This is a genomic window from Streptomyces sp. NPDC023527 (assembly GCF_055560115.1).
Map to the genome: position 1 here is coordinate 173,015 of NZ_JBVHJJ010000013.1, position 56,329 is coordinate 229,343.

The window sequence follows — 56,329 nt, forward strand, 5'->3', positions numbered from 1 at the left end:
CCGGTCTGTGGAGCGCCCGCGAAGGGGTGGGCGGCGACGCGACCGCGGTGGTCGGCCGGTTGTTCGTCGCCCCGGAGGCACGCGGCCACGGGATCGGCGCGATGCTCATGGAGCGGGCCGTGCGGGAGGCGCGACGTCGCGGTATGCGTCCGGTGCTCGACGTGGTCGCCTCCGACACCGCGGCGACGGCCCTGTACGAGCGGCTGGGGTGGGAATTGCTGGCCACGGTGGAGCAGCGGTGGCAGCCAGACCGGACCGTGACCATCCACTGCTACGCGGCCCGCTGATCACGTCATGGGTGGGGGAAAAAAACCATCGTTCGCCGCCAGGGGCTTGACGGCTCGTCATTGACGAGAGGGATCTCGCCCGCTCGCCCGCCCGGGAGGTGCCGCGGTCATTCGAGGGAGGCGTCGTCGTGCCGGACGACGCACAGGCCCCAGATGACGAAGGCGCACAGGGCGATGGCCACGATCGACCAGAGCGGGTAGTAGGGGATGGACAGGAAGTTGGCGATCAGGAGCAGGGACGCGACGGCGACGCCGGCGATCCTGGCCCACAGGCTCAGCCTGAAGAGGCCGACGCCGACCATGATCGCCAGTATCCCGAGGAGCAGGTGGATCCAGCCCCAGCCCGTCAGGTTGAACCTGAAGACGTATTGGGGGGTGCTGACGAAGACGTCGTCGTGGACGATTCCCATGATGCCCCGGAAGACATCCAGGAAGCCCACGATCAGCATCATCACGGCGGCGAAGGCCGTCAGCCCGCCGGCCGCGGCCTGGGAATGATCGGTTCGTGGGTGGAGCGTGGATGACATGGCTGCCTCCATGGTGGGACCTCGGGCGCCGGCTGTCCGCCCCCTCGGTCGGTCTCCTCGTCGGCGCGTTCGCCTCGGGAGCCCGGCCCGTGTTCCGAGCCTCATTCCATCTTCGCCCGGCCCCTCCGATGTTCGCCACGCGGGCACGGGATCGGGCCGGCCGGGTGACCCGAAGCCGACCAGGGTGCTGAATGTCCCTTTCGTGACCTTATGGTGATCATTGCTATTGCTCGCCCGCCGGCGGACGTCGTGCCGGGATCCGGAGAGGTGCGGGGCGATCCGTACGGCGGCACCGTGACGCCCCCGACGACAGGAGCGGAGGAAGAACCGTTGACGGCGATGGGCGCCCCGGGCGCGCGAGGCGATGCCGGCGGCAGACCGCCGCCGGCAGCCGGACAGCGCCGCGGACCGGCACGTGCCGCCGTGCGCCCGCTGGTCACCGCGTGCGGACTGGTCCTCGCCTACTACCTGCTTCCCTTGGACGAGCGGTTCACGGGCGGGGCGGCCGTCGGCCTCGTCCTCGGCCTGATCTGCGTGCTCGTGCTCTTCCTCTGGCAGATCCGGTCGATCGCCCGCTCGGACCGGCCGCGGCTGCGGGCCGTCGAGACGCTCGCGACCACCGTGCCCCTGTTCCTGCTGCTCTTCGCCGCCGCCTACTACCTGCTCGAGCAGGCCCGGCCCGGCAGCTTCAACGATCCGCTCAGCCGCACCGGATCCCTGTACTTCACACTCACCGTGTTCAGCACGGTCGGCTTCGGCGACATCGTCGCGCGCTCGGAGCCGGCCCGGATCGTCACGATGATCCAGATGTTCGCCGACATCCTGCTCGTCGGGGTGGCCGCCCGTGTGCTGGTCGGCGCGGTCCGGGCGGGGCTGCGCCGCCAGGAGACCGCCGCCGCGCCCCCGCCGCCCGGCGGTTCCGGCCGTGAGGACGGCCGTTGAGCCCGGGACGACAGCTCCCCGAAGGCGGCCCGCCCGGGACCTCCGCCCGCTCCACCGGGTCGGTGAGGGTGGAGGCACAGGCCCTGCTCCCCGTCATCTGGAGCGATCCCGAGCACATGCCCGAGCAGTTGGCGTTCTTCGCCGTACGTCATTTCGGGAAGCGGGCCGCCATCGCGGTCGACAAGCGGCGGGAACGCGCGCCCGACGCCGGGCCCGGTGAACTCGGCGACGTGTGCATCATCCATGGCACACGGACGACGATCGTCGAGGGCGCCGCGGTGGGCGGGCCCTTCATGGTGCTCGTTCCCGTGAGCTTCGTGGCGGCGCTGCTGGCCCGCGCGCGGATGCTGCTCGAACTGGCCGCCGTGGCGGGCCATGACCCCGAGAGCGAGCACCGGGTCGCGGACCTGTTGTTCCTCCAGGACGTGTATCCCTCGGTCCAGGAGGCGAGCGAGGCACTGGAACGGGTGAAGCGGCACGCCTCCGGGGGACGGGGCCGGCTGCCGCGACGGACCCGGTGGTCGCTGATCGTCAGGATGGCGGCCCTCCTGGGGATCGTCGGCGGAGGCGAGGAACACGGGCGGCTCCGCCGGACCCTTTCGATCGTCTCGATCGTGGTCCTGATCCTCGTCGGAATGGTCCTGCCCCTGATCTGGCTGCCGGCCATGGCGGTGATCTACCGGCAGGACACCCGGCGACTCGGCGCCAGAGCGGTGGAGTACTACGGCACGGGCGCGCCCGGGAGCCACGACGGCCACCGGAGAAGGACCGTCCGGGTGCCGAAGGCAGCCGGTGTCCTCCCCGTGCTGAGAGTCCTCGCTCTCGCGGTGGCGCCGGTCGCCGTGGCGGCTGTGGCGGTCCTGGCGGGGGTCCGCCTCACCGGCGGGTTCTGGGGTACGGGCCTGATCGTCCTGTTCGCCGTCTCCCTGCTGGGGGCCTGCGTCTGGTTCATGCGCCGGCGACGGGGTGCTCGTAGCGGGTGACGGCTCGCCGTCCGCCAGGTCCTGCCGGGCCCCAGCGCCTCACCTCTCCCCCATCCCCTCGAACCAGGTCGGGCCCCCCTCCGTGGCCTGCTTGATGCGGGTCACCGCGAAGTCCTCCATCGGCGGCAGCGCGTCCGGCTCGAACCAGCCCACCTCCAGCGACTCGTCGTCGTTGACGCGTGCCTCGCCGCCCACCGCGCGGCACAGGAAGCAGATGTCCATGAACTGGCAGACGTCGCCGTTGGGGTAGGTGATGGGGGCCAGGGCCTGGACGAGCAGGACCCGCTCGGCCACGCAGTGGATCGCGGTCTCCTCGTGGACCTCGCGCACGATGGCGGTGCCGGGCTGCTCGCCGGGGTCGGGGATGCCTCCGATGATCGACCACTCGCCCGTGTCCGCGCGGCGGCCGAGCAGGACCCGCCCGGTGTCGTCGAGGACGATGGCGCTCACGCCGGGCATCCACAGCAGGTGGTTGCCGACGGCGGCGCGGATTTCTCGGATGTAGGGAGGGGTGGGCATGCGCCGAGCCTAATGGGCCCGGTGATCACCCCTGACCGCCCGCCCGCGGGTCAGGCGGGCGCCCCGCGGCCCGCGGCCAGGCGCAGGCCCTTGCGGATCACCTGAACGGCTGTCTCCGCGTCGTCCACGGTGACGGTGAAGGTGCGGCCGTCCCCCAGGCGGAGGACGAAGCCCTCGCCACGGCGTACGACGACGGCGGTGCCCTTCTCGGGGCGCCAGCGGTATCCCCAGCCGCCCCACTGGCGAGGGGTGACGCGGGGTGCGAAGTCCGCGTCGACGACATGGGCGAGCAGGATGCGGGTGCGCGGCACACCCATGTGGCCGCAGCGCACCTCCAGAGCCTCTTCGTCCACCCGTACGGCCACATGGACGAAGGCGAGCGTGCCGTAGAGCATCAGCAGCCCGGCCGCGACGCAGCCGACGACCGCCATGACGAGCGGGGCCAGGCTCGAGGTCCACGCGCTGTCGACGGCCAGCTCGACGCCCAGTGCCAGGCAGGCGGCGCCGGCGGCGGCCAGCAGCCACTGGGCCCGGTTGGTCGCCCGGCCGGTCCAGACTCCGGGTTCGCCACCGCCGTCGACCGGGGAAGGTGATCCGGCCGCGTCCGGCTTCCGCTCGCCCTCGTGGCCCTGCGGGCCCTTGGAGTGGTCCCTCATGCCAGGCAGCCTACTCACCTTCCGGCACGGCGGCAGGGGTGCCGAGCGGACGCTACCGGATCGGGTCAGGAACGCGCGGCGGTGACCTCGGTGAGCGACCTGCCCTCGGCATAGGTGAGCGCGGCCGGCTCCAAGGCAGCCTCACGGCCGCCGCGCAGCACCGTCAGGCCACCGGTCGGCTCCGCGTCGGGTGCGGGCGCCGCGCCGATGCGGCGCAGTGCCTGGGCGACGACGGCCGAGGCGGAGCCGTGCAGCACGACGGGCGGTGCCGCGGGTCCGAGGAGCGGCTGTACGGCCGCGCGGATGCGGTCGGCGACGAGTTCGTAATGGGTGCAGCCCAGGACGACGGCCCTTGCGTTCCGCGGCGTCAGGGCGGCGGCGGCCGCCACGGCCGCGTCGATGGCCGCGGTGTCGGCCCGCTCCACGGCGTCGGCGAGGCCGGGGCAGGGCACCTCGGTCACCTCGACGCCGGACGCGAAGTCACGGATCAGGCCGCGCTGGTAGGGGCTTCCGGTGGTGGCCGGGGTGGCCCAGATGGCGACGGGTCCGCCACCGGCCGCGGCGGGCTTGATCGCCGGGACGGTTCCGATGACCGGCAGTTCCGGTTCCAGCTCGGCCCGTATGGCGGCCAGCGCGTGGACGGAGGCGGTGTTGCAGGCGACGATCAGCGCGTCGGGGCGGTACGCGGCGGCGGCACGGGCGCAGCCCAGGGCGTGCGCGATGATGTCGTCGGTGGTGCGGGGTCCCCACGGCATGCTGTCGGGGTTGGCGGAGAGGACGAGATCGGCGTCGGGTCGCAGCCGGTGCGCGGCGGCGGCCGCCGCCAGTAGGCCGATGCCGGAGTCCATGAGCGCGATCTTCACCCGGTCACTTTAATGGATGAGCGTCGATCACCCGCGCGAAGGGCCCGTGTGCGGCAGACTGCGGCGGGTGAGCGCGCTGACTTGGATCACGTCGGGTTCCCTGGCCGCGTGGGTGTGGCTGCTGCTGGGGCAGGGCTTCTTCTGGCGGACGGACGTCCGGCTGCCGGAACGCCCGCCGCCCGCGCAGTGGCCGCCGGTGGCGATCGTGGTCCCCGCCCGGGACGAGGCCGGGGTGCTGCCGTCGAGCCTGCCGTCGCTGCTCGCACAGGACTATCCGGGCCCGGCGGAGGTCTTCCTGGTCGACGACGGCAGTACGGACGGGACCGGGGAGCTGGCCCGCGCCCTGGCGGAGGAGCTGGGCGGGCTGCCGTTGACCGTCGGCTCCCCCGGTGAGCCCGCTCCCGGCTGGACCGGCAAGCTGTGGGCGGTGCGGCACGGCATGGCGCTGGCCCGTGCCCGTACGGACGCGGAGTACCTGCTGCTGACGGACGCGGACATCGCGCACGCTCCGGACAGCCTGCGCCGACTGGTGGCGGCGGCCCGGGCGGACGGTCTGGACCTGGTGTCGCTGATGGCGCGGCTGCGGGTGGCGACGTTCTGGGAACGGCTGATCGTTCCGGCGTTCGTGTACTTCTTCGCCCAGCTGTACCCGTTCCGCTGGATCAACCGCCCGGGCGCGCGGACCGCCGCGGCGGCCGGCGGGTGCGTGCTGCTGCGGCGCGAGGCGGCGGAGCGGGCCGGGGTCCCGGACAGCATCCGGCAGGCGGTGATCGACGACGTGTCGCTGGCACGGGCGGTCCAGCGGTCCGGTGGCCGGATCTGGCTGGGGCTCGCGGAGCGGGTGGACAGCGTGCGGCCGTATCCGGGGCTCGGGCCGCTGTGGCGGATGGTCGCCCGGAGCGCGTACGCCCAGCTGCTCCACAATCCGCTGCTGCTGGCGGCGACGGTCGCCGGGATGGTGGTGGTGTATCTGGCGCCGCCGGTGGCCGTGGTGGCCGGCGCACTGACCGGCGACACCGCCGCGCTGCCGGCCGGCGCCGCCGCGTGGGCGGTGATGACCGGCACGTATCTGCCGATGCTGCGCTACTACCGGCAGTCGCCGGCGCTGGCGCCGCTGCTGCCCTTCACAGCCCTGCTGTATCTGCTGATGACCGTGGATTCGGCGCGCCGGCACTACCAGGGCCGGGGCGCGGCCTGGAAGGGGCGGACGTACGCCCGTCCCGAGGCCGCGCCCTGAGCGGGCCGCGCGGGGTCACTTGCGGCCGGGAGTCCAGTTCATGCCCCAGCCGTACTCGCGGTCGAGCGTGCGCTGCGGGCTGACGCCGCGGTCCGGGATCAGATAGCGGGCCTCGCGCTGGACGACGAGGTCACCGTCGTGGTTGGTGATGAGGGCCAGTGCGCAGACGTTGGAGGGCACGGTGCACTCGTCGAGGGAGAAGTCGATGGGCGCGCCGTGCTGCGGCTGGAGGGTGACGGTGGCGTTGAGGTTGGCGAAGCTGCGGGCGCCCTCGTAGATGGTCACGAAGACGAGGATGCGCCGGAAGTCGGCGATGTGGTCGAGGTTGACGGTCAGGTTCTCGCCGGCCGCCGACGCTCCCGTCCGGTCGTCGCCGTCGAGGTGGATGAACGGCGGCTGGTGCAGCGATCCGAAGGAGTTGCCCAGCGCCTGGACCACACCCTTGCTGCCGTCGCGGAGCTCGAACAGCGCGCCGAGGTCGAGGTCCAGGTCGGAGTGCATGGCCATGGCCTTGCCGATCCGCTGGCTCCAGCCCTTGAACTGCTTGTGCACCTGCCAGTTGAGATTGACGCGCAGCGCCCCGGACGTGCCGCCCTGCTTGGTGAGCGAGACGGCCGGCGCGTCCTTGGTGAGCGTGACCTTCGTCAGGCGCACGGGCTGGGGCGGGGCGGCGGGCGGCGCGGCGGGCGGCGGCGGTACGGGCGCCTGCGCGGGCTGTACGGGCGGTGCGGGCTGCGCGACGGGCTGTCTCGGCAGCTCGTGGGCGGGCGCGGCGGGCGCCGCCTGGGGTTCGTCGACGGTGATGCCGAAGTCGGTGGCGAGCCCCTCCAGCCCGCTGCTGTAGCCCTGGCCCACGGCCCGGAACTTCCACTCGCCCTGGCGGCGGTAGAGCTCGCCGAGGACGAAGGCGGTCTCGACCGTGGCGTCGGTGCTGTCGAACCGGGCGAGCTCGGCGCCGCTCGCCGCGTCGAGGACCCGGATGTGGAGGCCGGGCACCTGGCCGAAGGCACCGCCGTCGGCGGAGGCGGCCAGGACCACGGTCTCGATCGCGGGCTCGACCGCGGCGAGGTCGACGGAGAGGACGTCGGTCACGGTGTCGCCGCCCGGCCGCTTGCCTTCGTACCGCACGGCGCCCGAGGGGTGCGTGGCCTGGTTGTAGAAGACGAAGTCCGCGTCCGAGCGGACCTTGCCGGCCGACAGCAGCAGCGCGGAGGCGTCGACGTCCGGCGTACCGGGGGCCGGACGCCAGCCCAGCTCGATCCGCACCGCCGGTGCCGGAATCCGGACGTTGGTGCCTTTCTGCATCCCCATACTCCACCCCTGTGAACAATCGCGTCCTTGCAGGGACCCAACGTACCCTGGCGGCTTTTCCCGCCCTTCCCGGGTTACCAGGGGTTCTTCCGGGGTGGTTCGCTCAGGGGCCGGACGCGGGTGGCGGCTTGGCCGCCGACTGCCGGGGAGGCTGCGCGGGTTCGGCGGCCGTGGGCGGGTGCGCGGTGGGCGCGGCGGGTTTGGCGGCGGACGGCGGCACGGCGGGCCTCGCCACGGAGGGCGGCGGAGCCACGGGCTCGGCCGCGGTCGGCGGCTGCGGCTTGGGCGCCGTCGGCGGAGGCTTGGGCTGGGTCGGCGGAGGCTTGGGCTCGATCGGGGACTGCGGCCGGACCGCGGACGACGGAGGCTTGGGCTCGGTCGGCGACTGCGGCTTGGCCGCGGACGACGGGGGCCGGACCGCGGACGACGGAGGCTTGGCCGAGGTGGGCGGGGGCTTGACGGTCGGCGTCGAGGGGCGCCCGGCGCTCGTGGGCGGTGACACCGGCGGCTTCGTCGCGGTCGTGGGCGGCGCGGTCGGACCACCGGTGCCGGGCGAGCCGGACGACGGACCGGAGGAGGACGGATCCGAAGTCGACGAGCCGGACGTCGAAGGCGACGACGAGGACGAGGATCCGCCGGACGACGGGGCCGAGGCCGAGCCCGAGGCCCGGGGCGGCGGGTTCCAGCGGAAGACCTTGGAGTCCTCGGCACCGTCGCTGCCGACGGCGCGGTCGAACGCCTTGTCGCTCGCGAACGGGTCGACGAGCGGGATGTTCTTCACCGGGCCCTTGTCCTTCGGCCTCGGCTTGATGACGGTGACCTCCGCGCTGCTGAAGGACTCCCAGTGGACGCCCTTGTACGTCGACGCCCGCAGGTCCACGTCGCGGTCCGGCGGCGTGAGGGGGTTCCCGCAGGTGCACTTGACCGCGGGCCCCTGGTAGGGCTCGTTGAGGACCAGCACGCCCTTCTGCAGCACCGAGAGGTACTCGGTCGTACGGCCGTCGCCCTGGTAGTTGTGGTTCTTGACCAGGGTGTCGTACTCCAGGTTCACCTCGGTCAGGCCGTTGATGTGCTCGGCGATCCGCCGGTAGTCGATGTTCCGTACCGCGGCCCACGCCTTGGCCATGGCCGGGTCCTTGGTGATCTCCTTGATCAGCAGCGCCTTGTCGCACCGGGTGGCTCCGCGGGTCCCGCCGAACGCCCCACGGGCGTCCACCGCCACCTCGCCGCCGCCCCGGGACGGGGAGTTGACACCCCGCAGGTCGACATCCGGGTGCCGGAGGAACGGATCGACGCCGATCACCCCCACGGCCTCCAGGACGAGTTGAGCCGCCTTCTTCTTCTGCGCCGAGCCGCACCCGGCGACGCCCGCGCCGCCGAGCAGGGCGGACACGGTCAGCAGCGAGACGATCCGGAGCCCGCGGCGCCGGGCCGGGACGCGCCGTAAGTCCGGCGCACACTTCCGCTCCGCTCCCGCGGACAGGACAGACATCAGCCGCATGTACGCACCCCCGATAGCCGATCTGTGGTTCCTAGAGGTCCTGATGAAGGTTCGAAGGCCGAGGCGCACCGCCTCAGCTCGGCAGGCAGGTCGCCACCCAGCCCCCGCCGCACAAGGCCGTGCTCCCGGACGACGGCGGGGTGGGGTCGGTGGAGGGAGAGGGACGGACCGACGGTTCGGTGGCCGGCGAGGAGCTCTCCGGCTTGCCGCCGCCGTCCGTGGGCCGCGAGGTCTCCGTGGACACGTCGCCTCCGGACCGGCCGGTGCCCGGGTCCTCCCCGCCCCGGGCGGCCAGTACGGCGATGGCTCCGCCGCCGATGAGCAGCAGCGCGAGCAGTGAGCCGAAGAACAGGGCCACCAGGCGGCGCCGGGCGGGCGCGACCGGCGCCGTCGGCGGATAACCGCCCAGCACCACGGGGCCCCCGGCCCCCGGCCCGCCGACGGGTGTGCGCAGGGAGCCGGACTCCGTCAGCCGCCCGTACACCGGCACAGGCGGCCCGATCACCCCCATGGCGGCAACGGACGAAGGTGTCGGCATGGAGGTCGGAGCCGGTGCGGGCACGGGCGTCGGCGTCGGCGTCGGAGTCGGCGTGGCGACCGCGGTCGGTACGTACCCCCGGCCCGGCACCGCCCCCGGCCCCGCGAGCTGCGTGGGCAGGTGCCCGGCGGCGACGGCGTCGAGCATCCGCTGCGCCTCCGTCGAGCCCATGCGGGCCCGTGGGTCCTTGCGGAGCAGCCCTTCGAGCAGCGGGGCCAGCGGGCCGGCGTGCTCCGGCGTCGGCGGGTCCTCCTGGACGACGGCGTGCAGCGTGCTCAGCGCCGAGGTGCGCCGGAAGGGCGAGACGCCCTCGACGGCCGCGTAGAGGGTGGCGCCCAGCGACCACAGGTCCGACGGTGCCCCGGGGCGCTCCCCCAGCGCCCGTTCGGGTGCGAGGAAGTCCGGGGACCCGACGAGGTCGCCGGTGCGGGTGAGCGTTCCGGAGCCCTCGACCAGGGCGATGCCGAAGTCGGTGAGGACGACCCTGCCGTCGGGCTGGATCAGGACGTTGGCGGGCTTGACGTCGCGGTGCAGCACGCCCGAGCCGTGCGCGCTGCGCAACGCCTGGAGGATCATCGAGCCGACCCTTGCCGCCTGCCTGGGTTCGAGGACGCCGTCGTGCCGGAGGACGTCGGCGAGCGAGCGGCCCTCCACGAGCTCCATGACGATCCAGGGGCGGCCCTCCTGCTCGATGACGTCGTGCACCGTGATGACGTTGGGGTGGTTGACGCGGGCGGCGGCGCGGGCCTCCTGCTTCAGCCGCGCGTAGAGGACCCGTACGTCCTGATCGCTCAGGTGATCCGGGGCCCTGACCTCCTTCGCCGCGACCTCGCGGCCGAGGAGTTCGTCGACGGCGCGCCAGACCACTCCCATGCCGCCGCTGCCGAGCTGGTCGATGAGCCGGTACCGCCCGGCGAGTAAGGAATTCCGCCGCTCCCCGTCCATGTCGTACGCCCCCTCCCCCTGCGAACGGCACCCCCCTGGGCCGTGCGCATTCGGGCCACGTTGGCTGAGACGCCGCAACCCACCGTCCCGTTCCCTGCTGGGCACCATCCAATGCGTCTGTGGGCGATCGGCCTCAACTTCCTTTGCCTGGCGTGCGGCTGACGGTGCGTCCGTATGCGGATGCGGCCTGTGCGAACGCGGCGGCGTCGTGGATCGCGGCTCCGCCCGGGTCGTTGTTGAAGTAGGCGAACACCTCGGCGCGGTCGGGCCAGGTGTCGGCGATGCGCCGGACCCAGCTGGTGAGCGCCTGCCGCCCGTAGCGCGGCCATGGCCGGGCCCGTCCGCAGTGGAAGCGCACGTACCCCCATCCGGTGGTGCGCCACAGGGGCGTCACCGGCCGTGAGTCGTGGTCGGCCCAGCAGAGCGCGGCGGCGCGGTGTTCCAGCACGGAGCGGGTCTCGTCCGTCCACCACGACTCGTGCCGGGGCTCGACGGCGACCTTGATCTCCGCGGGGAAGCAGGCCAGGGCCGCGTCCAGCAGCCCGGGGTCGGCGCGGAGCGTGGGCGGCAGCTGGAGCAGCACGGGGCCGAGTCGGTCGCCCAGCCCGGCGGCGTGCCCCAGCAGACGCCCGACGGGTTCCTCGGGGTCGCGGAGCCGTTTGATGTGGGTGAGATAGCGGCTGGCCTTGACCGCCATGACGAAGCCCTCCGGCGTCCGGCCACACCAGTCGGCGAACGTCTCGGGCGACGGGAGCCGGTAGAAGGAGTTGTTGTTCTCCACCGTCGCGAACCGCTGGACGTACTCCTCCAGCCACAGCCGCTGCGGCAGGTCGGCGGGGTAGAGGACGCCGCGCCAGTCCTTGTACTGCCATCCCGAGGTTCCGACGAGGAGGGGCATGGCATGATCCTTCCCCCGGAACAGCGGATACGCCACCAGCAGGGGTGCGATGACATGGACTGCGTTTTCTGCGCGATCGCGGCGGGCGAGTCGGCCGGGCACCTGGTCTTCGCGGACGCGACGGCGGTGGCCTTCCTGGACGCCCGGCCGCTCTTTCCCGGCCATGTGCTGGTGGTGCCCAGGCTCCACGTCGAGACGCTCACCGATCTGCCGGCGGAGGAGGTGGGGCCGTTCTTCACGCGGGTGCGGTGGCTCACGGGCGCGGTGGAGCGCGGCATGGGCGCGGCCGGGTCGTTCGTGGCCGCCAACAACCGGGTGAGCCAGTCCGTACCGCACTTTCACATGCATGTCGTGCCGCGCGACCGCAAGGACGGTCTGCGGGGGTTCTTCTGGCCCCGGACGCGGTACGCGTCGGACGACGAGGCGGCGGAGGTGGCGGCGCGGGTACGGGCCGCCCTTGAAGAGGCGGGCGTCGCGGACGGCGAGGGCAGCGCTTAGACCAGGCCGCCCCCGCATGGACGATCCGCCCGAATCTGGCCATATTGGATAGAGAGCGGATGCGTGTCCGATACGGGGCGGACGCGGAGCGGATGCGGGGCCTTCCTCGCCCTCCGGAGCCGGCTACCGGGACCAGAGGTGAATCATGGAATTCCGCGACCGAGTGGACGCCGGCCGTCGGCTCGCCGAGCGGCTGGGGCACCTCCGCGGCCCCGAGACGGTCGTCCTGGGGCTGCCGCGCGGCGGTGTGCCCGTGGCGTACGAGGTGGCCCGCGCCCTGGCCGCTCCGCTCGACGTGATCCTCGTGCGCAAGCTCGGCGTGCCGCTCCACGAGGAGGTGGGGTTCGGGGCCGTCGGCGAGGACGGGATACAGGTCCTCAACAGCGAGATCATGCGGATGAGCAGGGTGAACGAGGACGACCTCGCCGAGGCGCGGCGGCACGAGGAGGTGAAGCTGGCCCAGCAGGCCGAGACCTTCCGGGCCGGCTGGCCCAGGGTGCCGCTGGAGGGCCGTACGGCCGTCGTGGTCGACGACGGTGTCGCGACCGGCGCGACGGCCATGGCCGCCTGCCGGGTGGCGCGGGCCCATGGCGCCGGCCGGGTGGTGCTGGCCGTGCCGGTGGCCGCGCCCGACGCGGCGGAGGCGCTCCGCGCCGAGGCGGACGAGCTGGTCTGCCTGATGACGCCACGGCTCTTCTTCGCGGTCGGCGAGTGGTACATGGACTTCTCCCAGACCGCGGACGAGGAGGTCGTCGATCTGTTGCGGCGCGGCAACACGGCACAGGCCGGGCCCGGCGGCCGGGACGGCGCGGGGTCATGAATCGCTGGAGGTGTGATCGCCATGGAGACGATCGTGAAGTGCAATGTCGAGATCGAGTTCCGTGAGGCCGGCGCCCTGACCCAGGCGGCGGCGGTCATGCGGATGCAGGACGGTTCGGAGGTGAGGGCGCACGGCGTCACCAACCGCCATCCGGACGACCCGAACCAGCAGCGTGTCGGCGAGGAGGTCGCGGCGGCCCGCGCGCTGCACAACCTCGTGGAGCAGCTGCTGGAGAAGGCGGGCGTCGACATCGAGGAAGTCACGCACACGCCGGCGCACCTTTCGCACTGACGCGTGCCCCACGCCCCGCCACCGAGCCCGCCCGTGACGGGGAGGGCGGTGCTCGGCGGCGCACCGGCGTCCTCTCACCTCCGCTCGGCGTCGCCCCCGGTCGTCGTCGCGCTCACCGGTTCGGCCACGGCCGGGGTGGGGTGCGGTCGGCGTGCGGTCAGGGCCAGTATCGGGACGATCGCCAGCGCGAGGACCGCCCCACCGGCCGCCAGCGCGGAGAAGCCGCTCGACGCGACCACCACGCCCGAGGCCATGCCACCGGTGGCGCCGGCGAGCGCGATGCCGACGTCGACCATGCCCTGCGTCGAGGCGCGGCGGGCGAGCGGTACCGCGTCGGTGACGATGGCCGTGCCGCTGATCAGCCCGAAGTTCCAGCCGAGGCCCAGCAGGACGAGCCCCACGGCGAGGCCCGCCATGGAGTGCGGTGGCGCCAGGGCGGCGACGACACCGGCGGCGAGCAGGGTGGCACCGGACGCGGCGGCGACCCACCTGCGGCCGAGGCGGTCGACGAGCAGGCCGGTGAGCGGGGACGGCAGGAACATCGCCCCCACATGCAGGGCGATGACCAGCCCGGCCGCCTGTGTGTCGTGCCCGTGGGCGCGCATGTGCACGGGCGTCATCGTCATGATCGCGATCATCACGAGCTGGGTGAGGACCATGACCGCCGTGCCGGTGGCGACGCCGCGCGCGTCCGTGCGGGCGGCCGGCGTCCCCTCCTCGTGCCCGGCGGCCTCCGGCGCCGGAGCGGCCGCGGCCAGGTCCCGGGCCAGCAGCAGCGGGTCGGGGCGCAGGAAGCCGCCCAGGGCGATCGCGGCCGCCGTGAAGGCGACCACGGCCAGCATGAACGGTCCCGCCAGCCGGGAGACGCCCCAGGCGTGCGCGATCTCTCCGGTGGCACCCACCAGGGTCGGACCGACGACCGCGCCGAGCGTGGTGGCGAACAGGACGGTGCTCACCGCGCGGCCGCGCCGCGCGGGCGAGGCCAGGTCCGCGCCCGCGTACCGGGCCAGCAGGTTGGTCGCGGTGCCGGCCCCGTACACCAGGAGGGAGAGGAACAGCAGCGGCACGCTGTCGAGGGCGGCCGCCGTGACGACCCCGAGGCTGCCGAGGGCGCCGACGCCGTAGCCCAGGGCCAGGCCGGGTCTGCGGCCCCAGCGCTGGCAGAGCCGGCCCACGCCCCATGCTCCGAGCGCGGCCCCGGCGGTGAACAGGGCGCTGGGCACCCCGGCGAGACCGGTCGAGCCGAGCATCTCCTCGGCGAGCAGCGCCCCGACGGTGATGCCGGCGGCGAGGCCCGCGCCGCTGAGCACCTGGGACACCACCAGAACGGTCAGGATCCGCTTCTGCTCGGGAACCTCGCTCATGGTCCGTCTGCCCTGCCCTTCCAGGAGTTCGAAGAGTCTCCCGCGGGGGGAGCGATGCCCGGGTGGGGCGGGCTATGCCGTTTCCAGAGGTTCGGCCGCTTCCAGCGGTTCCAGCGCGGCGATGTCCTCCAGCGACATGCTCATGCGCTCGTGGAGGAAGCGCACGATCGTCCAGTGCGGCAGGGCGCCCTCGTCGAACGGGCCGAAGGCCGCGCAGTACAGGGGTATCCAGCGCAGCGCCTCCTCGATGGCCTGCTCCCGGCCCGGCTCCTGCTGGTAGTCCTCGTAACCGATGCTGCGGTGGTGGATGAAAAACCGGCCCGGCAGCCGTTCCTCGCACAGCTGCTGGTACTCGCGCGTCTGGAGGATGAGGTAGTGCCAGATCTCGTCGATGTCCTGCTCGACCGGCAGGAAGAGGCCACTGAGCCGCTCGCGGTGGCGGGAGACGAGGTAGAGGTACCGCAGGCATTCGAGGACCTGGCGTTCCGCGTGGGCGGGGGCCACGCCGGTCCTGGCGGTGGTGTATGCCACCACCTCGGTGTGGAGGCGCTCGCCGAGGAGAGCTGTCAGGTCGTCGGCGGACACGATGGGCTGCGTGGTCACGGTTCTCCTGTCCGGGTGGTGCGTCCGGCTGGTTCGTCCAGGTGGTGCGTACGGGTGGTTCAGAGGTCCTTGGCGAGCCAGGCGTACTTCCCGGACTTCCCGATGGGGATACGGGCGTGGTGTTCGAGCCGGCACCGGCGAGTGATCAGATCCTCGACGCCGTCCTCCAGCGCGGTGGCCTCCGCCGCGCCGAGGGGTTCGCCGTCGAATGTCGTGTACCGCAGCACGGCCTCGGTGTCGTCCGTCACCCGCAGTTGGTGGAGAAAGACGCGGGAGGAGACGGCGGCGACGCGTTCGTCGAGGTCGCCTTGGGCCACGGGCCCGTACGCGGTCGGCAGCAGTTCTTTCTCACGGCCGCAGAAACTGGAGATCCTGTCCGGGTCCGGGCTGCCGTCGAGGGTGCGGACGCAGTCTCCCGAGCGATATCGGATCAGGGGCATGTACGGATTCCGCACGCTCGTCACGACGAGGTGGTGGATGGTGCTGCCGGGTTCGACCGGAATGAGTTCGACGCTCATGTCGTCGAGATAGGGCCGGTAACGCCCGCGGCGGTCGCTGTAATAGAGGTAGCCCAGCTCCGTACTGCCGAAGAGGTCGATGACCGGGCAGGTGAAGTGCTGTCGCAGGAAACGCCGGACGTTGACCGGGGTGTATTCGTAGGCGTGGACGATGCTGGCGGGCTGCGGGAATTCGTCCCACAGACTCCACTGGGTCACCTTGCGTATGAGATGTGCCAGGTGGTAGCCGGAGCAGTCGAGGTGGTACAGGCCCTGCGGATGGGCCTGCTGGGCCGTCCGCATCTCCCGCAGCATCCGCTCGACCTCTTCGCGCTCCCAAAGGGCCGGGTCGAGCCGGAGGTTGACGTAGAAGGTGCGTTCGTCGAGCCGCCGGTCGGCGAGGGTCGGCACCGGGTCCGGCTCGGCCCCGCGCTTCTTCGCGTTGACGCGCGCGACGTGCTCGGTGGCCAGCACGGTGGTGAGGGAGACCCGTCGGCAGCCCTGCTCCCAGGTGGTGGAGATGTCGGGGTGCTCGCTCCACAGCCGGTAGTAGGAGTTGAGCAGGAAGTACGGCGGGCGAATGATCTGCATGCGGGCGTGGTTGGTGCCGGTGGAGAGCACGAACTCCGCCTCGCCGGCCGCCAGCGCCTCCGCGAGGCGGGGCGTCATCCAGTTGTCGGGGAACCCGCGGGCTATCTCGGGCTTTTCGAGCAGGGGGAAGTGCCCCCGCTCGATCGACGCCCGATAGATCGGGATGTCCCGTATCCGGTCGACGACGTCGGCGGACGGCTGACCATTCATTGCCACCTCGGGTGCTGCTCGGGAACCGGAGTGGGCCGCCGACGGGGAAACCGTCCTCGCGGCCCACTCCGCGGGGTCTACCGGACAGGGGTCAGGAGATACAGCCGGTCTTGGCCACGCTGATGCAGCCCGACTTGGCGACACTGATGCAGCCCGACTTGGTCACGCTGATGCAGCCGTCCTTGGCGGCGGTCGCGGAATTGGCCGCGACCCAGCCCTGCCACACGCTGTCCTGAGCCATCTTCTTGATGAGACTTTCCATTTCTGGACCTCCAAAAGTGAAGAATTCAGCAATGCATGTGCGCGGGGCGTTGCCCCATAAGACAGTAAAGGCATGGCCAAGAGAGTGTCAATGATTGATAATTTGACGACCTCTCAGTTGGCTCACTTTCGCCCCGCGAACTCTCAACTCCACTCAGCAGGAAGGGAGTTCGCGTCACAGACGCAGAAGAGCCTGGACCGGCAGGTGGTCGCTGGGGAACTCGCCCCGCTCCGCGTAGGTGTTGATGTCCGCCCGGACCGCGCGGACCGAGGGGGTGGCGAGGATCCAGTCGATGCGGTCACCGTCGGGCACCAGCGGGCGGTAGCCGTGGAACGTGCCGTAGAGCGGGCCGCGTTCGGCGGCCGCGTCCCAGGTGTCGGCGAGGAAACCGTCGCCCAGCAGGATGGCGTGGACCGGGTTGCGGTGGGCCGGGACGTTGAAGTCCCCCGTGACGATGAGCGGTAGCGCCGGATCCAGCCCGCGCAGCCGGCTGACGATCAACTGGGCGGAGCGTTCCCTCGCGTACTGGTGGAGGTGGTCGAGGTGGGTGTTGAGCGCGTGGAACCGCGCCCCGGTGCGGCGATCGGTGAAGCGGACCCACGTGGCCATGCGCACGATCGTGTTGCCCCAGGTGGCCGACCCGATCAGCAGCGGGGTGTCGGACAGCCAGAAGTGGTCGTATCCCTGGGCGTCGAGTCGGCGGGTGTCGTAGAAGATCGCGGCGTGCTCGTCCCGGCTGCCGCCCGCCCGTCCCAGACCGATCCACGCGTAGTGGGGACCGAGATCCTCGGCGATGTCGCGCAGTTGACCGTACAGGCCCTCCTGGGTACCGAGCAGGTGCGGTGCCTCGCGGCGGAGCAGGCGCCGCATGACCGGACGGCGTACGGACCAGGGGTGCGGGCCCTCCTCGGAGGCGTAACGGAGGTTGAAGGTCATCACGCGCAGTCCGCGGTGGGCGTCCGTCTCGTGCTCGGCCGGAGCGGGCTCGGTGGAGGCCGCGACCGAGCCCGGTCCGGTGACGTGGGGTACGCCCGCCGCCACCGTCACGGCCGTCGCGCGCAGCGCGGAGCGGCGGCTCAGCGGCGGCGTCCCGCCGCGCGGGTGTCCCGGAAGTGGAGCGGATGCGGTCACGGTGCCCCCAGGCGTCGCGGTACGGGCTCAACCGATGCTCGCGCAGGGGCGTACGAACCGCCAGGGTGGGTGACGCACGGCTTCACCCACCCGCGCCTCGCCCTGCACGGGCATCACGCAGCGTCTACACCTTCGAGTGAAAGGCGGTTGCCGTGCCGAGGGGAGGGAATAAGTGACGGCCGGTTTCTGTGGTGTTCACCCGCACGTCATGGGTAGGCGGCTCGTTGAACCCGCTCCGGACCGGACCGGGAGAGCGACATCAGCAGACCGTCGAAAGGACAACCCGTGATACGCCCCACCGCCACGAAGCTCGTCGCCACCGCTGCCGCCGTCGGCACGGCACTCGTCGTGACCGCGGGGGCGGGAGCCGCCCAGGCCGCGCCGACGGGAGCGCCCGCACCACAGAGGGTCGCCACATGCGGCACGCCCGACCTGCGGATCGGCTTCCACGAACGGCTCGGCGGCGGGATGAGCCACGCCGGCGGCACCCTTGAGCTGAAGAACACCTCCGACCACGTCTGCGCGCTGCGCGGCTACCCGGGCGTCGGACTGGAGAACGCCCACCACGCCTCGCTGCCCACCCGCACCGCGTGGGGCAGCACGTGGTACGCCGACGACCCCGGCAACAAGCTGATCCACCTCAAGCCGGGCGAGGCGGCGCAGGCCAACGTCGCCTGGACGCACTCCGGCACCGACGCCCAACAGGCCGACTACCTGCGGGTGACCCCGCCGGGCGCCACGACGTACCGGACCGTCCCGCTGGGCGACATCGTCGACTTCGGCGAGGTCCACATCACCGCGGTGGCCCACAAGGTCCCGGCGCGCGGCTGACCTCACACCCGTGCCGCGCGCCGGCGGTCAGCCGGGCACGCCCCGGCCTCCACCGTCGCGTCGACGGACGAGGAGGCTCCCCAGCGCGGTGCGCCGGTGCAGGACCGCCCGTCCGGCGCGGACCGTGGTGATCAGGCCGGCGCCGCGCAGCGCGGCGGCGTGGGCGGAAGCGGTGGCGTTACTGACGCCCAGACGCCGGGCGAGACCGCTGGTGGTGTGCTCCTCCGCGAGCAGGAGCAGCATGTCGGAGCGGGTTCGCCCGATCACCCCGGCCAGCGCGTCGTCCGTACCGCCCGCATCGGCCGGCGGAAGGGGCAGGCCCGGACCGGCGGGGTAGGTCAGGTACAGGGGGTTGTCGGGCAGGTCGGCGATGAGGGGATGACCGGTCCAGTGGAAGGTGGGCGCGAGCACCAGGCCGCGTCCCCGGAGCCTGATGTCCCGTTCGCCGGGCCCTTCGATCTCCCACACGCCCTCGCGCAGCCGGGTGCCGGGCAGAAGCGCGGTGAGTGCGGCACCGATCCCGTGCTCGGCCACGGACAGGGCGTGGCGGGTGAACTCCGACTGATGCAGGTCCTGCACCAAGGACCACACCGGGCGCAGCATGGTGTCGAAGGCCGTGTGCTGGGCCCGGCGGAGGAGCTGCCAGGCATCGGCGTCACCCCGGTGCAGATCGCGGATCCACAGCGGGGCCGGGGCGGCGTGCCCGGCGTAGACGCGCTCGATTTCCGAGCGGACCAGCTCCGGGGGCGAGGCCCGGACGGTGTCCAGCCCCTCCCTCAGATCGTCGCTGAACACATCGATGAACTTCGGGGCCACCGCCGCCGGGACCAGATCCCCCAGCGGCTCCACGGCGGCCGGCAAGGACCGCAGCACCCGGTGTCTCCAACGGCCGAAGAGCAGCCCGTCGTCACGACGGCACATCATCATCAGGGCCGTGTTCAGCTCCTGCAACGGGGCGGGCCGGGGAGCGAAGCGCACCCCCGCGAAGTCGGCGGCCGTGAAATGGATCCGGATCACTACTCTCCCCGCGGGCGTTCCGCCATCGTTTCGGGCACGGCCTGAACGATCGCCCGCGCTCACCCCTGGGCGTCAGCATTCGGCCATGCCCCTTCCATTCATTCAAGGGGCCGCCGAAAGGCACAAGGACTGATGTCACAGGGCCCTCAACCGGGCCGCGAGGGGAGAGCGATGAATCGCGAGAAGGCCGCCACCGGCAGAGACCGACGGACCGGCATCGGCCGGCGGACCGTCACCAAATCGGCCGCGCTGGCCGCCGCCGCGCTGCTCACCAGCGGCGGGACCGCGCAGGCACGGCCGGCGAGGGCGCGGGCCGCGGACGGCGTGACCGTGCGGTTGCCGGCGCCGACCGGACCGTACCCGACCGGCGTCACCACGCTGTATCTGGTCGACCCTGCCAGGCGCGACCCGTGGGAGCCGGCGATTCCCGTCCGCGAGGTGATGGTCACGGTGTTCTACCCGGCGCGCACGGTCCGCGGCCGCGCGATCGCACCGCAGATGACCGAGGACGCCGCGAGGGTGTTCACGGACTTCGGCCACGCGATGCGACCTGAGCTGCCGCCCGCGGGGGTGAACTGGGCGGCCACCATGACCCACTCGTACACGGACGCTCCCGCGCGGGCCGTACGACGGCCGGTGCTGCTGTACAGCCCGGGCGGCGGCGATCCGCGCGTCCTGGGCACCACGGTCGCCGAAGAGCTGGCGAGCCGCGGCTACGTGGTGGTGACCGTCGACCATCCCGGCGATGCCGGCGTGGTGGACTTCCCCCTCCCCAGGGAGGGCAGGGACAAGGCCCGGCCGAGCGTCTTCAGGGAGAACCCCCGAACGGTGCCGCCGCTCTTCCGCACCGCCATCGACACCCGCGTCGCCGACGTCCGGTTCGTGCTGGGCCGGCTGGAGGTACTGGCGGCCGGGCGCAACCCGGACGCGGCGGGACGCGCGCTGCCGGAGGGCCTCGGGCGTGCGCTGGACATGCGGCGGGTGGGCGTCTACGGCCACTCGGCGGGCGGCACCACCGCGGCCCAGGTGCTGTACGAGGACCGTCGCGTCGCCGCGGCGGTCAACCTGGAAGGCTATCTGGACTACGCGCCGGAGTCGCCCGGCGGGGAAGGGGAGCTGTTCCCCGTCGCCCGGTACGGGGTGGACCGGCCGTTGCTCCTGGTGGGTACCGAGGGCTTTCCCGACAAGCGGGAGTTGGAGCGTTCCTGGTCGGCCGTGCTCGCCCACTCGGGAGGGCACAGCGGCCGACGGCGGCTCGACGACGCCGCGCACGCGGTGTTCACCGACTACGCCGCTATGGCGCCGCAGTTGCAAGCCGCCGGGTTGATGACCGCGCGGGACCGGGATCACCTGGTCGGCGTGATCGACCCGGCCGTGTCGGTGCCCATGGTGCGCCACTGCGTGCGCTCGTTCTTCGCCCGGCACCTGCCGTCGCACTGACCGGCCGCGCGCCGCCGGTGACGAACCCGGTCACCGGCCGCCCAGCCCCGCGCTGATCGCCTTCCCCGCCCGCCCGGCGACATCGGCGAGCTGTTCCAGCTGGTGCGAGGGATCGGTCAGTATGCACAGGGCCGCCACCAGGGCACCGTCCGGGCCGTGCAACGGCACGGCCACGCAGCACACCCCCGTCACCACCTCCTCCCGGTCGAACGCGGCACCGCGGTCCCGGATCTCCGCCGCCTCCCGCCGCCAGGTGGCGGGCAGCGGGCCCAGGGGCAGGGCGGGGCGCGCCCCTGCCACCAGCACCTTGCCCGCCGCTGTGAACCACGGCCAGACCGCGCCGGTTCTCAGCGGGGCAAGTGTGGTGTCCTCACCGGGCGTCCAGTCCAGGACCAGCGTCTGCCCCTCCCACAGCACACTGATGCCCACCGCCATCCCCGTCGCGCCCACCAGCCGGCGCACCGGCTCCCTCGCGGCGTGCCGTAGCCGGGGATGCGGTTGCCACCCCCGCCCGAGCCGGAACATCCGTGGTCCCATCCGGTACCCCCCGCCGCACCGCTCGACCGCGCCCACTTCCACCAGTTGCTCCAGCAGCCGGTATGCCGTCGTCTTGGCCAGTCCGCACTCCGACGCCAGCCTCGTCACCCCGGCCTCCCCGGCCCGCTCCACCGCCCCCAGCAAGGCGAAGGCCCCCTCCAGCACACCCCGCCCACCTGCGCCCGGCGGGAACCCGGGCACGGACCCGTCGCCGGACAGACACCCGGGCGACCGGTTCAACGATCTCTTCAGCTGCCTCATCGATGAAACCCCCGTCTCGGATTCGCCGATTCGTGCGGGCACACCACTGTGTCCGACCGGCCAGGGCAGGACCCGGGACGGACCTCGAATCGGCAGCCCGGTTCCGCTACGGCGGGAGGCGGCGCCCGGACGCTTCCCTGCGCGCCGAGATCGTCCCGCGTCCCGGCCGGGCCGCCGGCAGCCACCCTGTTCCGCTGAGCGGAACAGGAGGCGACAGGCCGCCCTTGAGAGGAACACGCTGTCGCCGAGCGGCCCGGCAGCGCGGGAAACCGGCCCCGCGCGCTCACGGCCCGTCCGTACCTCTCCGTACCGCTCCGCACCTGTCCTCCGTACCGCTCCGCACCTGTCCGCACGTGCCCGTACGCAAGGGGGATGCCATGGTGCCGTCGTCCACCGGCGGAACGAACAGCGGCCCTGCGGCCCGGCGGCGCCGGTCGCCCGGGGACGCGGCCGTCTACCGGCACGACCCCTTGGCGTATCTGAGCGCGGAGTTCGACGCCACCCGTGACGTGTGGCGTTCCGCGTCGGGCGCAGTGTGCGTGGCCGGCCCGGAGGCGGCCCGGGAGGTGCTGGGCAACCGACGGGGGATGTTCGTCGAGACCTCCGACTTCTTCCACACCCGCGACGGGGTCTTCGGTCCCCGGCCGGCGCAGATCGCGATCGGTCGGGCGGCACGCGACCTGCTGCGCCGCCGACTCGACGCCCACCGGGCCGACCTGCCCCGCCTGGTCGGCGATCGGCTCGCGCCGATGAGCAGCTGGCCGGACGCGGGCAACCTGTTGGTCCACGAGCACCTGCGCGAGGTGCTGCTGCACCGGGACGCGCCCGCGCGGCTGCGTGAGGTGGTCGACGGGATCGTCACCCGGGCGGTGCTGGCCGGCGCGCGGGAGCGCCGGTCGGCGATGTCGCGCCTCGCGTTCCGCCGCCGGGCCACGCGCCTCCTGGTCCGGGAGATCCGGGCACGCCGGCGTGCCGGCGCCGACGCTGGCGGACCCCGTGACCTGCTCGACGTGACCGTCGTCGAGGCCGGGCCGTCGGCGGCCCCCGGCGAACTGGCCGAGGTCTACCTGTCGTTCCTGTTCGCGACGGTCGGCTCGATCGGCTTCGCCCTCGGCTGGTCGGTCTACTTCGCCGGTACGCACCCCGGCACCGACCGCGACGAACCGAGCTGGATCGTCCGCGAGGCGATGCGGCTCCGACCGGTCGCCTGGCTGTTCGCCCGCACGCCCAACGGCGCACACGACCTGGCCGGCGTCACCGTCGGCCCGCGGGACGAAGTGGCCGTGTGCTCGTACCTCGTGCAGCGCCATCCGCGCCACTGGGACCGCCCGGAGGAGTTCGTACCGCGCCGCTGGGCGGCGGCCGTACCCGATCCGGCCTTCATGCCCTTCGGGTTCGGGCCGCACACCTGCGCCGGCGCGACCGTGACGATGACGCTGCTGGAGGACCTGGTCCGCGTCATCACCCGCGACTGGCGGCTGTCGGTCACCACCACCGGCGACCGGTCGCCTCCGGGCCCCGCGCTGGCTCCGCCTCGCTTCACCGCGGAGCTGCACCACCGCCACGATCCTCCTGGGAGGAGGTGAACACCATGAGGAAGCTCTATCGCACCGCCTTGTCAGCCCTCAACATCCGGTCCAGCTACTCCATGCGCCACTTCTGGTACCTCTACCACCACATCTGATCGGTGCCCGCGCGGGGAGCCGCCGGCCGGCGGCTCCCCGTACACCGTGAGAGGCCACCCCATGACCAGTCCGCACCACCCCACCGACTTCCTGCACGACCTGCGTCTGCGCAGCGCGGCCGAGGGCGGCGTCTTCTGGATCGACGACGACCGGCTCGCCATCTTCGAGCCGGCCGCGGCGCGCCGGGTGAGCGGTGCGAACTGGCACCGTCATGTGATGCCCGACCGCCTGGCCGACATCGTGCGGCGACGCCACAGCCCACGGATACGGTGGACCCGCGTCCGCACCGCGTGGCTCACCCAGCTGCACAGGCTCACCACCGGCGAGCACAACGCCCGCATGATCGAGCGGATGGCGCGGATCATCGACGAGCGGCTCGGTGACGACGTCGACCTCGTCGCGCTCGCCCAGGAAGTCGCCATGCGGTCCATGCGGCCGGTCGCGCTGTGCGGTCTCACCCCTCGCGAAGCCGCCCTGATCGAACAGGACCTCCACCAGAAGCTGACGCGCCTGATCGACCATCGCCCCCGTGGCGGGCCGTGGCATCATCTGCGCTTCGCGGCCGTACAGTTCCGGGCCGGCCTCGTCGTCCGGCGGGTGCTGCGCGAACGCGCCTCCGGGCGCCGCCCCCGCGAGCTGGACCTCGCGGACCCGATCGTCGACCTGGTCCCGGAGCTCGGCGCGGACCGCGCGCTCGACGTGGTCACCTCGGTGCTCACCGCGATCGGCGGGCCGCCCGGCTCCGCGGCCACGAGCGTGCTGTACGAGCTCGCCCGCCACCCGGAATGGGCACGGCGGCTCACCGGCGAACTGCGGGCCGTGGACCCGGCCGTGTTCTGTGCCGCGCCGATGAAGGCGGCTCCGGTCACCCACCGGTTCGTCAAGGAGGTGTTGCGCATGTGGAGCCCGCCGCTGCTGCTCGTGCGGCGCTCGCGGTGCTCCTTCGATCTCGGTACCACCCGGCTGGAGAGCGGGAACGGTTATCTGCTGAGCCCCCATCTGATCCACCGGGACCCGCGGTTCTGGCAGCGGCCCGACACCTTCGACCCGGACCGTTTCCTGCCCGGCGCGCCCCACGGGCCGGCCGACCGGGGGCATTACGTGCCGTTCGGGTGGGCGCCGAAGAAGTGCGTCGGCGCCGACATCGGCACGATCCAGCTGATGGCCCTGTGCCGCCTGATGTGCACCCGCTACCGCCTCGACGTACCGGACGCGGGGTCGATCACCATGACGTACCGCTTCGCGCCCGTGCCCCAGCGGTTCCGCGGCCGGCTCACCCTCAGGTGAGCCGCGGTCCGCCGGGGCCCGGAAGGCGCCCGGGCGCCCGCGGACCGGTCAGCCGCTCCGGTGCCCGGGGGCGTCCGTGTCCTCGGGGTTGACGTCGCGGGCCCGGTCGCCCATCTGGTCCCAGAACCGGCGCAGGCCGGCGACCGGTACCTTGCGCTGCCACGGAGCCTCCCGGCGGAACCGCAGGAAGAGCCACGACCTGGGCTGCCACGCCCTCAACAGGTCCTGCTGATGCAGGCAGAAGACCTCACTGAACTCCACTCGCAGGTTCTCCACCTTGGCCGGGTAGGGGCACATCCTCATCCCGCACTCGTCCGTGCAGTTGCTGCCCGGTTGTGAGCTGCGCTCCACCGCGCGTACCGGGTCCAGCCGTGTGCGGTCCCTGCTGAGGCACGCGGGGAGCCTGCAGCTCTCCGGGCAGCAGAGCTCGAGGAGACGGAAGAGGTCCTTCGGGCGGTAGCCACGCTCGCCGAGCACGGCCAGCACCAGGACGTCCGCCAGGAGCTGTTGGGCCGCGGGGTCCAGGGTGCTCCACCCGGTGGACGGCGGGATCCAAAGGTTGTGGACCCGTTGCTCTCCGGGACTGCTCACCTCGGTGCCCACCTCGGAGGCCACACCGGCCTCGTCGATCCACAGGAACCGCTCGGGGCGACGGGTCTGCAGCGCGCGGACCGCCAGCTTGCCAGCCGCCGCGACCAACGGGTGCTCCCGCTGCCCGTCGGCGAGCGCCAGCCACTCCCGCACCTGCCCCCTCGGGTCGGCTCCGTGCCCGCGGAGCGGCTGGTCCGCGTGCACGTCGTCGGGCAGGCTCCACAGGGTCAGGGCGTGCAGGAGCGTCATCCGGGTGTACCAGAAGGTGCTCCGCCTGAGCATGTCCTGGGCCTGCTTGACGAGGAACTGCCGGGCCTCCTTGTCGGAGTGGGGGCAGAGCCGCCGATTGGCGGCGAACTTGAACCCCTGCGCGAGCGAGACCCCCAGAGCCAGCCTGTTGCCCTGGCCCATCGTCTCGTCCGGCGCGTCCGCCGTGCCGATCGCCTTGGCTATCCATCGCTCCAGGTCATCGCGGGGGCTGCCGAGATGACGCGACATCATGGCGCTGTCGACGAGCATGGGCAGCGCCCAGGCGCACATGGTGTTGGCGTACCACTTCTCCCTCTCGACCAGGGCCTCCGCCTCGGCGGCCATGCGTTCGTACCGTTCCTTCCGCCTTTCCAGCAACCGCACCACCGCGCGCCGTTCCCGGTCCCCCTGCCCCTCCACCCAGTCGAGGAAGGGTTGCCGGGCGGGTTCTTCACCGGGTGGCTTCGGGGGGCGGCCGTCGCTGACCACGTGCTGGGGGCACTCCAGGTGCTCGTACAGAGCGAGCGCCTTGTAGGCCTGCTCGCCACCGCTTCCCGCTTCCTGCGCGATCGCGGCCCGTACGCGGTAGTCCGGTTCGCACCTGCCGATCTCGAAGAGGGTCTCGTACGCCCATGTATTGCTCCCGGCGACGGCGACGCGCCGGGCCGCCGCCCCGCACTGCCCCACCAGGGCGACCTTCGCCTCGCGCAGCGCCTCGGGGTCCTGGCCCCATCCGAACTCCGTCCAGTGTTTCCTGATCTCGCCGAAGAGTTCGTTCTGCCGCGGCTCGGCGTCGACGCTGTCGATCTCCACGGCGGCTCCGTAGATCCTGAGCGCCCTCAGCCGCGCACTGCCCCGATCGTCGTGACTCCGGGCGCCGAGGCCGGCCGCGGGGCCCCGCCGGGAGAGTTTCTCGGCCCGCATCGCCTCCTCCAGCAGTTGGCCGGCCTCCTCCCGCAAGAGGTCACGCATGATGGAGACCGAACAGGACCCGGTCGAATCCATCTGCCGGTAGCCGCACCTGCACCGGCCGTCGAGCGAACGGGAGTGCAGGGTGAAGGCGATGAGGAGTTCTCGTCCGCCCTGCCGCAGCGCCTGGCGGATGTGTTCCTTGGTGAGCTGGGCCAGGAGCGGCACCGAATCCACGCACAAACCGAAGGCCGGTGACTGTCTCACCGGGCTGCCGAGCACCCTCGCCAGGAAGCGGGACCCGAGATACGCCTGCATGACACTGTGCTGGAAACGGGCCTTCCGTCCGTACTCATGCACCAGCCCCATCCGGGCACCCCATGTCGCGGCAAGCCGGAGATCGGTCCGGAGACCTTCCAGGCATTGCTTCCCCGCGTCCGCCGAGCCGTCCGGGGAGGACTCCTGGCACACCGACGCGCCATCGGGCTCCTGCGAACTCCGCGCCCGTCTCAGGCCGTCCAGCTGGTATTCCAATTCCGCGGCGACGCGTCTGTTCCATTCGTCGTTGCACGGCACCCGCGTGTTTCCACTGCCGGTCTCCGAGTCGCTGTCCTGGTCTCCGCCGATGCGGGGGTCGAGTTCCCACAGCCCCACTTCCGCGCGGTCCGACGCCAGTCCGATGCAGGCCAGCGCGGAGATGTGGGACACCACCACCGACCTCGTGTCACGGTCTATGGGCAGCTCCGGGTGGACGTCCCCGTCGACGAGCGCGTCGAGCCACGTCTCCATGAGGTCGCCCCGCAGCTCCCAGGTGTCGTGGAGCGTCGGATCCGTCGTTCCCCCTTCCGTCCACAGTGGCTCCAGGAGGTCCCTGCGGTGCAGATCCCTGGCGATCTGGAGATAAATGGGCGACTCCGACATCCTCGCGACTTCCACGACCCGGTCGAGGAGGAGGGAGTCCGAGCGCCAGCTGCCGCTGCGGGCTATGTATTGCAACGCCGCCTCCGCGCTCAGCGGCTCCAGTTCCGTCATGGCCGCCTGCATCGCACGCAGCGGTTCGTGCGGCCGGGAAGCGATGACCAGCGGCAGCCCTTCCTCGCCGGCCTTGCGTATCGCCTTGCGGATCAGGTTGTCGCGCTGACCACTCGCGTGGTTCCGGCTGAGCGTCTCCTCCAGGCCGTCCCCGAGCACCACGATCCGGTCGGCCCGCTGCCGGAGCCACCGCCAGATCCGGTCGACCTCACCGTCCGACCGCACCACCGGCTGCACGATCTCCTGGAACCGCTGGCGGGCCAGTTCGCAGAAGTCCAGGTTGTCCCCCTGGGCGTCGCGCAGCCGTACCGGAATGGGGACGGCGCCCTTGGCCGCGAGTTTCTCGGCGAGACGCACCAGCAGCGCGGTTTTGCCCGCCCCGACATTGGCGACGACGATATGCGGGCGGCGGGCCTTGCGGTCCCGGAGATTATTCATGATCGCGTTGCAGAGCTGGTCGCGCCCGACCACCTCGTCCATGAGGCTGCCCGCCGTCTGTACGAAGCTGCCGGCTTCCTTCCTCGCCTTACGTGTGCAGAATCTGCGGACCCGTCCGAGCCGCCAGGCCAGGAACAGCAGGCTCGAAATGGCCAGCAGGAGCACCGGCATCACCACTCCGTTGGCCGCGCCGCACGAGGTCCCGATCTTCGAACAGGCCTTGTCCGGGTTGAACGCCCCCCACCACCAGCCGTTGTCCTTCGCACCGGTGTCGTTGAAGAAGATCGCGACCACAAGGCCCCTGAGCGCCCAGATGACGAACACCGCGGCGAGGACACCGAAGGCCAGGATCACCACGGTCGTCACGAACGGATTCCGCCACCGTCTCGCGTGGGTGATGCCCCGATGCAGCAACCACCAGGTCCGCAGCACCCTGACAGCGGCGTCGAAGGGCCGCCGCAAGTGCGCGATCCTCTCCCGGAAGAACCCACCCTCCGGTGGGCCGGTGACGATCCTGACCTTGGGCCGGTGGAGTTCGTTCGCCATGGACACCAGCTCCGTACGCTGCGGTGATCGCTGCGGTGAGGAGCGGGCGCGCGCGGGACGGGCCGAGGGACCGACCGGAATTCCCCCTTGCGTGCCCTTGCCCGGCCGTACACCGACGCTCCGATGCGGGATGTCGAGGAATTCCCCTTCCTTCCACAGCTACCACCCCTTGCCCGACCGCGCCACCGGGCCCGGGGTAGGGCCGGTGGCGCGAAGAACCTTCAATCCGCAATCACTTTGCCCTCCGCGCCATGGCGGAGCGGCACTCCACCGAGCGGCGGGTACGACAACGGATCGACGGCATGCCGCCGATGGCGTAATCGACGGGATGGGTGCCGGAAATGGACGTCACCGACGAACCGCACCGCCGACAGGCCCACACCTGGGACATCGACGTGAAACCCCTCGGCATCACCGTCGCCACCATCAACCCGGGCCCCTACCAGACCGGCTTCAACGACCGCATGGGCGAATCCCTGCGCACCTGGTTCGACCCCACCGCGACGATCAGCACGGCCGACGGCATGGACGTCGAACTCACCGACAGCTACGAGAAGATGACCGGTGAACAGCAGAAGGGTCCCGAGGAGATCATCCAGCTGTACGTCGACGTGGTGGAGGCGGAGTCCGGCCTCTTCCGCAACTTCCTCCCCGCCGACCGTGTCGACGGCGTCAAAGAGATCCAGGCGGAGGCGTGGACGCGCCCTCAGTGACACCCCGGTCGAGGACGACGCCCGAGGGGAGCCGGGAGCTGGAATAGAGCCCGTACCCCTGAGGTTGTGGCCAGGCACGACACACGGTCGCATGCCTCTGGAAGGACTCCCATGAAGATCGGCATCATCGGCGCCGGCAACATCGGCGGCAACCTCACCCGCCGGCTCACCGCCCTCGGCCACGACGTCTCCGTCGCCAACTCGCGCGGCCCCCACACCCTCACCGAGCTCGCCGAGGAGACCGGCGCCACGCCCGTCACCGTGGCCGAGGCCGCGCGCGGCGCCGCCGTCGTGGTGGTCACCGTGCCCCTCAAGGCCGTGCCGGACCTGCCGTCCGGGCTGTTCGACGACGCCGCGGAGGGCGTCGCCGTCATCGACACCAATAACTACTACCCCAAGGAAAGAGACGGCCGGATCGCCGCCATCGAGGGCGGCCTGCCGGAGAGCCGCTGGACCGAGCAGCACATCGGTCATCCGGTCATCAAGGCGTTCAACGGCGTCTACGCCCAGGACATCCTCGACGGGCCGCAGCCCGTCGGCCACCCGGAGCGGATGGCCCTGCCGGTGGCGGGTGACGACGAGGCCGCCAAGGCGGTGGTCCGCGACCTCGTCCACGAGCTCGGTTTCGACACCGTGGACGCCGGCGGCATCGACGAGTCCTGGCGCCAGCAGCCCGCCACCCCCGTCTACGGCCTCCGAGCCGGCATCGAGGCCGTCACCAAGGCCCTCGCCGAGGCGTCGCCCGAACGGCCGCAGGCACACCGGGCGTAGCGGAGACACCGGGGCGTCCGGCTGCCGATGGAGAGCACGCCCACCCCTGACGCTACCCGTGCCGGGGTCGTCAGCCGGTGGGGTCGGTGGGCCTGCCGTGCTGCGATGCGCGCAGACTCACCACGTCGTGGAGGAAGGCGCCGACGGCGGGCCGCCCTGCCGGATCGGCACGCGGCGGCCACACGGCCGTTGTCCGGTTTCCATGCCTTGTCCGCCCCCGCCGGGGCGTCTAGCCTCCACCACGAAGCCAGGCAGCCACGCTGCCCGGCCCGGCTCTCCCGGACCCCGAGGCCGCGTGCCCACAAGGACGGCCGGAGACCGCGTTTTCCGCAGCGCGCGCTCCCCGGCTCCCGCCCTTCCCGGCCTGTCCGCCAGGGGCCTCCCAGCGCCCTGATGCGTCCCTGCCGACCAGGAAGGGCGGATCGCGCCGGAGGCGGGGAAAGGAGCCCTGCCCTCCAGCGTCCGGCCGCCGCCAGTGCCGGTTCTCCTCCTGGCGGCGGCCGGATCCCTCCCGCAGCATGCGGCGACAACTCTTCCAAGCACAGTGCGGCGGCCGTCGCGAGACGGCAACCCTGTTCTCCGCTTCCCGCACACAGCCGTCACGACCGGAATCCGCGATACAGACCGATTCCGAGCGAGCCGAACCCATCGCCGGCGCGAGCGCTTCGCGTCTGCGCCAGGCCCGGTCGCGCCCCGATCACCAACTGGCGGAGCCACGACCTTCGCGGCGGAAGTCAGCCGGATTCCCGGGCCCGGGCGGCGATGATGCCGGCGAGGGCGGTGATGTCGAAGGTGCCGCGGGCGATGTCACGGCAAAGCTCGCTCATGGGGATGCCGTCCTTGCGCGAGCGTTCCTGAAGGACTCGGAACGCCTCGGCGGTGTCGATCTGCCAGCGTTCGGCAACGACGTTCACCGCCTGCTCGGTCAAGGACCGGCTGGTACGCGCGGCGAGAAGCTGGTCGGTGACCAGGTCGGCGAGACCCACCTGCCGGTGGGAGAGCAGTCCGACGGTGGCGATGTCCGCCAGGGCCTGTGCCGTGCGCAGCTCCGCCTGCCCCAGGGCCGTCGGGGTGGTGCGCATCAGGTTGAGGGCTCCGATGACACGGCTGCGCAGGCGCAGGGGGACTGCGTACAGGGAGCGGTAGCCGTGGCTGAGGGCCAGGGGGGTGAAGCGGGGCCAGCGGGTTTCGGTGGCCAGGTCCGGGGCGCTCTGGGGCTCGCCGGTGCGGTAGCAATCCAGGCAGGGGCCCTGGTCGGACTGGATCTCCCGGAGTTCCAGCTCGCGGGTTTGATCACTGGACGCACCGATGACCATCAGATTGCCATGGGGGTCGGTGATCATCACTCCGCTGGAGTGCACGTCCAGCAGGTCCACGCAGTGCATCGTCAGAGTGGTCAGCAGTTCGACCACGTCGAAGTCGTCGACCAGCGTGTCCGCCAGCTCCACGAACGCCCGTGCCAGTCGTTCTTCCCGTGATGGACCCATACCACCCACGGTAGCCAGGCCGTACGCCCGCCACAACGGTCTCAGTGATGTGGCGCACGGCGGCGAACGGTCCGCGGCCCGCCCGCCGGCTTTCCCTGATGGTCGCCCTACCGGCCCTACTGGTGGTCCTGGGCGTTGTTTCCGTTGTCCGTGACGTCCAGGCGGAGGCGTCGCCCCAATACGTCGCGTGCTGTCTCCAGCAGAGGGCGGTCATGGCTGAAGGCGTGGGCGCGGAGCCTGACCAGGGCCTGGGCAAGAGGGATGCCGAGCTGCGCGGCGAGCATGCCGGTGGCCTGGTGGACCTCCGCGAAGTGCAGACCGGAGTCGTCCGTGAGCAGGGCGGCCTGTGGGCCGGGGCGGGCGGCGAGACCGGTGAGGAGCCCGGCGACGGTGTCGGCCAGGATGAACGCGTCGGTGAGCTGGGCGGCGGTCATCGGGCCGGCGGCGGTGCGGTGAGCGGTGAGCACCCCGAGACAGATGTTCCCGATGCGCAAGGGGAAGGCGAAGACGGCCCGCACGCCCAGGTCCAGGACGGCCGGGGCCAGGCCGGGCCAGCGGGAGGGCTGGAGAGCGGCCATGTCGGGAGCGAATGTCATCGTGGCGAGGTGGGCCGCGTCCAGGCTGGGGCCCTGGCCCTGGGTGAGCTGTACGTCCTCCAGGGCGGCGGTGCGCTCTCCGTAGGACTGCAGCAGCTCGGGCGGGGTGCCGTCGGCGGCGAGCAGGAAGGCCAGGCCGTCCAGACCCAGCGTCTGCGCGCATGCCCGCAGGGGCAAGGGGGGCAGGCCGGGGCCGTGGTGCGCTTCCAGAGCACGCAGGTATGAGGCCATCGCGCGGTGCAGCACTGCCCTCACCCCTTTTGTTCTCCGCAGGGCAACGTCTGGTGTGCCCTGGGCCGGTCGCCGGTCGGTTCTTAAGGATTCAGAAGAGACGCGTCGGCGGTGCCGTCGAGAACCTCGCGGGCGACGACGGTGAGCTGCGCCTGACGCGAGCGGGCGTGCCTCCGCATGGCCTGGAACGCCTCCTCGACGCCGGTCCGGCGGCGGTGGGCGAGGAATCCCTTGGCCTGTTCGATGATGACCCGGCTGTCCAGGGCGGTTTGCAGTTGCACGGTCACGGTCATCTGTTCGCGCACCGCCCGCTGCTGGAGGATGCCGATGGTCGCCGTGTCCGCCAGCGCCTGTCCCAGCCGCAACTGCGTCGGCTCCAGTGGACCTGGCCGGTCCCGGAAGAGGTTGAGGGCGCCGATCACCTGGCCGTTCAATCGCAGCGGAGCCGCCACGACGGAGGTGAACCCCAGCTCCATGGCGCGCGCCGCGAACCGCGGCCAGCGGCTGCGAGCCGCGTCGGTGTCCAGCGGTACGTCGGGGACCGGGACACCGGTGCGGCAGCAGTCCCGGCACGGGCCTTCGTCCCACTCGATGCTCGCGAGCTCCAGCATGCGGGTGCGCTCGTCGGAGGCGGCCGCGTCCACGATCCGGCCCTTCGGGGTGGCCAGCAGCACCCCGGCCGCCGTCACGTCCAGCAGCTCCACGCAGTGCTCGGCCAGGGTGTGGAGGAAGTCCATGACATCGAAGTCGCGCACCAGGGTGTCGGCGAGGTCGACGAAGGCTGCAGCCAGCCGCTCCTCACGCGGCAGATCGAGCATGACACGCTCACCTTCAAAGGTCTGCGGACCGCTCGGCGATATCCGTCCGATTACTATCGCTGCCCAGTATCGTCAAGGTCGCGTGCGCAGTCCAGAAGACGGCCGACCGCGGAGGCCGCCCGCTCTCCCGTGGGCTTCCGGCCGGCTTTTCCCGGCCGTCTCGGTGCGGTACGTGACCCTACCGGAGCGTCGCGTCACGCGTGGCGTCCGATCCGGTGGCGACCGTACGGTCCGAAGCGCCCAACGGCGCTCGGTCCGGCGGCCACCGCGGCGCTGACACCCGGCCCCTCCTCTCATCCCGGCTCGGCCGTGACCGGCGTACCCGGAACCGACGACACGCTGACGCCGCCGCTCTTCCCCGGCTGCCTCCGGTCGGGTCGGGCCTCCACCGCGCCGAAGGGCTCCTCGTTCGCGATCAGGGCACTGGCGGTGGAGTGGTCGTGCGGGTCGGCAGCGGCGGCCATCAGCCGGGCAGCCGCGGGTTCACCGGTCTCGGGCGGGATGACCAGCAGGTCCCAGCGGCCCGCGGCGTAGGAGAGCAGGAGCAGCTTGTGCGGGTCCTGCTCCGCCGTGAACCAGCCCACGCGCACCACGTGCCCGGTGACCGGTACCTTGCGCGGGATCACCGGCCAGAGCTCGGGATTCACGGTGATCCGGGTGATCCGCGCCCAGCGGCGGTCCAGGACGCCGATCAGGGCGGGGAGCTCCTGTACGAGGTCGCGGGAGCGGGGCCACCAGGCACCGTCCAGGAGGCCCCGGTCCGCGGTGGCCGGCTTGAGCATCAGGCGGATCCGCTGCGGCGGAACGCCTTCGTCGACAGTGGTCGTGGTGCGGAGGGATGTCGTCATGAGGCGGACCTGACCCCGGGCGCGTTTCTGTCCGCCCGGCATAGCCGCTCGCCGGGAACGGCACCGACGTGGAAGCCGATGCGCGGGGTGTTCCCGGTATGCGCAGCGTACTCCGGCCGGGGACGGCCGAGCGGCGTGAACCACGGGAAATCGTCGGGGCGCGCGACGGGGCGTCCGGGATCGGTCCCGGACGACATCCAACAGCGAGGCCGGGAAGGGACGTTGAGGTACCCATTCCCGGCTGAGTGCCGTAGGGTCCGAATCGGTTGTTCATTGGCCGCCGATGCCCGCTCCTGCGGGACGTTTGAGCTTCTTGCTCAGCCATCATCGGTCTCGGTGCCATGAAAGTCCTGATGCGAACTACTCGCGCGATTCTCGCTTTTCCCGCGGCCGCCGCCCTGGTCTGCGGCACCGTCATGCTGGTGCCCGGGGCCGCGGAGGCCCGGCCCGCGTCCGTCGCCTGCAACGAGACAGCCCTGGTCGTCGCGGTCACCGCGGCGAACGCCGCCGGCGGCGGGACCGTCACCCTGACACCCGGCTGTACCTACACCCTCGCCTCCAGCCACGGTAACGACGGCGTGAACGGCCCTGCCGGACTGCCGGTCATCACCACCCCCGTCACCCTCGAAGGCAACGCCAACACCATCACCCGCGCGGGGACGGCAGCCCCGTTCCGTATCGCGCAGGTAGGCCCCACGGGCGGCCTCACGCTCAAGGCGGTCACCTTCAGCGGCGGCCACGCGGCCGCGACGGGCCACGACAACGGCGGCGGCATCCTCAGTTTCGGCGCGGTGACCCTCACCGGCAGCCAGCTGTCCGGCAACACCGCCGACGGTCTCGGCGGCGCCATCTCCAGCACCGGCACGGCGTCCGCGGCGACGTTCACCAGCAGCACCGTCCAGAGCAACACCGCCCATCAGGGCGCCGGCATCGCCAGCGTCCAGGGGACGCTCACCCTGACCAGCAGCGTGGTCAACGCCAACGCCGCGGCGGTCAACCCCGGCGGGATCTACTACACGGCCGGCTCGGCAACCCTCAACACCTCCACCGTGACCGCCAACACCGCCACCAACTGCACCGGCAGCCCCTCCCCCGTCCCCGGCTGCATCGGATAACGCCCCACCCTCGCAACGCCACCCACAACCAGACTGGGCCGCTGTCCACACCAGCGGCCCAGTCGCGTCGACCCGGTCCACGATGTGCGGCGGTGGGCGGCGCGCGAGCTGCTGCCGGGCGGGAGGGCATGCCGGTACGGCGAGCGAAGTGGCTCGAACGGCGCGGTCGGCTCGTTCGCGCTCTTCCGCGCGCGGCGGGGCACTGAGCGAATGAGGCGAACGACCGCTCCGAAAACAGCCGGTCACGCACCGGCAGCCGCCTCCCCGCCGTCCCCAGCACCTCTCCCCGGAGGTCACCCAGCCATGCGGATCACTTACCTGCACTCGGGAAGCATTCCCTCCGTCTATGCCAACGGAGTGCACGTCATGCGTATGTGCGACGCGTTCACCGACGCCGGGCACGAGGTCGAGCTGTACGCGCTGCCGGGCGCGGTCCGCACCGACGACATCCACGCGTACTACGGCACCCGCAACCGCTTCCCGGTGCGCACCCTTCCCCTGGCCTCGGGGCGAGGGACGGGCCCCTGGCAGCGGGCCTGGCGGCTACGGCGCGCGGTCCTGCGCGGGGGGCTTCCCGACCTGTTGTACGGAAGGGACCTGCACGGCCTGCTCGCGCTGTCCGGCACGGCTCCGATGGTCTACGAGACGCACCTTCTGTGGGACAGCCGCCCGCTCCGGAGCGCCGAGCGGATGCTGCTCCGCGGCCGCTCCCTGCGCCGTGTCGTCTTCGTGTCCCAGGCCCTGGCCGACGACTACCGCGCGGCGTATCCGCGGCTCGGGACGCGTCCCGGCGCCGACATGGTGACCGCCCACGACTGCGCCGACCCGGTGCCGCCGGGAGGGCCGGTGGCGACCCTGCCGGGCAGGCCCGGGGCGCTGAAGGCCGGCTACGTGGGACACCTCTACCCGGGGCGCGGCACGGAGGTCGTCCTGGCGCTCGCGGCACGCCTTCCCGCGCTCGATTTCCATCTGGTCGGCGGCACGGACGAGGACCTCAGCCACTGGCGGAGCCGGAGCCGCCCGTCCAACGTGTACTTCCACGGTCACCTGCCGCCGTCGGCGCTGCCCCCCTACTACCGGTCCTTCGACGTCGTCCTGGCCCCGTACCAGAAGAAGGTGGCGTGTGCCGGTGGCATCGGTGACATCTCCCGCTGGGTCTCGCCGATGAAACTGTTCGAGTACATGTCCTACGGCAGGGCGATCGTCGCCTCGGACCTTCCGGTGCTCCGCGAGGTCCTCACGGACGGGGGGAACTGCCTGCTCTGTCCGCCCGACGACATCACCGCTTGGGTGAAGGCGCTCGACCGGCTGGCCTCCGATCCGGCTGCACGGGAGGCGCTGGGCGAAACGGCCCGGCGGCAGCTGATCACCCGGCACACCTGGCGGGCCCGCGCCGAGCTGGTCCTCCCCGCCGCCGTCGCCTCGGCGGCGGCCGGGCGGTCGTGATGCGGACGGTCGTCACCGGCGCCGCCGGCTTCATCGGATCCCACCTGTGCGAGCACCTGCTGGCGGCCGGCGACAGCGTCGTCGGCGTGGACTCCTTCACCGACTTCTACGACCCGGTGCTCAAGGAGCGCAATCTGCGCCTCCTCACCGGGCGCCCCGGTTTCTCCCTGTACCGCGCGGATCTGCTGGAGGCGGAGCTCGGCCCGGTCCTCGAAGGGGCGGACGTGGTCTTCCACCTCGCCGGACAGCCCGGGGTGCGGCCCTCGTGGGGCACGGAGTTCCCGCTGTACACCGCCCGGAACGTCCTGGCCACGCAAGCCCTGCTGGAGGCCCTGCGGACGCGCCGGATCCGGAAGTTCGTCTACGCCTCCAGCTCCTCCGTCTACGGTGACGCCCAGACCTTCCCCACGGCCGAGACGGTGTGTCCCCGCCCGGTCTCCCCGTACGGGGTCACCAAGCTCGCGGGCGAGCATCTGTGCGAGCTGTACCGCGGCGCCTACGGGCTGCCCAGCGTGTGCCTGCGGCTGTTCACCGTCTACGGTCCCCGCCAGCGGCCCGACATGGCCTTCGCGCGCCTGCTGGCCGCCACGTCGGGCGGGGCGCCGTTCCCGCTGTACGGCGACGGGGAGCAGACCCGCGACTTCACCTATGTCCTCGACGCGGTCACGGCCATGCGGGACGCGGCCTGCTCGGGCTTCACGGGGGTGGCCAACCTCGGCGGCGGCTCTCCGGTGTCCATGAAGCAGGCCATCGCCGCCGTCGAGTGCGTCGTGGGGCCCGTCGACGTCGTCCCCCGGCCCTCGGAGCCCGGTGACGCGCGGCACACGGGAGCGGACATCACGCTGGCGCGCCGGGCGTTCGGCTTCCGGCCGGGCACGGCGCTGCACGACGGGATAAGGGCCATGGCCGAGGACCGCGCCGGAGGGACGCCATGAGCGGGACGCCCGGTCGCCCCGGGCCTCCGACCGACGCGGTGGGGCGGGCCGACGTGCGCGTGGTGACACCCACGGCGTACGGGTGGGCCGTCCCGCTGCGCCACGTTCTCGGCGGCGGGCTGATCGTGGTGCGAGGTGGCCTGGCGCAGGTCGGGGCGCTGGACGCGATCCTGCGGGAGACCCGCCGCGCGGTGGCGGAGCACCTGTCCGTGCCGGCCTCCCGGCGGGTGGGCGCGGCCTTGGAGCACCTGCACCACCATGCGTCCGTGGAACGGACGACGGCGATCCGGACGGATCTGGAGACCCGGCTCCGGCCGCTCGCCGCGGAGGTACTGCGGGAGGTCACCCGTGCCCTGGAGCCACAGGACGCCCGCGTCTACATCGGCGGCCACCTGGGGATCCGCATCATGCCGCCGGCGGGCACCGTCGCCGAGCGGGCCGGAACCCAGGGGCTGGAAGGGTTCTTGACGCCTCGTGGCGCGCATGTCGACTCGTGGTTCAACACCGCCGTGAACTCGGTCAACCTCTGGATGGCGGTCGGCCCGGTCCGCCGGGGCAACGGGCTGGTGTTCTACCCCGACGCCTACGGGCGGCCCCTCGTCCACGACGGGGACCATTCGCCCGTCCCGGGCCAGCACCTGGGGCGGGCCGTCGACGTCGCGCTCGATCCCGGGGACATCCTCTTCTTCGCCGGGGACCATCTGCACGCCTCGCAGCCGAACATCACCGACGAGACCCGTTTCGTCATCACCAAACGCCTCTGCCTCGGACCACCGCGCTATCCCCGGGGCGCCAGTGGCTGGGTCCCGTACGAGAACCCGCGGCTGCTGGACACCCGGCTGGCGCCCCTGGCCTCGCTGCGCTCCCGGCTCACGGCGGGCGCTCTGCGGCACCTGGTGCGCACTCGGCTCACGCGTCGCTGATCAGGGCCGCACTCCGGTCGAGGAGCGACCGGCCGTGGCCGGTGAGCCGCCCGCGGTGCGCACCGAGCGTGCCCACCGCACGGCCGAGGTCGGCGAACAGCCGGTCGCGGCGGGCCCGTACGGGCCCTTCGGCGGCCGTACCCGCGTCGAGGAGCCGCTGAGCGAGCAGCGCGCAACGGGCCAGCACCACCATCTGCTGGAAGAGGCCGCTCAGCGGGCGGGGGTCGGCCCGCAACGGAGTCATGAGGCCGCCGGCGGCGTCGGCGTCGGGGGCCAGGAGGGGCTCGCGCACCGCCGCGGCGTTGCAGCGGTTGTGCGTCCCCTCGTGGACCAGTGCCTCGGCCAGCCGCACCGGGCCGGGCAGGCCGGAGCGTGTCGGGGTGAACCTGCGGCGGTTGAGGAGCACGGCGCCGTGCACGGTGAAATCGGTGTAGCCGTCGATCGCCTCGCCGTCCAGGAGGGCCACCTGCGCGACCGTCGCCCGCAGTTCCTCCAGCATCCGTGGCCACGTGGCCTCCAGCAGCGCCACCGTCTCCGCGAAGCAGGAGTGTTCGGCTTGGCGCCAGGTGCCGAGGGACGCGGTGACCGGCCGCCCGTCGGGCTGAGGGCGTCGGGGCAGCTGGGCCAGGACGCGCCGCACACTGCGCCGCAGATGCGGCTGGTCCTCGGGACCGGCCCGTTCGACGTGCCAGCCGGCCGGACCGGGGGCGTCCCGTACCGGCTCCGCCGACCGGGCGGGTCCGCGGCACAGCTGCGTGGCCAGCGTCGCCGCACGGTCCGGTGCGAGAGGGCCGGCGTGGCCCTGGACCATGTGGGCGGCCTCCACGGCCGCCGGGTGGAGGGGCAGTACGTGCGGCGGGCCGGGCAGGCCGCGTCGCTCCACCACACCCAGCAGCAGGCGCCGCAGGACGTCCTGGTCGACGAGGGCCGAGGCGCGGTCGGGCTCCACCTCCACGTGTGCCTCCTTCCGTCACCGGCTTCGCGCACGGCCTGCCACGGGCAGCGGCCGCCCGGCTCGATGCCGGCCGGCCGCCGTGGTCCGGGGTCCCGCGAGGGTGCTACTCCTCGTCCTCGAAGGGGATGTCGATCATCAGGGCGAGGGCGGGGAGTTCTTCCGCCGCGACTTCCTCGATGTCCTCGATGTGCTGGGGCATGTCCGATCCTCCGACAGTGAGGGAGTGGTAATCGGCGAGGCGCCCGGGGGGCCGGCGTATCCGTGACGCATCGACCGGCCGGGTGCGCTCATCGCCATGATGGCCGCTCGCTCCTGCCGCCGCCAGCGTCGTCCGTCGGCCAAGTTCCGCCGCCGCCGGGCCCCGAGGCTTGTTCAGAGGGGTTTGCGGGCCATGAGGGAGAAGGACAGGGGCACCGCCGGGACGTCGTCGGGCAGATGCCACCATCCGTCGTCCCGGTGTTCCATGAACGGGAACATGGGCCATGCCACGAACGGCCACTCGTGAAGGTAATCGATGGTCAGCCCCGCCTCCAGCAGGGAGTTGAGGATGTCCGCCATGCTGTGTCCCCAGGAGAACTCCCAGCCCTCCACGTCCGCGTCGGGTACCGCCAGCGGGCTGCGGTACTTCCAGCGCAGCGGCTCTTCCCTGGCGAAGTAGGGGTAGCGTGCGGTGAGTTCGCGGTTCTCCGCCCGGTTGGCGAAAAGCCAGGCGGTCGGGTGGGATTCGAAGAGGTAGAACCGTCCTCCGGGGGCGGTGAAACGAGCCACGACCTCGGCCCAGCGCCGGAGGTCGGGCAGCCACCCGAGGACCCCGTGCGAGGTGTAGACGAGGTCGAAGTCCCCCTCCAGGCGGCCGGGGAGGTCGTAGACGTTCGCGCAGACGAACCGGGCGGAGGGAGCGACGTCACGCGCCAGCGAACTGGCGGTCGCGACGCCCTGGGCGGAGAAGTCGACACCGGTCACCCGGGCGCCGAGCCGGGCCCAGGAGAGGGTGTCCACGCCCACGTGACTCTGCAGGTGCAGCAGGCTCAGCCCGGCTACGTCCCCGACCTCGTCGACCTCCAGCTGCCGGATGCGCATTCCGCCGCGCCGGAAGTCGTCCAGGCCGTAGTGGGCGGAGGCGGCCTTGAGAGGCGTCCACGTCTCCCACTGCCGCTTGTTCTCCGCCATATAGGTGTCGGGGTCCTCGCGCATGCCTTTCCCGCCTCTCTGCCGTGGGTCTACGCCGGGCGTTCGTACACGGAGACGTGGTAGGCGCTCTGCGAGGTGTACGGGCCGCCGGCCCAGCTCCCCCAGCGCTCGCGCAGCCGCAGGCCGGCGAGGCGCGCCATCAGGTCCAGTTCGCCCGGTGCCGCGTAACGGAAGGAGACCGTCGTACGGTGCATGGTCATGCCCGTCCGGGGGTCGCTGTCGAAGACGGCGTAGTGGGAGCGGTAGCGCTGCGCGGCCCGGTCCGTCTCCCGGAAGCGCATGACGAGCTCGGACCCTCCGGTGTCCAGCACCTGGAAGCCCCCTGGCCCCTCGGCCGCGAGCGCCTCGGGCACATGGGCGTCGAGCACGAACAGCCCGCCGGCGCGAAGCCTCCGGGCGGCGTTGGCGAAGCACTTCACCTGGGCCTCCTGGGTGGGCAGCTCGGCGAAGGTTCCGCTGACCACGTACACCAGCGCGTAGGTGCCCGTGCCGGGTGCGTCGGCGAAGTCCCCGAGCGTCACCGGGATGTGCCGGCCGCCGGGTTTGGCGCGAAGCTGTTCCACCATGGCCGGGGACGCGTCGACGCCGTGGACCTCCGTGCCGCGCCCGGCCAGCGGCACGGCTATCCGTCCGGTCCCGATGCCCAGCTCCAGGGCGGGCCCGGGGGCCACGGAGCCGAGGAGCCGGGCCAGGGCCTCGACGGTCTCCGAGGTGACGCCGGACGCCCCGAACCAGGAGTCGTAGCGGGTGGCGAAATGGGTGTAGTCGGGTGGGCTGTTCGGAGGTGCGTTCACGTTGGGGGCCTCTTCTCCGGTCTCTTCCTTCTTCGGTCTCCTGGGGCGTCCATCAGCCGAAGGGGTGGGGAAGCGCGTCGGTGTTCCCGCCGTCACCGGAGGGCAGCGGCCGCGTCCCGGGGGCGAGCACGCGGACCACGGCCACGCCCTCCGCCAGGAGCCGCCGGGCGTCCGTCTCCACCAGCAGGACGTCCTCCCCGGTGTACGCGGCGAGCACGCCGGGCGTGGTGCCGGGGCCGGTACGGTCCGGGCCGGAGGGTTCCGGTGCGGGCGGGGCCGGTGCACGGGCCAGCCAGTGGCCCAGGTGGTCCCGCCCGTGGTGGGCCCCCAGGGCGTGCTCCAGCGCGGTGCGGGGCGGGGTCCGGCCGCCCCACCGCTCCCAGGCGCGGACCGCGACCGGACTGGTCATGCTCCACCGCACCATCAACGCCTCGTACGCGGCGGCCGCCACGGCGGCCCCCCGCCGGCCGGCGGACGCACAGCGGGCACCGAAGCTCTGGGCCCGCCCGCCGCTTTCGACGCACACCACCGCGCAGACCGTGCCGCGAGGGGCCGGCAGCCACAGCACCGTGGCCCGCCAGCCGCATGCCGTCAGCAGGTCCCCGACGGGGGCGGGCAGCAGCCCATCGGCGTCGGGCTCCACATACGGCGCCGGGGCGTCCTGTTCGTACCAGGCGCGGCGGATCAGGTCGCGTTCGAGGATCTCCCCCGCCGCGTGCTCGATCGCCCGGGCCCGGTCGGGGTGGGCTCCCAGACCGGTCGAACCCGCCCGCGCCGGAGCGTGGCAGCCGGCCGGCGGGCGGTGCTGGAGAAACGCGGCCCCCGCGGGGACCAGCAGCTCCGCACCGGTCAGCAGCGACCGCGCCATGACCCACATCGCCCGCAGCGAGCGGCTGTCCGGCGCACCGGAGAAGACGGCCGGATCCACCGCCGGCACTCCACGCCGCCGCCATTCGCCGAAGGTCCCCTCCCACCGCGCCTGGCGCTCGGCCTCCCGTCCGGCCAGCACGTTGCCCATGCGCTCCAGCAGCTCACCGCGTGCGCGGACGGCCACGTCCGAGGGGTCGTCGCCGGCGCTGCCGCCGATCAGGACCCGGTCGGAGCCGCTCGCGCTCGTCCGGCCGAACTCCGTGGAGCGTGCCGCGACCCGTGCGCACAGGACGGCCGAGCTCTCCGCGAACGGCGCGAACACCTCGGGCCGCCAGCGCGCACCTGCCGGGGCGCCCGCGCCCGGCGCTTCTCCCGGCGTGGCCGGGTGGGCTCTCGTCATCGCCATGATTGGACCAAAGCCGTGCCGGGCGCACAACGACGCCTCGGGGGGCCTCGTGGCGAACCGGCCATGGCCGCGGCCCTGTTGACAAAATCCCGCGTTCCGGGACGGTTACTCGTGTACGCGGGCGCCCGGCTCCGGTGCGGGAGCCGTCACCCCCGGGAGGCCATGTGCCCGTCGATCGTGCCGTCGACCCCTGCCCGGCGCCGGGCGCCGCGAAGCCGAAGGTCTTCGGCATCGGCTTGTCGCGCACCGGCACCCGCTCGCTGGCCACCGCCCTGCGGACGCTCGGCTTCGAGACCGCCCACTACCCGGCCGATCCGGCCACCTACGCGACCCTGCTGGCCGGCACGGCGGGATTCCCGCTGCTCGACCGGTGCGACGGGATCACCGACATCACCGTCGTGCCCTACTACCAGGACTTGGATCTCCTGTGGCCGGGCGCGAAGTTCGTGCTCACGGTCCGCGAAGAGGAAGGCTGGCTGCGCTCCTGCCGGCGGCACTGGGAGCGGCCCGTCGAGAGCAAGGCGGACAAGGGGCCGGTCTACCTCGAACTCCAGTGCTTCCTGCGGGCCGCGGTCTACGGCTGCCACGCCTTCCATCCGGAGCGGTTCCGCCGGGTCGCCCGGCGGCACACCGCCGAGGTGGTCCGCCACTTCGCCGGCCGGGACGGCGACCTGCTGGTCCTCGACGTCGCGGGCGGCCAGGGGTACGAGCGTCTGGCCCCCTTCCTCGGCCTGCCCGTCCCGGACGGGCCCTTCCCCCATCTCAACCGCACGACCATCGCGGGGAGCCCGCGGTGACCCCGAAGGCGGTCGACGCGGAGGGCGACGTCTACGTCATCTCGTTCCCCAAATGCGGCCGGACGTGGCTGCGGGTGCTGATGGCGAAGGCCATCTCCACGGCGCGCGGGATCCCGATGGACGTCTGCCGGGATCTGGATCTGACCGAATACAGCGAGGTGGACCCCACCGTCCCCCGCATCGTCTTCTGGCACGACGACCGCGTCGCCTGGCGGCGCCCGGCCGAGCTGTCCTGGGACAAGGACTTCTACCACGACCGCAAGGTGGTCCTTCTGCTCCGCGACATCCGGGACACCGCCGTCTCCCGCTACTTCCAGCGGAACCTCCGGCAGGACCGTCCCTACCTCGCCGGACTCGGCGACTTCCTGGCCGAGGAGGAGGGCAGCGTCAAGACCTGTCTGACCTTCTGGAACATCTGGCATGCCCGCCAGGACGTGCCCGCGTCGTTCCTGCTCACCTCCTACGAGCGGCTCACCGCCGACACCGCCGGGGAACTCTCGCGCGTGCTGGACTTCTGCGGACTGCCCGAGGCCGGCGAGGAGACGCTGCGCACGGCAGTGGACTTCGCGGACTTCCCGTCCATGCGCGCCATGGAGCTCACCGACTCCTTGCGTACGGACCGCCTGCGGGCCACCGTGCCCGGCGACCCCGACTCGTACAAGACCCGTCGCGGGGTCGTCGGCGGCTTCCGCGACTACCTCACCCCGGCGCAGATCGACTATGTGAACGATGCCGTACGCCGGCTCCTCGCCCCGCCGTGGCAGCCCGCCGCCCTCGCGGCGGACACCGCGGATCACGGCCGAGGGCCCGGTTGATCAGGGTGGGGACCAGGCCCGCCTTCGCGGTGGACCTCAGGAATCGGCCGCCTCCGGAGGGGTGTTCCAGGGCACGAAGGCGTTGTCCAGCCCCGCCAGGGCCGTGCGCAGCTCCGGGTGATGGCGCAGCAGGACCGTGAGCATGGTGTTGTCGTCGATCCAGGCCATGCCGGCCTTGGAGTACACCTCGGGCGTGTAGTACTCGGTGAAGAAGCGGTCGCTGTTCAGTCGGCGCGAGGCCATCAGGACGAAGATGCGGAACGCCGTGTCGCTGAAGGCGAATCCGGCCGGAAGCTTCTCGGCGAACATGCCGACCGTCAGGTCGACCTTCTCGATGTCGTCGTCGTAGAGCCGCTTGATCTCCTTGGCCCATGCCGGATCGTCCGTCAGTTCCTCGAAGGTCTCCGCGGGCTTCAGCCGCAGCAGTCGGCGGAACTCGTTGTAGCGGGGGACGCCCAGCTCCCGGCTGCGCAGGATGTCGGTGGCGGCGAGGTCCTGCAGGTGCCCGTCCGGTCGCTCGTACTCCTGGAGGAACTTCGGGAAGTTGTGCAGGGTGACCAGGCCCGGGGGGAGCGTGCCGAAGCTGTAGAGCAGGTCGGACGGTGCCATGGTGCCCAGGATCCGCAGCGCCTTGGGGCCGGCGATCTCACGGAAGGTGCACTGCTCCAGGGTGGAGTTGTCGGTGGCGGAGCGCAGGTGCCAGTCGTCGCGGATGAGCGGGTGCATCCGGTAGACGGCCACGAATTCCTCGGTGAGGGCGTACGGGATTCCGTAGTGGTCCGTTTCGCCGCCGGGGATGCCGCTGATGACCTCGCTCCCGCTGATCCGGCCGAAGAGGTTGTGGAGGCGCTCGCCCGCGATGCCCCACCAGTTGGCCCGCAGCGCCTTGACGGTGGTGGGGTGGCTGATCACGGCGGGCGTCCACTCCGTGGTGTGGATCTTGGCGAGGAGAGCGGCGTTGACGAGCCGGGCGCGCTGGAACAGTTCCTCGTCGTCCCAGTTCGGGTACGCGGCGTGCAGGTGGTCGCAGATGGCGTTGTGCTCGCGGATGAAGAGGTCGTGCATCATGGCCAGGCCCAGCCAGAAACCGGGGATGCTCGACGGGTCGGGGGCGGACGGAGTGCGCTTGTCGTTCCACAGGTGCAGCTTGCCCTGCTTCCTGGTGCGCAGCGCGCGTTGTTCTTTGTCGTTCGTCCCGTAGATCTGGGAGGCGTCCCACCAGTGGGAGGAGACGTTGACGCGGGTGTCGGGCGTCCCGGCGGGCGCCTGGGGGTCGCGGGTGGGGTCGTCCGGTGTCCGCATGATCCGCATGGGGCGCTCGGGCCACGGGTCGTCGCCCAGGAGCGGCACCTCCCAGGGCCGGTCCTCGGGGCTCGTGCCGTGGCTGAACCAGTCGCGGATCATGAACTGGAGCCAGGCGGCGACCAGGGAGTTGACCGACTCGGCCGCGATGAGCCGGTGGCGGGTGAGCAGGGCGCGGCTGACCTCGCGCGGGTTCGGTCTGGACAGGACATCCTCGGGTGCGGCCGGGGCGATCCGGTCCAGCGGGATGTTGCGGCCGAAGCGGGTTCCCGCCATGCCCATGCGGGGCTCGTCGAGGTCGTTGTGGCTGCCGTCGGAGGTGCGGTCGACCTTGTGCCTCTCGGACGGCGGTGCCGGGTCGGGAAGATCGACGGAGGGCAGTCGGGTGGTGTCGTGGAGGTTCTCCTGGCGGAGTTTGACGCGCAGCCCGAGGAGGGTCAACAGGCCTGGTGTGACGGCCAGTTTGTCCCAGCCGACGCGCCGGTCGACGTAGGCGGCGATGCCGGTGACGATCCTCCAGGGGAGGGTGGAGCGGTAGCCGGAGCCGGGCCGCCGTGGGGTGCGTCGTCGCGTGCTCATGGTGGTACTCCTCAGGGCGGCGCCGGTCAGGGCGTGGGGTGCGGTGGGGCCGGTCGCGGTGCGGGCCGCGTCGGCGAGGATCACGTCGCTCGCCTTCTCGCTGATCATGTAGACCGGGGTGACGACGAAGAATCCGGGGATGCGGGGAAAGACCGAGGCGTCCACGATGCGCAGGCGGTCCACGCCTCGTACCCGGAAGTCGCTGTCCACGACGGCCGAGGGGTCGTCGGCGCGGCCCATCCGGCAGCTGCAGGACGCGTGGTGGCCCCATGCCTCGTCCTGGACGAAGCGGCGGACGTCGTCGCGGTCGCGGACGTCCTGGCCTGGCCACAGCTCCTTGAGGATCACGGAGTCGGCCCTGCGGTTCATCCCGCGTACGAACTCCACGGCGTCGGCCATCGCTTCGAGGTCCAGGCCGTCCTCGTCCGTGCCTTCGGTGAAGTAGTGGAAGTTCACCAGCGGGGTGTCGCGGGGGTCGGCGGAGCGCAGGAGCACCCGGCCCCCGGTGTTGTGGGTGCGGCTCTTGAGGACGGCCCAGGTGAACCGGTCGTGGTGGCGGGTCAGGTCGAGCGCGTAGCCGGGTCGGTAGCCGCGGAAGTCGAAGGGGCCGCCGAAGATGAACAGGTCCGGGGCGTCCAGGTCCGGTCGGGATTTCCGGGTGATCCCGACGACGGCGCCATTGGTCGTGTACAGCCCCTGGCCGCGCCGCCAGGCCCGGTAGCAGCGGTCCGGTTCGGCTCCGGGCTCCGGTGCGTGGAAGGAGCAGTCCTTGATGACGGGGAACTCGCGGTCCATCTGGCTGACCACGCCGACCTCGTAGCGGTCCTGCAGGTTGGCGCCCACGCCCGGCAGATCGACGCGTACGGGGATGCCGTGCCGCCGCAGCTCCTCGGCCGGGCCGATGCCCGAGAGCATCAGCAGTTGGGGCGTATTGAAGGCCCCTGCCGCGAGGATCACCTCGCGGTCCGCCAGGACCCTGCGCCGGACCGGCGGCTCGTCGTCGTGCGGGCTGTTCGGGTCGGCGCGGTAGGCGTGCGGCCGGTCCAGGTAGTCGACGCCGATGGCCGCTCCGTTTTCGTCCAGTACGACCCGGGTCGCCAGGGCGTTCGTGCGGACGATCAGGTTGCTCGGGTGGCCGCGCCGCACGGCCTCGACACGCTCGCGGGCGGCGCTGCGGCGCCCGTTCGCCGTGGACATGGGGATCTGCCAGAGGCCCTGAAGGGCGTGCGTCTGCACGTGCCAGTCGTTGGGATCGACGAAGGATTCCAGCCCTTCCAGCGGGGACAGGGGCCGGCCGAGGAAGTCCGCGAGCGATTCCTCCGCGGCCGAGAGGAGGACCTTCAGCAGCTGCTGGTCCTGGACGACCAGCCCGGGGTCGGCGAGGTCGGTCGGCAGCCAGCCGTCGAAGCCGTGGCGCGAGTCGTTGCGGTACCTGGCCCCGATGAAGGGCAGGTGCCTCAGGATCGCGGCCCACAGGGGATTGGCGGGCGGCCTTTTGGGGCGGGACCGGTACGTACAGCGCTCCAGCCGCTCGAAGTACGTGCGCATCGCCGTGCTGTGCCAGGAGGCGTCGCCGGTCTCCTCCGCGATCGCGTCCCAGTCGCGGTTGTACGGGTAGACGGTGATCATCGCGTGATGCGCGGTGCAGCCGCCGACCGTCCCGGCACGCGGGTAGAGGATGCCCTTGCCGGGCACGAGCTTGCTGTCGCGCGCGTGCTGCCGCTCGTCGGCGTAGTGCCGTACGAAGTAGTCCCAGCGCTGGGCGGGGTCCTGGGAGGCGTCGGCGTGGAAGGCGGGCACCGAGTAGTTGTCGCTCTCCTCGGCGTCGCCGGCGTCGAGGAGCAGGACGCGCATGCCCGCGGCGGCGAGGTTGGCCGCCAGCGGTCCGCCGCCTGCGCCCGCACCGACGACGACGTAGTCGAAGCCCGTCTCGGCCGGGGGAACTTCGCGCTCCGTGGTCACTTCCGCTTCCTCTTCCCGCAGTCGGAGCCGGAGGTCCTCGCGGTGGCCGCCAGCACCGTGTTGACGGCCGAGATGAGCGTGGTCAGGGCGGCGGTCCGCGGCGCCAATTGGCCACGGACGCCGAGCAGGGCCGCTGTCGCGGTGTCGCTGCCGTGGATCAGGACGCCCTCGCGCAGGTCTTCGCGGAGCCGCTCGCCGCTGTGGGTGAGCAGGTCGAGGCCGAGCAGGATCGTACGGATCCCGAACAGCCGGAAGGCGTAGACGGCCGCCGGGCCGGGCTCACGGCCAGGGTCGAGGCGCCGGATGAGGACGGCGGGTGTCAGCAGGCCGGTGACGCCGTTGAAGAGCCGGACACCGGCGAGCAGGTACACCGGGACAGGGCGGCGGTCGGCGCGTGGCTTGGCCATGATGGCTCCCTGAGGGTGTCGTGACTGCCGTGGCGGCGGAAGCGCCACCGGATTCCCCTACAGGGGCTGAAATGTCATGCAAATCCACACTATGAGCGCGATTGCCCGGACGCACCTCGAAGACCCCGGATGGGCTCACATGGCCCTGCCGTGGGTGCGGGCGCTGCCGGTCGGAGTTCCCATGGGGACGTGGACACAAGCGAAGAAGTCCGGGGCGAGAACGCTCACCTACGGTCCGAGCTGCGGCTGGCCGCCACGTTTACGGGCGGCGTCAGCCTGGCGGTGTGGATGGGTGGCGTCGCCCGGGAGATGAACCTCCTGGCCCGTCCCGGCTCCGGCTCCGGCCCGTCGGACTGGCAGGCGCCGGTGGAATCCGCGGACCGGGCGGTGAGGGAGAAGTACCAGCGGCTGCTGGACCTCCTGCGGCTGGACGTCAGCGTCGACGTGCTGTCGGGCACCAGCGCCGGCGGCATCAACGCCGCCTTCCTGGGGCTGGCGAACGTCCGGCGTCGCGACATCGGCGGATTGCGGGACCTCTGGCTCGACGAGGGCTCGCTCGGCAAGCTGCTGCGCGACCCCGCCCAGAAGGCTCCGCCGTCCCTGCTGCTGGGGGACGGTGTCCTGCTCAATGGCCTCCGCCTCGCGATGAAGAACCTCATCGGCGGTGATCCGGCCGCTCCGGGCGCCGCGGGAGAGGACCACACGCGTGTCTTCATGACCACCACGCTCCTCACCGGGCTGGAGAGGATGTTCCGGGACGACTACGGCACCGCGATCCGCGACACCACCCATCAGGGCCTGTTCACCTTCGACGCCCAGCAGCTCGGCTCCGACACGGTGGTGGACGCCCTCGCGCTCGCGGCCCGTAGCAGCGCGTCCTTCCCCTGCGCCTTCGAGCCGGCGTACGTGCCGGTGGGCGAGGAGGGCACGGACGGTCACCCGGACATGTCCCCGTATGTGAGCGCCGGTACCCGGACCCAGTTCTGCGTGGACGGCGGACTGCTGGCGAACCGCCCGCTGGGCCCGTCGCTGCGGGCCGTGTTCGAGCGCCCCGCGAGCCAGGAGGTGCGCAGGGTCATGGCGTACGTGGTGCCGTCCCCCGGTGTGGCCGACGCTTCCGTGGCCACGCCTCCCGGCCAGGACGACGTGCCGGACGTGGGCCCGGCGCTGCTCGCCGACTTCGACGCCCTGCGGTCGCAGAGCATCAGCGCCGACCTCGACGCGCTCACCGCCCATAACGAGCGGGCCGGCGCCCGGCAGCGCGCCGAGAGCCGCCTGGCGCTCCTTGCCGGGCCGGGCGGAGATCTGACGGTCAGGGGGCTCGTCGGCGCGTACCGCGACGTCCGTGTCCAGGCGTTGGCCCGCGCCGCCGCGAACGAGACGCTGCGCCAACTCGCCTCGGGCGGCCGTCGCGCGGCGGACGGCCGCCCTGTCGGCTTCGGCTCCGATCTCGACACGCTCACCGCCGCGGCCGCGACGGCACTCGCCACGAGACTGCCGGAAAGCCTTGAGGGTGACGGCCTCTTCGACCAGTTGGCCCGGTTCGGCCGGCCGGCGCTCGACGGGGCCAAGGCCACCGTGCTGAGGCTGGTGTACGGCGGTTTCGCGGCCGAACCGCCACCGTCGCCCGACCGGCGCGGCATCTTGGACGGTTTCCTCGCGAAGGTGCACGAGGCGGTGCCCACGGCATCGGAGACGGTGCCGGTCAAAGCGATCTCCGAGGTCCTCGAACGCCATGTGGGGGCATCAGGCGAGACGCTGCCGCCGGACGTGGTCCCCGCACTGGCGGCGTCGGTCGACTGGCAGAACGCGGCATGCGGCCAGTTGCCCTCGGACGCCGAACGGCCTGCCCTCGCGAGCGCGTGGAGCGCGCTCGCGGACGTCGTCCTGAGCGCGCGCGACCCTCTCCTGGCGCTTCTGCTGTCGCCCGGCCGGGACCCCGCGGACGTCACCGAGGTCCTGACCTACTTGACGGGGGCGGCCACACCCGAGGCCCCGGCGCCGAGCCCGCCCGTGGACGGGGTGGCCCGGCGGCTGTTCGGCCTTCAGGCGGCGCAACGAGTGTTCTACGCTGACGAGTCGGCCGCGCGGCAGGTGGTGGAGCTCGTCCAGATGAGCGCCGACACCAGGACCCGGCTCGACGGCCGCAGCCTGGCCGACGAGAAGCTCACCGGGCTCCAGCTCGGTCACTTCGGCGCCTTCTACAAGAGATCGTGGCGCGCCAACGACTGGATGTGGGGGCGCCTGGACGGGGCCGGCTGGCTCGTTCACGTCGTACTGGCCCCACGGCTGCTGGCACGGCTCGCCGACAATCTGGGAGCCGCCTTCGTGGAGGAACTCAAGGAAACGCTGAGCGATATCGCCGGGGGCGGGCCTCCTCCGGGGGTGTTCGACCCCTTCCCCGACGGCGAGCCGGCCGAGCTGGCATTCCTCACCGCGACCGGTGTCGAGCCGCCGGCCGCCCTCCCCGCCACCTCCATGTGGGTGGCGAGCGGGCCGCAGCGTCTCATCGCCGCACATGAACTGCGCTGTGTGGCGGGGCAAGCCGCGCACGACAGGCGGCTGGGGACCGCCGACACCGCCGACTCCTTCCTCGCCGCGTACGAAGCGGCGGCCGGCGGCCCGCCGGACACGGCAGCGGTTCCGCCAGACCGCGCCGCCGATCTCCTCAACGCCTGCCGGATCTCGCGCGAAACGTTCGCCGGAGAGCGCGGCACCAAGCAGCTGACCCGCACCATCGTGCAGAGCGCCGCGGTGGCGTCGAACGCCATCGAGGACGGGACCGCCAAATGGAAGTCGCTCCGGCCGCTGTTCGGCACGGTCAGCAGAGCCCTGCGCCTCACCCACCAGGTGCTCGACCCCAGAGCGATCGGCGGCAAACCATTGGTCGTCGGGCTGCTCCTCGTCGGCATCGGCGCGATCGCCACCACCAGCACCGTCGGCCTGATCGGCCTGCTCGGGCTCGCGGCGGTGCTCGGCGGCGTCATCCTCCTGTCGATCACCGCCCCGGGCCGGGTCGTCAAAACCCTTGTGGCGGGCCTGGTGGTCGCGGCCATCGCGGTACTGGCCCTTGCCGGCTTCATGCCGACGGCGAGGGACCGCCTCTTCTCGTGGCTCCGCGACACGGCCGTGCCGTACCTCGGCGACCACGCGTTGCTGTGGACCGCCGTCGTCCTCCTGCTGCTGCTCCCGCCCGTGTGGACGCTTGTCGACGTATTCCGGACGGTGGGCGGCCGGCGCGGCCGGTGAAGCGCCGCGCCCCGACGGCATCCTGCCTGTCCGCGGCCGGCGCCCGTTCAGGGTTCCACGCGCGGAGGTCGCCGACGAGGTCTGACGACGCGCCAGAAACATCATAGGAAAGGGTGCAATCAGGCCATCAGGTATACGGATTCACGGCGCACCGATCACCCTCTCGTACGCATCTGTCCTCGCCTGCCCGTTCTGCCCTGACCTGCGTCTTTGCAGGTCAGAAAGGGGTTGCGGAGCCCTTGGCGTAGACCCGGCCACGGGAGTGGGCTTAACTTATGCGCTATGACCTCCCCCCGCAGCACCTACGGCGGTGGCTACTACGCCACGTCGTCGTTCCCGGACACCCCCATCTACGACAGCCTTGTCGCCGAGCGGGGTACTCCGCAGATCGCGCCCATCCGGGTGTCGTCGCCGTACGACGGCGGGAGCCAGCTGCCCGCCCTCCCGGCGCTCCCCTCCGGGCCCTCGGCCGCCCCGCAGCCGCCGGCCGGCTACGCCGCCCAGGCGCCGCAGTACGGCGGCTATCCGGCCGCCGGGCAGCAGCAGCCCGCGGGGTTGCAGCAGGCGCCCGCGCCCTACATCCCGCAGCAGGCGCCGCGCGGCTACCCGGGCCCGCAGCAACAGCAGCAGCAGTACCAGCAGCAGCGGCCCGCGCCCGCCGCGGGTCCCGCCGGTTATGACGCGATGCGTCCGGTCGCGCCCCGCCCGGCGCCCGCGCCGTACGAGGACCCGTACAACCGCCCGTATCCCCAGCAGGGCGGCTACTGACGGCCCTCCCCGTCCGGCCGGGCCTGACCCGGGGGGAATCGTTCAGCCACCTGGTCCGGATGGCAAAATGGCCGCATGTCCACGCCAGTACTGACCGCGATCCACTTCTATCCCGTCAAGTCGCTGGCCGGGTGCGCGCCCGACGAAGCGACCGTGGAGCCATGGGGGCTCGCGGGCGACCGGCGGTGGATGATCGCCGACGACGACGGCGCGCTGATCAGCCAACGGCAGCACGCCCGGCTCGCGTTGGCCTCGGCGCGGCCACTGGCGGGCGGCGGCGTCCGGCTCGCCGCGCCGGGGGCCGAGCCGATCGAGGTGGCCGTGCCCGATCTCGCCGAGCAGGGCGGCACGGTCACGGCGCAGGTGTTCCGGGACAAGATCGAGGCGGTGCCCGCGGGGGCCGCCGCCGACGCGTGGCTGAGCTCGTATCTGGGCACGTCGGCCCGGCTGCTGTACATGGACGACCCCGCGACGCGGCGCGGCATCGACCCGCGGCACTCCCTGCCCGGTGAGACGGTGAGTTTCGCCGACGGCTATCCGCTGCTGGCCACCACGACCGCGTCGCTCGACGCCCTCAACTCGCTGATCTCCCAGGGGGACCGCGCCGAGGAGGGCCCGCTGCCGATGAACCGGTTCCGGCCGAACCTCGTGATCGACGGCACCGCGCCCTGGGCCGAGGACGACTGGCGGCGCGTGCGCGTCGGCGGGATCACCTTCCGGGCCGCCAAGCCCTGCGGCCGGTGCGTCGTCACCACCACCGACCAGAGCACGGCGGAGCGGGGCAAGGAGCCCCTGCGTACGCTCGCCCGGCACCACATGATCGGCAAGGCGCTGGTGTTCGGCATGAACCTCATCCCGGAGCACACCGGCGTGGTGCGCGTGGGCGACGCGGTCGAGGTTCTCGACTGACCTGCCCCCTCCCCCGACCGCACGCCACCCGTCAACGTGCCGCCGCGAACGGCGCCCGCAGGGGGTGATTTTGCTCTCTCCGCCGCCTTCCTCCGCATGCGATGCCCTGTGTGAGGTATTTACGGACGCGGAAGGGGGTGAGCGTTGTGCGCGCGACGAGATGGGTATGGCGCTGGCGGCGCAATCCGCTGCGTCGTCGGACCGATGTCCTGGAGACCTGGGTGGGACTGGCCGCCGTGGTGCTGATGCTGCTGGCGGGAACGGCCGTCGGCTGGACGACCGGCTCGCTCGCCCACGAGGCGCTGCGGCAGACCGTCCGTGAGCAGCGACAGCACCGGCATCTGGTGACCGCCACGACGCTGCGGGCCCTGCCCCGCGGGGCCACCGAGCCCGACCGCGAGACGACCGCGGGCCGTGAGGGGCACCGACGGGTGGTCGCGCGCTGGCCCGGCCCGGACGGCGGCAATCTCTCTGGTGTGGTCGCCGTCCGGCACGCGGCGCACCCGGGTCACCGGTTCCCGCTGTGGACCGACGACCGCGGGCGGGTCTCCGGCCGGCCGATGGACGAGGACACAGCGGTCGTCCACGCGGTCCTCGCCGGTGTCGCCTCGGCCGCGACGACGGCCGGTCTGGTGGAGGCCGCCCGCAGACTCGTCGTCTGGCGGCTCGCGCGGCGGCGGTACGCCCTCTGGGACCGGGCGTGGCGACAGGCGGCCCAGACCTGGGGCCGTGCGGACGCGGGGAGCTGACCGGTCAACTCCCGTGGCCCACGCGCGCTACGGTGGTCCGGCCGGTACGTTTCCGTCCCGGTGAACGCAGGCACGAGGTGGGGGCAGAGCAGCACCATGGCACAGGGCTCGGTCCAGGTGACGCACACCGGCACGGCGCGATGGCGGCGGCGCACGGGCGAATACGACTCCCTGGCCTCGGCCCTGGAGGCGGCGACCGACGGCGATGTGCTGTCCGTCGCGCCGGGCACGTACCGGGAGAATCTGGTCGTCTCCCGCGCCATCACCCTGCGCGGCACCGAGGGTTCGCCCGGTGCGGTGCGCATCGCCCCGACCGAGGGCGTCGCCCTGACCGTACGGGCCTCCGCGGCCGTGCTGGATCTCTACATCGAGGGGCAGGACGCGACGGCACCCGCGCTGCTGGTCGAGGACGGCGCCCCGGAGCTGGCGGACCTGCGGATCTCCACGCGCTCGGCGGCGGGCATCGAGGTGCGCGGCGGCTCACGCCCGACGGTGCGGCGCTGCACGGTCGAGAACCCCGGTGGCATCGGCATCAGCGTGCTGGACGGCGCGGGCGGCTTCTTCGAGGACTGCGAGGTGGTGTCGGCGGGCCAGTCGGGCATCGCCGTGCGCGGCGGGGCCCACCCGCGCCTGGAGCGCTGCCGGGTGCACCACTCCTCGGGCGCGGGGCTGTCGATGACGGGCGAGGGCAGCGCCCTGGAGGCGATCGGCTGCGAGGTGTACGAGATCCGGGGCGCCGGGGTGCAGGTGTCCGCGCGCGCCGCCGGGCATCTCACCGACTGTCAGGTGCACCGCACGTCCGGCGACGGGGTGACCCTGGACACCGACGCCGTGCTCGCCCTGATCGACTGCGACATCCACGACGTCCCGGAGAACGGGGTCGATCTGCGCTCCCGGTCGGTGCTGTCGATGACCCGCTCGGCCGTCCGCCGGTTCGGGCGCAACGGCCTGTCCGTGTGGGATCCGGGCACGCGCGTGGAGGCCGACCGGTGCGACATCCACGAGAGCACGGGCGACTATCCGGCGGTGTGGGTGAGCGACGGGGCGAGCGCCGTGCTGGGCGCGTGCCGGGTGCGCGATGTGCCGGACGCGCTGTTCGTGCTGGACCGCGGCTCGGTCGTGGACGTCGTCGACAGCGACCTCGCCCAGGTCCGTAACACCGCCGTGTCCGTGAGCGACGGGGCGACCGCGCGCCTGGAGGACTGCCGGATCCGCGAGGCGGGGACCGGCGCGTGGTTCCGCGACCACGGCAGCGGGGGCACGCTGGCGGACTGCTCCATCGACGCGACGGCGACGGGCGTCATCGTCACCAAGGGCGCCGATCCCACCATGGAGCGGTGCGTGGTGAGTTCCCCGGCCGAGGCGGGGTTCTATGTCTCGGCGGGGGGCCGCGGCACGTTCCACGACTGCCGGGTGACGGGCAGCGGTGGCTATGGCTTCCACGTCATCGACGGCTGCCGTACGACCCTGACTCGGTGCCGTACGGAGCGGTGCGCGCGCGGCGGTTACGAGTTCGCCGAGGCCGGCACCGTCAGCGAGGGTTGTACGAGCGACGAGAGCGCGACCGCCACGGCCGGGGCCTCGATGTCCCTGGGGCGGGTGAGCGCTCCCGTGGTGCGGGCCGCGCCGCCGGCGACGGTGCTGTCGGTCGGGGTGCCGTTGCAGCGTTCCTCCGACGACGCCGTGTCCGTCGCCTGCGACAGCGGGCGGCCGGCGGCGACGGTGCTCGGCGAGCTCGACGCGTTGGTGGGCCTGGAGAGCGTCAAGCGCGAGGTGCGGGCGCTGACGGACATGATCGAGGTGGGGCGCCGGCGGCAGGAGGCGGGGCTCAAGGCGGCCTCCGTGCGCCGCCATCTGGTCTTCACCGGCTCCCCCGGCACCGGCAAGACCACGGTCGCCCGTCTCTACGGCGAGATCCTCGCCGCCCTCGGTGTCCTGGAGAGCGGACATCTGGTGGAGGTCTCCCGGGTGGACCTGGTGGGCGAGCACATCGGCTCCACGGCGATCCGCACCCAGGAGGCGTTCGACCGGGCGCGCGGCGGAGTGCTCTTCATCGACGAGGCGTACGCGCTGTCGCCGGAGGACTCCGGGCGGGACTTCGGCCGGGAGGCCATCGACACGCTGGTGAAGCTGATGGAGGACCACCGGGAAGCGGTCGTGGTGATCGTCGCCGGCTACACCGCGGAGATGCGGCGGTTCCTGACGGTCAATCCAGGTGTGGCCTCGCGCTTCTCACGCACCATCACCTTCGGCGACTACGCGCCGGAGGAGCTGCTGCGGATCGTGGAGCAGCAGGCGGAGGAGCATGAGTACCGCATCGGTCCGGGGGCGGGCGAGGCACTGCTCACGTACTTCACGGCGATCCCCAAGGGTCCGGCGTTCGGCAATGGCCGTAC

General features: G+C 72.3%; 50 protein-coding genes and 1 pseudogene (2 of these 51 cut by a window edge). 25 read left to right on the forward strand and 26 right to left on the reverse strand.

The window, feature by feature from the left end; translation table 11 throughout:
- Window positions 1–287: the 3' portion of a GNAT family N-acetyltransferase gene (locus ACZ303_RS24995; protein ID WP_467342538.1), read on the forward strand. 256 nt of this gene lie to the left of the window's left edge; only the last 287 of its 543 coding nucleotides appear in the window; its start codon lies off the left edge, out of view; its stop codon occupies window positions 285–287.
- Between the two features lie 107 nt (window positions 288–394).
- On the opposite strand, the gene ACZ303_RS25000 is transcribed toward ACZ303_RS24995, so the two are convergent.
- On the reverse strand, window positions 395–814 hold the full coding sequence (locus tag ACZ303_RS25000; RefSeq protein WP_467342540.1) for a DUF7144 family membrane protein: 420 nt from the start codon (window positions 812–814) through the stop codon (window positions 395–397).
- Window positions 815–1,237: 423 nt separating this feature from the next.
- Here ACZ303_RS25000 and ACZ303_RS25005 point away from each other — a divergent pair, with 423 nt between their 5' ends.
- Both ACZ303_RS25005 and ACZ303_RS25010 read left to right on the forward strand, forming a co-directional pair.
- Window positions 1,238–1,756, forward strand: coding sequence for a potassium channel family protein (locus tag ACZ303_RS25005; RefSeq protein WP_467342542.1), 519 nt, complete (start codon window positions 1,238–1,240; stop codon window positions 1,754–1,756).
- Complete coding sequence (locus ACZ303_RS25010; protein WP_467342544.1) at window positions 1,753–2,739, forward strand: hypothetical protein; 987 nt, start codon at window positions 1,753–1,755, stop codon at window positions 2,737–2,739. The genes ACZ303_RS25005 and ACZ303_RS25010 overlap by 4 nt, the downstream gene beginning before the upstream one ends.
- 39 nt (window positions 2,740–2,778) lie before the next feature.
- On the opposite strand, the gene ACZ303_RS25015 is transcribed toward ACZ303_RS25010, so the two are convergent.
- From ACZ303_RS25015 to ACZ303_RS25025, 3 genes are all read right to left on the reverse strand, one after another.
- A complete protein-coding gene (locus tag ACZ303_RS25015; protein ID WP_467342545.1) occupies window positions 2,779–3,258 on the reverse strand; it encodes an NUDIX hydrolase in 480 nt (159 codons plus the stop codon).
- A 50-nt stretch (window positions 3,259–3,308) separates the two neighbouring features.
- Window positions 3,309–3,914: a hypothetical protein gene (locus ACZ303_RS25020; RefSeq protein WP_467342547.1), complete on the reverse strand. Its 606-nt coding sequence runs from the start codon at window positions 3,912–3,914 to the stop codon at window positions 3,309–3,311.
- 65 nt (window positions 3,915–3,979) lie between these two features.
- Window positions 3,980–4,777 carry a glutamate racemase gene (locus ACZ303_RS25025; protein WP_467342548.1) on the reverse strand — a complete coding sequence of 266 codons (798 nt, stop codon included), beginning with the start codon at window positions 4,775–4,777 and terminating at the stop codon, window positions 3,980–3,982.
- Between the two features lie 76 nt (window positions 4,778–4,853).
- On the opposite strand from ACZ303_RS25025, the gene ACZ303_RS25030 reads away from it, so the two are divergent.
- Window positions 4,854–6,014 carry a glycosyltransferase gene (locus tag ACZ303_RS25030; RefSeq protein WP_467342679.1) on the forward strand — a complete coding sequence of 387 codons (1,161 nt, stop codon included), beginning with the start codon at window positions 4,854–4,856 and terminating at the stop codon, window positions 6,012–6,014.
- A 15-nt stretch (window positions 6,015–6,029) separates the two neighbouring features.
- Here ACZ303_RS25030 and ACZ303_RS25035 read toward each other — a convergent pair whose 3' ends face one another.
- The 4 genes from ACZ303_RS25035 to ACZ303_RS25050 form a co-directional block, all read right to left on the reverse strand.
- Complete coding sequence (locus tag ACZ303_RS25035; RefSeq protein ID WP_467342549.1) at window positions 6,030–7,325, reverse strand: TerD family protein; 1,296 nt, start codon at window positions 7,323–7,325, stop codon at window positions 6,030–6,032.
- 103 nt (window positions 7,326–7,428) lie between these two features.
- Complete coding sequence (locus tag ACZ303_RS25040; RefSeq protein WP_467342551.1) at window positions 7,429–8,817, reverse strand: DUF6777 domain-containing protein; 1,389 nt, start codon at window positions 8,815–8,817, stop codon at window positions 7,429–7,431.
- Window positions 8,818–8,899: 82 nt separating this feature from the next.
- Window positions 8,900–10,309, reverse strand: coding sequence for a serine/threonine-protein kinase (locus ACZ303_RS25045; RefSeq protein ID WP_467342552.1), 1,410 nt, complete (start codon window positions 10,307–10,309; stop codon window positions 8,900–8,902).
- A gap of 133 nt (window positions 10,310–10,442) precedes the next feature.
- Window positions 10,443–11,207, reverse strand: coding sequence for a DUF72 domain-containing protein (locus ACZ303_RS25050; RefSeq protein WP_467342554.1), 765 nt, complete (start codon window positions 11,205–11,207; stop codon window positions 10,443–10,445).
- Between the two features lie 54 nt (window positions 11,208–11,261).
- Here ACZ303_RS25050 and ACZ303_RS25055 point away from each other — a divergent pair, with 54 nt between their 5' ends.
- From ACZ303_RS25055 to ACZ303_RS25065, 3 genes and pseudogenes are all read left to right on the forward strand, one after another.
- Complete coding sequence (locus ACZ303_RS25055) at window positions 11,262–11,705, forward strand: HIT family protein (RefSeq protein WP_467342680.1); 444 nt, start codon at window positions 11,262–11,264, stop codon at window positions 11,703–11,705.
- Window positions 11,706–11,850: 145 nt separating this feature from the next.
- Window positions 11,851–12,498 (forward strand): annotated as a pseudogene (locus tag ACZ303_RS25060) (phosphoribosyltransferase); the annotation flags it as partial.
- Between the two features lie 48 nt (window positions 12,499–12,546).
- Window positions 12,547–12,816, forward strand: coding sequence for a DUF1876 domain-containing protein (locus ACZ303_RS25065; protein WP_467342555.1), 270 nt, complete (start codon window positions 12,547–12,549; stop codon window positions 12,814–12,816).
- A gap of 74 nt (window positions 12,817–12,890) precedes the next feature.
- Here ACZ303_RS25065 and ACZ303_RS25070 read toward each other — a convergent pair whose 3' ends face one another.
- The 5 genes from ACZ303_RS25070 to ACZ303_RS25090 all read right to left on the reverse strand — a co-directional run bounded on the left by ACZ303_RS25070 (window position 12,891) and on the right by ACZ303_RS25090 (window position 17,474).
- Window positions 12,891–14,180, reverse strand: a complete 1,290-nt coding sequence (locus tag ACZ303_RS25070; RefSeq protein WP_467342557.1) for an MFS transporter — start codon at window positions 14,178–14,180, stop codon at window positions 12,891–12,893.
- 72 nt (window positions 14,181–14,252) lie between these two features.
- Window positions 14,253–14,783 carry a glycine-rich domain-containing protein gene (locus ACZ303_RS25075; protein ID WP_467342559.1) on the reverse strand — a complete coding sequence of 177 codons (531 nt, stop codon included), beginning with the start codon at window positions 14,781–14,783 and terminating at the stop codon, window positions 14,253–14,255.
- 59 nt (window positions 14,784–14,842) lie between these two features.
- Complete coding sequence (locus tag ACZ303_RS25080) at window positions 14,843–16,081, reverse strand: hypothetical protein (protein ID WP_467342681.1); 1,239 nt, start codon at window positions 16,079–16,081, stop codon at window positions 14,843–14,845.
- A 91-nt stretch (window positions 16,082–16,172) separates the two neighbouring features.
- Entirely contained in the window at window positions 16,173–16,343 is a 171-nt protein-coding gene (locus tag ACZ303_RS25085) for a hypothetical protein (protein WP_467342560.1), read from the reverse strand.
- 174 nt (window positions 16,344–16,517) lie between these two features.
- Window positions 16,518–17,474 (reverse strand): endonuclease/exonuclease/phosphatase family protein, encoded by a 957-nt coding sequence (locus tag ACZ303_RS25090; protein WP_467342562.1) that lies wholly within the window; start codon window positions 17,472–17,474, stop codon window positions 16,518–16,520.
- 285 nt (window positions 17,475–17,759) lie between these two features.
- Here ACZ303_RS25090 and ACZ303_RS25095 point away from each other — a divergent pair, with 285 nt between their 5' ends.
- The gene (locus tag ACZ303_RS25095) at window positions 17,760–18,305 is read left to right on the forward strand and encodes a DUF4232 domain-containing protein (RefSeq protein ID WP_467342564.1); all 546 of its coding nucleotides are present in this window, start codon (window positions 17,760–17,762) and stop codon (window positions 18,303–18,305) included.
- A 27-nt stretch (window positions 18,306–18,332) separates the two neighbouring features.
- Here the strand turns inward: ACZ303_RS25095 and ACZ303_RS25100 are convergent, their stop codons facing one another.
- The gene (locus tag ACZ303_RS25100) at window positions 18,333–19,322 is read right to left on the reverse strand and encodes a helix-turn-helix domain-containing protein (RefSeq protein WP_467342566.1); all 990 of its coding nucleotides are present in this window, start codon (window positions 19,320–19,322) and stop codon (window positions 18,333–18,335) included.
- Window positions 19,323–19,493: 171 nt separating this feature from the next.
- Between ACZ303_RS25100 and ACZ303_RS25105 the strand changes: the two genes are divergently transcribed.
- The gene (locus ACZ303_RS25105) at window positions 19,494–20,762 is read left to right on the forward strand and encodes an alpha/beta hydrolase family protein (protein WP_467342567.1); all 1,269 of its coding nucleotides are present in this window, start codon (window positions 19,494–19,496) and stop codon (window positions 20,760–20,762) included.
- 30 nt (window positions 20,763–20,792) lie between these two features.
- Here ACZ303_RS25105 and ACZ303_RS25110 read toward each other — a convergent pair whose 3' ends face one another.
- Window positions 20,793–21,464, reverse strand: a complete 672-nt coding sequence (locus ACZ303_RS25110; RefSeq protein WP_467342569.1) for an IclR family transcriptional regulator — start codon at window positions 21,462–21,464, stop codon at window positions 20,793–20,795.
- 473 nt (window positions 21,465–21,937) lie between these two features.
- On the opposite strand from ACZ303_RS25110, the gene ACZ303_RS25115 reads away from it, so the two are divergent.
- From ACZ303_RS25115 to ACZ303_RS25125, 3 genes are all read left to right on the forward strand, one after another.
- Window positions 21,938–23,146 (forward strand): cytochrome P450, encoded by a 1,209-nt coding sequence (locus ACZ303_RS25115; RefSeq protein ID WP_467342570.1) that lies wholly within the window; start codon window positions 21,938–21,940, stop codon window positions 23,144–23,146.
- A 5-nt stretch (window positions 23,147–23,151) separates the two neighbouring features.
- Window positions 23,152–23,244 carry a hyalucidin A family RiPP precursor gene (locus tag ACZ303_RS25120; RefSeq protein ID WP_467342572.1) on the forward strand — a complete coding sequence of 31 codons (93 nt, stop codon included), beginning with the start codon at window positions 23,152–23,154 and terminating at the stop codon, window positions 23,242–23,244.
- A gap of 61 nt (window positions 23,245–23,305) precedes the next feature.
- Window positions 23,306–24,532, forward strand: a complete 1,227-nt coding sequence (locus tag ACZ303_RS25125) for a cytochrome P450 (protein ID WP_467342574.1) — start codon at window positions 23,306–23,308, stop codon at window positions 24,530–24,532.
- A gap of 48 nt (window positions 24,533–24,580) precedes the next feature.
- Here the strand turns inward: ACZ303_RS25125 and ACZ303_RS25130 are convergent, their stop codons facing one another.
- On the reverse strand, window positions 24,581–28,297 hold the full coding sequence (locus ACZ303_RS25130; RefSeq protein WP_467342576.1) for an NACHT domain-containing protein: 3,717 nt from the start codon (window positions 28,295–28,297) through the stop codon (window positions 24,581–24,583).
- Window positions 28,298–28,638: 341 nt separating this feature from the next.
- On the opposite strand from ACZ303_RS25130, the gene ACZ303_RS25135 reads away from it, so the two are divergent.
- Together ACZ303_RS25135 and ACZ303_RS25140 are read left to right on the forward strand one after the other, a co-directional pair.
- Window positions 28,639–29,010: a hypothetical protein gene (locus ACZ303_RS25135; RefSeq protein WP_467342578.1), complete on the forward strand. Its 372-nt coding sequence runs from the start codon at window positions 28,639–28,641 to the stop codon at window positions 29,008–29,010.
- Between the two features lie 66 nt (window positions 29,011–29,076).
- Window positions 29,077–29,781 carry an NADPH-dependent F420 reductase gene (locus ACZ303_RS25140; RefSeq protein ID WP_467342580.1) on the forward strand — a complete coding sequence of 235 codons (705 nt, stop codon included), beginning with the start codon at window positions 29,077–29,079 and terminating at the stop codon, window positions 29,779–29,781.
- A gap of 734 nt (window positions 29,782–30,515) precedes the next feature.
- Here the strand turns inward: ACZ303_RS25140 and ACZ303_RS25145 are convergent.
- From ACZ303_RS25145 to ACZ303_RS25160, 4 genes are all read right to left on the reverse strand, one after another.
- A complete protein-coding gene (locus ACZ303_RS25145) occupies window positions 30,516–31,268 on the reverse strand; it encodes a GAF and ANTAR domain-containing protein (RefSeq protein ID WP_467342581.1) in 753 nt (250 codons plus the stop codon).
- 116 nt (window positions 31,269–31,384) lie between these two features.
- The gene (locus tag ACZ303_RS25150; protein WP_467342582.1) at window positions 31,385–32,095 is read right to left on the reverse strand and encodes an ANTAR domain-containing protein; all 711 of its coding nucleotides are present in this window, start codon (window positions 32,093–32,095) and stop codon (window positions 31,385–31,387) included.
- Window positions 32,096–32,178: 83 nt separating this feature from the next.
- Window positions 32,179–32,913 carry a GAF and ANTAR domain-containing protein gene (locus ACZ303_RS25155; protein ID WP_467342583.1) on the reverse strand — a complete coding sequence of 245 codons (735 nt, stop codon included), beginning with the start codon at window positions 32,911–32,913 and terminating at the stop codon, window positions 32,179–32,181.
- Window positions 32,914–33,206: 293 nt separating this feature from the next.
- A complete protein-coding gene (locus tag ACZ303_RS25160) occupies window positions 33,207–33,761 on the reverse strand; it encodes a DUF5994 family protein (RefSeq protein WP_467342585.1) in 555 nt (184 codons plus the stop codon).
- 353 nt (window positions 33,762–34,114) lie between these two features.
- Here ACZ303_RS25160 and ACZ303_RS25165 point away from each other — a divergent pair, with 353 nt between their 5' ends.
- The 4 genes from ACZ303_RS25165 (at window position 34,115) to ACZ303_RS25180 (ending at window position 38,180) form a co-directional block, all read left to right on the forward strand.
- The gene (locus ACZ303_RS25165; RefSeq protein ID WP_467342586.1) at window positions 34,115–34,876 is read left to right on the forward strand and encodes a hypothetical protein; all 762 of its coding nucleotides are present in this window, start codon (window positions 34,115–34,117) and stop codon (window positions 34,874–34,876) included.
- A gap of 366 nt (window positions 34,877–35,242) precedes the next feature.
- Window positions 35,243–36,322 (forward strand): glycosyltransferase family 4 protein, encoded by a 1,080-nt coding sequence (locus ACZ303_RS25170; RefSeq protein ID WP_467342587.1) that lies wholly within the window; start codon window positions 35,243–35,245, stop codon window positions 36,320–36,322.
- On the forward strand, window positions 36,322–37,257 hold the full coding sequence (locus ACZ303_RS25175) for an NAD-dependent epimerase/dehydratase family protein (protein ID WP_467342589.1): 936 nt from the start codon (window positions 36,322–36,324) through the stop codon (window positions 37,255–37,257). The genes ACZ303_RS25170 and ACZ303_RS25175 overlap by 1 nt, the downstream gene beginning before the upstream one ends.
- Window positions 37,254–38,180, forward strand: a complete 927-nt coding sequence (locus ACZ303_RS25180) for a phytanoyl-CoA dioxygenase family protein (protein ID WP_467342591.1) — start codon at window positions 37,254–37,256, stop codon at window positions 38,178–38,180. The genes ACZ303_RS25175 and ACZ303_RS25180 overlap by 4 nt, the downstream gene beginning before the upstream one ends.
- Here the strand turns inward: ACZ303_RS25180 and ACZ303_RS25185 are convergent.
- The 4 genes from ACZ303_RS25185 to ACZ303_RS25200 all read right to left on the reverse strand — a co-directional run bounded on the left by ACZ303_RS25185 (window position 38,167) and on the right by ACZ303_RS25200 (window position 42,396).
- On the reverse strand, window positions 38,167–39,135 hold the full coding sequence (locus tag ACZ303_RS25185) for an aKG-HExxH-type peptide beta-hydroxylase (RefSeq protein WP_467342592.1): 969 nt from the start codon (window positions 39,133–39,135) through the stop codon (window positions 38,167–38,169). The two genes, ACZ303_RS25180 and ACZ303_RS25185, sit on opposite strands and share 14 nt — an antisense overlap.
- Before the next feature lie 372 nt (window positions 39,136–39,507).
- Window positions 39,508–40,329, reverse strand: coding sequence for a class I SAM-dependent methyltransferase (locus tag ACZ303_RS25190; protein ID WP_467342594.1), 822 nt, complete (start codon window positions 40,327–40,329; stop codon window positions 39,508–39,510).
- 26 nt (window positions 40,330–40,355) lie between these two features.
- Window positions 40,356–41,120 carry a class I SAM-dependent DNA methyltransferase gene (locus ACZ303_RS25195; protein WP_467342596.1) on the reverse strand — a complete coding sequence of 255 codons (765 nt, stop codon included), beginning with the start codon at window positions 41,118–41,120 and terminating at the stop codon, window positions 40,356–40,358.
- A gap of 52 nt (window positions 41,121–41,172) precedes the next feature.
- The gene (locus tag ACZ303_RS25200) at window positions 41,173–42,396 is read right to left on the reverse strand and encodes a YcaO-like family protein (protein WP_467342598.1); all 1,224 of its coding nucleotides are present in this window, start codon (window positions 42,394–42,396) and stop codon (window positions 41,173–41,175) included.
- A gap of 164 nt (window positions 42,397–42,560) precedes the next feature.
- On the opposite strand from ACZ303_RS25200, the gene ACZ303_RS25205 reads away from it, so the two are divergent.
- The gene (locus ACZ303_RS25205; protein WP_467342599.1) at window positions 42,561–43,193 is read left to right on the forward strand and encodes a sulfotransferase family protein; all 633 of its coding nucleotides are present in this window, start codon (window positions 42,561–42,563) and stop codon (window positions 43,191–43,193) included.
- Window positions 43,190–44,008 (forward strand): sulfotransferase domain-containing protein, encoded by an 819-nt coding sequence (locus ACZ303_RS25210; RefSeq protein WP_467342600.1) that lies wholly within the window; start codon window positions 43,190–43,192, stop codon window positions 44,006–44,008. The genes ACZ303_RS25205 and ACZ303_RS25210 overlap by 4 nt, the downstream gene beginning before the upstream one ends.
- A 36-nt stretch (window positions 44,009–44,044) precedes the next feature.
- Here the strand turns inward: ACZ303_RS25210 and ACZ303_RS25215 are convergent, their stop codons facing one another.
- Together ACZ303_RS25215 and ACZ303_RS25220 are read right to left on the reverse strand one after the other, a co-directional pair.
- Window positions 44,045–47,851, reverse strand: coding sequence for a peroxidase family protein (locus tag ACZ303_RS25215; RefSeq protein ID WP_467342602.1), 3,807 nt, complete (start codon window positions 47,849–47,851; stop codon window positions 44,045–44,047).
- Window positions 47,848–48,258, reverse strand: coding sequence for a hypothetical protein (locus ACZ303_RS25220; RefSeq protein WP_467342604.1), 411 nt, complete (start codon window positions 48,256–48,258; stop codon window positions 47,848–47,850). The genes ACZ303_RS25215 and ACZ303_RS25220 overlap by 4 nt, the downstream gene beginning before the upstream one ends.
- Before the next feature lie 189 nt (window positions 48,259–48,447).
- On the opposite strand from ACZ303_RS25220, the gene ACZ303_RS25225 reads away from it, so the two are divergent.
- The 5 genes from ACZ303_RS25225 to ACZ303_RS25245 all read left to right on the forward strand — a co-directional run.
- On the forward strand, window positions 48,448–51,507 hold the full coding sequence (locus ACZ303_RS25225; protein WP_467342605.1) for a patatin-like protein: 3,060 nt from the start codon (window positions 48,448–48,450) through the stop codon (window positions 51,505–51,507).
- A gap of 282 nt (window positions 51,508–51,789) precedes the next feature.
- Window positions 51,790–52,275 carry a DUF6643 family protein gene (locus tag ACZ303_RS25230; protein ID WP_467342607.1) on the forward strand — a complete coding sequence of 162 codons (486 nt, stop codon included), beginning with the start codon at window positions 51,790–51,792 and terminating at the stop codon, window positions 52,273–52,275.
- Window positions 52,276–52,350: 75 nt separating this feature from the next.
- A complete protein-coding gene (locus ACZ303_RS25235; protein ID WP_467342608.1) occupies window positions 52,351–53,184 on the forward strand; it encodes an MOSC domain-containing protein in 834 nt (277 codons plus the stop codon).
- 146 nt (window positions 53,185–53,330) lie between these two features.
- Entirely contained in the window at window positions 53,331–53,933 is a 603-nt protein-coding gene (locus ACZ303_RS25240) for an Rv1733c family protein (RefSeq protein WP_467342610.1), read from the forward strand.
- A gap of 96 nt (window positions 53,934–54,029) precedes the next feature.
- On the forward strand, window positions 54,030–56,329 hold the 5' portion of the coding sequence (locus tag ACZ303_RS25245; RefSeq protein WP_467342612.1) for a right-handed parallel beta-helix repeat-containing protein. It continues 121 nt past the right edge of the window; only the first 2,300 of its 2,421 coding nucleotides appear in the window; it begins with the start codon at window positions 54,030–54,032; its stop codon lies beyond the right edge, outside the window.

Excerpts from the sequence above, each read along its gene's own strand:
- ACZ303_RS25000 (WP_467342540.1), bottom strand. The coding sequence starts at position 814 with ATGTCATCCACGCTCCACCCACGAACCGATCATTCCCAGGCCGCGGCC.
- ACZ303_RS25015 (WP_467342545.1), bottom strand. The coding sequence starts at position 3,258 with ATGCCCACCCCTCCCTACATCCGAGAAATCCGCGCCGCCGTCGGCAAC.
- ACZ303_RS25020 (WP_467342547.1), bottom strand. The coding sequence starts at position 3,914 with ATGAGGGACCACTCCAAGGGCCCGCAGGGCCACGAGGGCGAGCGGAAG.
- ACZ303_RS25035 (WP_467342549.1), bottom strand. The coding sequence starts at position 7,325 with ATGGGGATGCAGAAAGGCACCAACGTCCGGATTCCGGCACCGGCGGTG.
- ACZ303_RS25040 (WP_467342551.1), bottom strand. The coding sequence starts at position 8,817 with ATGTCTGTCCTGTCCGCGGGAGCGGAGCGGAAGTGTGCGCCGGACTTA.
- ACZ303_RS25045 (WP_467342552.1), bottom strand. The coding sequence starts at position 10,309 with ATGGACGGGGAGCGGCGGAATTCCTTACTCGCCGGGCGGTACCGGCTC.
- ACZ303_RS25050 (WP_467342554.1), bottom strand. The coding sequence starts at position 11,207 with ATGCCCCTCCTCGTCGGAACCTCGGGATGGCAGTACAAGGACTGGCGC.
- ACZ303_RS25055 (WP_467342680.1), top strand. The coding sequence starts at position 11,262 with ATGGACTGCGTTTTCTGCGCGATCGCGGCGGGCGAGTCGGCCGGGCAC.
- ACZ303_RS25065 (WP_467342555.1), top strand. The coding sequence starts at position 12,547 with ATGGAGACGATCGTGAAGTGCAATGTCGAGATCGAGTTCCGTGAGGCC.
- ACZ303_RS25070 (WP_467342557.1), bottom strand. The coding sequence starts at position 14,180 with ATGAGCGAGGTTCCCGAGCAGAAGCGGATCCTGACCGTTCTGGTGGTG.
- ACZ303_RS25080 (WP_467342681.1), bottom strand. The coding sequence starts at position 16,081 with ATGAATGGTCAGCCGTCCGCCGACGTCGTCGACCGGATACGGGACATC.
- ACZ303_RS25085 (WP_467342560.1), bottom strand. The coding sequence starts at position 16,343 with ATGGAAAGTCTCATCAAGAAGATGGCTCAGGACAGCGTGTGGCAGGGC.
- ACZ303_RS25105 (WP_467342567.1), top strand. The coding sequence starts at position 19,494 with ATGAATCGCGAGAAGGCCGCCACCGGCAGAGACCGACGGACCGGCATC.
- ACZ303_RS25115 (WP_467342570.1), top strand. The coding sequence starts at position 21,938 with ATGGTGCCGTCGTCCACCGGCGGAACGAACAGCGGCCCTGCGGCCCGG.
- ACZ303_RS25120 (WP_467342572.1), top strand. The coding sequence starts at position 23,152 with ATGAGGAAGCTCTATCGCACCGCCTTGTCAGCCCTCAACATCCGGTCC.
- ACZ303_RS25125 (WP_467342574.1), top strand. The coding sequence starts at position 23,306 with ATGACCAGTCCGCACCACCCCACCGACTTCCTGCACGACCTGCGTCTG.
- ACZ303_RS25130 (WP_467342576.1), bottom strand. The coding sequence starts at position 28,297 with ATGGCGAACGAACTCCACCGGCCCAAGGTCAGGATCGTCACCGGCCCA.
- ACZ303_RS25135 (WP_467342578.1), top strand. The coding sequence starts at position 28,639 with ATGGACGTCACCGACGAACCGCACCGCCGACAGGCCCACACCTGGGAC.
- ACZ303_RS25145 (WP_467342581.1), bottom strand. The coding sequence starts at position 31,268 with ATGGGTCCATCACGGGAAGAACGACTGGCACGGGCGTTCGTGGAGCTG.
- ACZ303_RS25150 (WP_467342582.1), bottom strand. The coding sequence starts at position 32,095 with ATGGCCTCATACCTGCGTGCTCTGGAAGCGCACCACGGCCCCGGCCTG.
- ACZ303_RS25155 (WP_467342583.1), bottom strand. The coding sequence starts at position 32,913 with ATGCTCGATCTGCCGCGTGAGGAGCGGCTGGCTGCAGCCTTCGTCGAC.
- ACZ303_RS25160 (WP_467342585.1), bottom strand. The coding sequence starts at position 33,761 with ATGACGACATCCCTCCGCACCACGACCACTGTCGACGAAGGCGTTCCG.
- ACZ303_RS25165 (WP_467342586.1), top strand. The coding sequence starts at position 34,115 with ATGCGAACTACTCGCGCGATTCTCGCTTTTCCCGCGGCCGCCGCCCTG.
- ACZ303_RS25170 (WP_467342587.1), top strand. The coding sequence starts at position 35,243 with ATGCGTATGTGCGACGCGTTCACCGACGCCGGGCACGAGGTCGAGCTG.
- ACZ303_RS25175 (WP_467342589.1), top strand. The coding sequence starts at position 36,322 with ATGCGGACGGTCGTCACCGGCGCCGCCGGCTTCATCGGATCCCACCTG.
- ACZ303_RS25180 (WP_467342591.1), top strand. The coding sequence starts at position 37,254 with ATGAGCGGGACGCCCGGTCGCCCCGGGCCTCCGACCGACGCGGTGGGG.
- ACZ303_RS25190 (WP_467342594.1), bottom strand. The coding sequence starts at position 40,329 with ATGCGCGAGGACCCCGACACCTATATGGCGGAGAACAAGCGGCAGTGG.
- ACZ303_RS25200 (WP_467342598.1), bottom strand. The coding sequence starts at position 42,396 with ATGGCGATGACGAGAGCCCACCCGGCCACGCCGGGAGAAGCGCCGGGC.
- ACZ303_RS25220 (WP_467342604.1), bottom strand. The coding sequence starts at position 48,258 with ATGGCCAAGCCACGCGCCGACCGCCGCCCTGTCCCGGTGTACCTGCTC.
- ACZ303_RS25230 (WP_467342607.1), top strand. The coding sequence starts at position 51,790 with ATGACCTCCCCCCGCAGCACCTACGGCGGTGGCTACTACGCCACGTCG.
- ACZ303_RS25235 (WP_467342608.1), top strand. The coding sequence starts at position 52,351 with ATGTCCACGCCAGTACTGACCGCGATCCACTTCTATCCCGTCAAGTCG.